A 56,681-nucleotide genomic window follows, 5' to 3' on the forward strand; every position below is an offset into this window, starting at 1 on the left:
GCCCGGTGGTGTGGCGGGGAGTCCCTCCCCCCCACCGCGGGGGGGGGGGCCGGCCTTGTGTGTTCGGGGGGGGGGGGGGCCTCCCCCCCGGGGGGGGGGGGGGCCCGCCCCGCCCCCCCCCCCGCCACCGCACCCCCACCCCCGAACGCCTCTCCACCTCCCCCGGGAAGAAGGTGTCCGTCCACCATGTCCAGACTCCGTACCGGAATCGTCGCGGTGCTCGCCGCGGTCGGCCTGGTCGTCACCGCGGCCCCCGCCCCACCGGCACTCGCCGCCGGCGGCCCGAACCTCGCCGCCGGGCGCACCGCCACCGCCAGCAGCGTCAACGGCCCCTACGTCGCGGCCAACCTGACCGACGGCAACCAGGGCAGCTACTGGGAGAGCAGCGGCGCGCTGCCCCAGTGGGCGCAGGTCGACCTGGGAACCAGCCGCGCCGTCGACCAGGTCGTGCTGAAGCTCCCGGCCGCCTGGGAGGCGCGCAACCAGACACTGTCCGTGCAGGCAAGCGCCGACGGCAGCGGCTTCACCACTGTCGTCGCGTCCGCCGCCCGCACGTTCAGCCCGGCCGCCGGCAACACCGTGACGCTCGGCTTCACCGCCACCGACGCCCGCTACCTGCGGGTCGTGATCACCGCGAACACCGGCTGGGCGGCGGCGCAGCTCGCCGAGCTGGAGGTGTACGGCGCGGCCACCTCCTCGACCAACCTGGCGCTCGGCCGGACCATGACCGAGAGCGGCCACGCCGACGTGTACGGCGCGGGCAACGCCAACGACGGCAACGCGGCCACCTACTGGGAGAGCCCGAACAACGCGTTCCCGCAGTGGATCCAGGCCGACCTGGGCGCCGCCACCGGCGTCAACCGGCTGGTGCTGCGGCTGCCGTCCGGCTGGGGCGCGCGCACCCAGACGATCACCGTGCAGGGCAGCACGAACGGCTCCACGTTCGGCACGCTCGTCGGGTCCGCCTCGTACGCGTTCGACCCGGGCGGCGGCAACACCGTGACTGTCACAGTGCCCACCGCGTCCACCCGGTACGTGCGGCTGCTGTTCACCGCGAACAGCGCCTGGCCCGCCGGGCAGCTCGCCGAGCTGGAGATCTACGGCCCGGCCAGCGGCGACACCCAGGCGCCGAGCGCGCCGGGCAACCTCGCGTTCACCGAGCCCGCCACCGACCAGGTGCGGCTGACCTGGACCGCGTCCACCGACAACGTCGGCGTCACCGGCTACGACGTGTACGCCAACGGTGTGCTGCGCACGAGCGTCGGCGGGTCGACGCTGACGTACACCGACACGCAGCCGGCCGGGACCACCATCTCCTACTACGTGCGGGCGGGGGACGCAGCAGGGAACGTGTCGGCGAACAGCACCACGGTGACCCGGACCGGCAACACCGGGGACACGGTCGCGCCCACAGCGCCCGGCAGCCTCGCCTACACCCAGCCGGCGAGCGGGCAGATCCGGTTGACCTGGACCGCGTCCACGGACAACGTGGGCGTCACCGGCTACGAGGTGTACGCCAACGGCACGCTGCGCACCACGGTGAGCGGCTCCACGCTCACGTACACCGACAGCCAGCCGGACAGCGCCACCGTCTCGTACCACGTGCGGGCCCGCGACGCCGCCGGGAACGTGTCGGCGAACAGCAACACCGTCACCCGCACCGGCAGCGGCACCGGCGGCACCAACCTGGCGGTCGGCAAGCCCGCCACCGCGTCGTCGATGGTGCACGTGTTCGCCGCCGCGAACGCCGTCGACAACGACGTCTCCACGTACTGGGAGGGCGCGCCCGGCGCGTACCCGAGCACGCTCACCGTCGCGCTCGGTGCCAACGCGAGCATCAGCGCGGTCGTCGTGAAGCTGAACCCGGACCCGGCGTGGGGCGCGCGCACCCAGACGTTCCAGGTGCTCGGCCGGGAACAGTCCGCGTCCGGGTTCACCAGCCTGGCCGGCTCCGCGACGTACTCCTTCAACCCGAACAGCGCCAACACGGTGACCGTCCCGGTCTCCGCGACCGCCGCCGACGTCCGGCTCCAGTTCACCGCGAACTCCGGCTCCTCCAACGGGCAGGTCGCCGAACTCCAGGTCATCGGCGTTCCGGCGCCCAACCCGGACCTCACCGTCACGGCCGTCACCGCGTCGCCGTCCGCGCCGGTGGAGACCGACACGATCACGCTGTCCGCCACCGTGCGCAACGCCGGCACCGCGGCCTCCGCCGCCACCACCGTCACCCTCTACCTGGGTACGACGAAGGTCGGCACCGCCGCCGTCGGCGCGCTCGCCGCGGGCGCGTCGAGCACCGTCTCGGCGGCCATCGGCGTACGCGACGCCGGCAGCTACCCGCTCACCGCGAAAGTCGACGAGTCGAACACGGTGATCGAGCAGAACGAGGCGAACAACTCCTACACCAGCCCGACCCCGCTGACTGTGAGCCCGGTCGCCAGCTCCGACCTGGTCGCCTCCGCCGTCACCTGGTCACCCGCCACGCCGAGCGCCGGCGCGAGCGTCTCCTTCGCGGTGACGCTGCGCAACCAGGGCACGATCGCGTCGGCGAGCGGTGCGCACGGCATCACGCTGACGGTGCGCGACCAGTCCGGCGCGGTGGTCCGCACGCTCACCGGCTCGTACAGCGGCACGATCGCCGCCGGTGCCACCGCCGGACCGGTGTCGCTCGGCACCTGGACCGCCGCCAACGGCCGGTACACGGTGCGGGTGGTGCTCGCCGACGACGCCAACGAGCTGCCTGTCAAGCGGCAGAACAACACCAGCGACCGGGCGCTGTTCGTCGGCCGCGGGGCCAACCTGCCGTACGACGCGTACGAGGCCGAGGACGGCGCGACCGGCGGCGGCGCGCAGGTGATCGGGCCGAACCGCACCATCGGCGACCTCGCCGGAGAGGCGTCCGGCCGCCGCGCGGTCACACTGAACACCACCGGCGCGTACGTCGAGTGGACCACCCGCTCGGCGGCCAACGCCCTGGTCGCCCGCTTCTCCATTCCGGACGCGCCGGGCGGCGGCGGGATCGACTCGACCATCAACATCTACGTCAACGGCGTGCTGCACAAGCCGATGAGCCTCACCTCCAAGCACATCTGGCTCTACGGCGCCGAGGCCGGGCCGAGCGACTCGCCGAGCGCCGGCGCGCCCCGGCACCTGTACGACGAGGCGAACGTGCTGCTCGACACCACGGTCCCGGCCGGCAGCCGGATCCGGCTCCAGAAGGACCCGGCGAACACCACCACGTACGCGATCGACTTCGTCGACACCGAACTGGTGTCGCCGCGCGCGAACCCCGACCCGGCCCGCTACAAGGTGCCGACCGGGTTCAGCCACGCCGATGTGCAGAACGCGCTCGACGCGGTCCGGATGGACACCACCGGCACCCTGGTCGGCGTCTACCTGCCCGCCGGCACGTACGAGACGGCGCAGAAGTTCCAGGTGTACGGCAAGGCGGTGAAGGTCGTCGGCGCCGGCATGTGGTTCACCCGGTTCCAGACGCCGCGCAACCAGCAGAACACCGACGCCGGTTTCCGGGTCGAGTCCTCGGCGAGCGGGTCGACGTTCGCCCACCTGGCGTTCTTCGGCAACTACACGAACCGGATCGACGGGCCCGGCAAGGTGTGGGGCGAACTGAAGGACGTGGACGACCTGACGCTGGACAGCGTCTGGGTGGAGCACACGGTCTGCGCGTACTGGGGGGTGAGCGTGGACGGGTTGACCATCCGGGACAGCCGGTTCCGCAACACCTTCGCCGACGCGGTGAACATGACGAACGGCAGCACCAACAACCTGGTCACCAACTCGGAGGGCCGCTCCAACGGCGACGACGCGTTCGCGCTGTTCTCCGCCACCGACCAGGGCGCGTCAGGCGGCAACCACGGCAACGTGTTCGAGAACCTGACCGCCACGCTCACCTGGCGGGCGGCGGGGCTGGCCGTGTACGGCGGCTACGACAACGTGTTCCGCAACCTGTACATCGCCGACCAGCTCACGTACTCGGGCATCACGATCAGCTCGCTGGACTTCGGCTATCCGTTCGTCGGGTTCGGCGCCAGCCCGCCCACCCGGTTCGAGAACATCTCGCTGATCCGGTCCGGCGGGCACTTCTGGGGCGCGCAGACGTTCCCGGCGATGTGGTTGTTCTCCGCGTCGAAGGAGTTCCGCGGCATCCGGGTGACCGACGTGGACATCGTCGATCCGACGTACTCGGGGATCATGTTCCAGACCAAGTACAACGGCAGTCAGCCGGAGAACCCGATCACCGACACGGTGCTGACGAACGTGTCGATCTCGGGGGCGCGGCGCAGCGGTGACGCGTTCGACGCGAAGTCCGGCTTCGGCATCTGGGTCAACGAGATGCCCGAGGCGGGTCAGGGCCCCGCGGTCGGCGCGGCGACCTTCACCAACCTCCGCCTGACCGACAACGCCCAGGACATCAAGAACACCACAACAACCTTCACCATCACCCGCAACTGACCCCCGCCCCGCCCTCGCCCCTCGCCCCGCCCCTTCCGCCCCGCGATCTTGCACTTTCGGCCCCCGTGATGCCGGATTACTCCTGCTATGAGGGGCACCAAGCTGCAAGATCGCGGGCGTGGGGCGGGGCGGGGCGCGCGGGGGCGGGGTCGAGCGGCGGCGTCAGCTGCCGCGGTCAGTGAGGGAGGGCTGTGGAGAGGCGGCGGATGGCCTCGTCCATCTGCTCGGGCGGGGCGGCGGCGTACGTCAGGCGCAGGTGCGGGGCGGGGGGTTCGGCGGCGTACCAGGGGCGGCCGGGGAAGACGGTCACCCCCGCTGCCGCGGCCGCAGTGGTCACCGCTACGTCGTCGGTGTTGTCGGGCAGCCGTACCCACAGGTGCAGTCCACCGCGCGGGACGTCGCGCGGTGTCAGCGACGGCAGGTGCCGGTCCAGCGCGGCGAGCAGAGCCTCCCGGCGGGCCCGCAGCTGGACGCGCAGGCTGCGGCGGTGCCGGTCCCAGGCCGGCGCGGTGAGGAACTCCAGCGCGGCCTGTTGCAGCGGCCCGGCCACGAAGAGGTCGTCGAGCAGGCGGGCGGCGCGCAGCCGTGCCCCGGCCGGCCCGCGCGCGCCGATCGCGGCGATCCGCAGGCCGGGCGCTGTGGACTTGGTCAGCGAGCGCAGGTAGACGACGTGCCCGTCCGGGTCGTCCGCGGCCAGCGGAGGCGGGGCGTCGCCGTCGACGGTGAGGTCGCGGGCGTAGTCGTCCTCGACCAGGAACGCCCCGGCCCCGCGCACCGCCTCGGCCACCTCGCCGCGCCTGGCGGCGGCCAGTGTCGCGCCGTGCGGGTTGGCGTACAAGGGCTGGCAGTAGAACACGCGGGCGCCGGTACGGGCGAACGCGGCGGCGAGCTGGTCCGGGCGTACCCCGTCGGCGTCGGCGGGCACGGGCACCACCCGCAGCCCGGCGGCGCGCGCGGCGGCGAGCGCGCCCAGGTAGGTGGGGGACTCGACCAGGATCGTGTCGCCGGGGATGGTGAGCGCCCGCAGCGTGGAGGAGAGCGCTGCCTGCCCACCTGGGCAGATGACCATGTCCTCGGCGCGCAGGCCGCCGCCCGCTTCGCGGGCGAACCAGGCGCGCAGGTCGGCGCGTCCCTCGACCGGACCGCGCTGCCACGCGGCCGGCTGCCGGGCCGCGCGGGCGAGCGCCGCACCGAGCGCGGCGGCCGGCTGCAGATCAGGGTCCAGATAGCCTCCGGTCAGCGGGATCGCACCCGAGGGCGGTAACGCCAGCAGCGCCTGCATCTCGTCCTCGCCGCCCCGCCGCGAGCCGAGCGCGACTGTCTGCCACGACAGGTCCGCCCGCGGAGGGCCGGCGCGCCGGGTGGCCACGTACGCGCCGCGGCCCGGCCGGGTCTCGACCAGCCCGTCCGCGACGAGCCGCCGGGTCGCCTCGGCGACCGTCACGGGGGAGACGTGATGGTGCGTGGTCAGCTCCCGCACCGACGGCAGCCGCGTGCCGGGCGCGGCGTCGGCCGCCAGCGCACCCAGATGCCGGACCACACGGTCGATAGCGCTACCATCGTTCATGACGGCACAGAGTAGCGCTACCGCCTCGACCACGATAACGGTGAGACCGGGCGCCGGGATCGCCCTCGGCGCGCTGGGCGTGCTGGCCTTCAGCATGTCGCTGCCGGCCACCCGCGTCGCGGTGCACACACTGGACCCCTGGTTCGTCGCGTTCGGACGGGCCGTGGGCGCGGCGCTGCTCGCGTGGGCCTACCTGCGGCTGACCGGCGCGCCGCGCCCCACCCGGGACCAGTGGCGACGGCTGTCGATCGTCGCGCTCGGCGTCGTGGTCGGCTTCCCGCTGTTCACCTCGCTGGCGCTCACCACGCAGACGTCAGCGCACGGTGCCGTGGTCGTCACGGTGCTGCCCGCCATGACCGCCGTCTTCGCGGTGCTGCGTGCGGGCGAGCGGCCGCCGCCGCTGTTCTGGATCGCCGGTGCCGCCGGCCTGGCGCTGGTGCTCGCGTTCCTGGCCGCGAGCGGCTCGATGCGGGGGACGCTGTCGCTCGCCGACCTGTTCCTGCTCGCCGCCGTGGTGCTCTGCGGCCTCGGGTACGCCGAGGGCGGCCGGCTGGCCCGCGACCTCGGCGGCGCCCGGACGATCTGCTGGGCGTTGCTGCTGTCGCTCCCGGTCACGGTGCCGGTCACGGTGGTGGCCGCGCTTCTCCATCGCCCGCAGGGCGGCGTCGCCGCCTGGACCGGGTTCGGCTATCTCACAGCGGTGTCGATGTTCCTCGGCTTCTTCGCCTGGTACGCCGGGCTGGCCCGGGGCGGCATCGCCAAGGTGGGCCAGATCCAGCTCGTCCAGCCGGTGCTCACGCTGATCTGGTCCGCGGTGCTGCTCGGTGAGGCGGTCACGCCCGGCGCGCTGGTGGTGGCGGGCGCGGTGCTCGCCTGCGTCGTGCTCATCCAGCGCACCCGGGGCGGCGCCACACCGGCGCCCACCCTGGGCGAGCCGGCCTCAGCGGGCCGGCCCACCCCGGGCGAGCCGGCCTCAGCAGGCCGCGATCGTGCCGGTCACGCCGGAGACGTATGCGTGGCTGACGAAGTGTCCTGACGCGAGGCGGTTCCACTGGCTGGTGGTCCGGTACGGGCCGCTCACCGACTGGCCGGTGACCGAGCACTCGATCGGCACGTTGGCGTAGGTGGCGGCCAGGCCGACGACGGGATTGCTCGTGCTGGGGCCGGACCGGATGTTGAGCGGGCCGCTGCCGATCCGGCCCCGGGTGCCGGTGCCGGTCCAGAGGTAGGCGACGTCGACCCAGGCGTTGTCGGTGAGCAGCAGACCGTCCCAGAACGTGCCGTCGGCGAGGTCGATGCCGGCCGGGCTGGCCACCACGCGCCCGAACTGGTCCCGGCCGCCGTTGTAGCCGCTCTGGTACGCCGCCTGCGCCTCGGGCCGGCCCTGCGGCAGGTCCTTCCACATCTCCCGGACACCGCTGGGGTTCCAGTAGTCGTCCCTGGTGTTCCACGGTCCGATGTCCCAGACCGGCGCGTACTCGCAGCGGCTGCGGGTGGTGGTGCAGACCCGCACGGTGTAGTCGCCGGTGTTCTTCGGCGCGAGGCCGCGGGCCGACGGCAGCGCGACGAAGTGGTCCCGCGAGACGATCACGTGCCCGTTGGCGGTGGTGCCGCCGACCAGTCCCTCCCGCGTGGCGTACACCCGGTAGGTGAGGCCCGGGGTCGCGGCCGTGACGGCGACGACCGAGTCGGCGACGAGCCGGACCGCGCGCACTGTGGGCGCGGCGGACGGCCGTTCGGCGGTGAGGGCCACCCGGACCTGGACCCGCGTGACCGGCTGGTCGAAGACGGCCTCGGCGGAGACGGACCGCCACTCGGTCCACGCGCCCGATCGCCAGCCGCGCGCCGCCACCTCGACGGCGCCGCCGGTGCCGGGGGTCGCGTCGACGTCGGCCCGGACCCGGTTGGCCGGCGCGGCGAGCGGGTGGGGCGCGGTGACGAGCATGCCCCCGGCCGTCTGCCGGCGCTGGGCGGCCGGTCGGCCCGCCGTGTCGGCGAGGCGCAGTCCGGCGCCGGTCCAGCGGACGCCGACGTCGTCGGCGTCGACGACTGTGATGTCGGCGCTCCACGTGTTGCCGGTGGCCGTCGGTTCAGCCGGGGGTGCGGCGGGCGCCGGGGAGACGGCCAGGACGGCGGCGAGCGCGCCGGCGACAGCGGCCGGCGGGGTCGTGCGGGGATGGGGCATGGCGCTCCTCGTGGGGGCGGGAAGTAGACGAACGTCGATCTCCAGGGTGAGGTGCAGGCAACCATCGATCGCGCGTCCCGTCAAGAAGGCGTCCGCGGCCTCCGGCCGCCCGGAGTAGTGCAAAAAACCTGCAAACGCCAGGCCTTGCCTTCCTGGAAAGCGCTTTCATACGATTGCGTTACATCGATGTTTCATTTGCGGGCCGGGCATCGCAGATGAACGACATTCGCTGGCGGCGCGCCTGATCGCGTCGCGGCTCCTCATTATTCCCATTCGGTGACTGCCGCTGCTCGGCGGCAATTCCCGCATGCTCGAAAAAGGAATGAGGCGACATGAGAAGACCAGTCGCGCTGCGACTCCACGCGGCACTGGCCACGGCGGTCGTGGGTATCGCCGTCGCCGTGGTGCTGCCGTCCCCGCAGGCGTCGGCGGCGGCCGGCAGCGCCACCGGCTACGCCACCCAGAACGGCGGCACCACCGGCGGCGCGGGCGGGCAGACCGTACGCGCCACCACCGGCACCGCCATCCACGCCGCGCTCTGCGGCCGGGCCAGCAGCAGCACCCCGATCATCATCGAGGTGACCGGGACCATCAACCACGGCAACACCAGCAAGGTCTCCGGATCGAGCTGCAACACCGCGGACGGCGTGATCGAGCTGAAGCAGATCAGCAACGTCACCATCATCGGGGTGGGCAGCGGCGCCGTCTTCGACCAGCTCGGCATCCACATCCGCGACTCCCGCAACATCATCATCCGGAACGTGACGGTGCGGAACGTCAAGAAGTCGGGCTCGCCCACCTCCAACGGCGGCGACGCGATCGGCATGGAGAGCAGCGTCCGCAACGTGTGGGTCGACCACGTCACGCTCGAGGCGTCCGGCGGGGAGTCGGAGGGCTACGACGGCCTGTTCGACATGAAGGACGACACCCAGTACGTGACGCTGTCGTACAGCATCCTGCGCAACTCCGGCCGCGGCGGCCTCATCGGCTCCAGCGAGAGCGACCGCGGCAACGGCTACATCACGTTCGAGCACAACCTGTACGAGAACATCGACTCCCGTACGCCGCTGCTGCGCGGCGGCATCGCCCACATGTTCAACAACCACTACACCGGGCTGCACGAGTCGGGCATCAACTCCCGGGCCGGGGCGCGGGCCAAGGTGGACAACAACTACTTCCGCAACTCCAAGGACGTGCTCGGCACGTTCTACACCAGCGAGCGCGGCACCTGGCAGGTCAGCGGCAACATCTTCGACAACGTGACCTGGTCCTCGCCCGGGAGCGACAACTACCCGGCGGGTCCGAACGTGACGTCCACGACCACAGTGAGCGTCCCGTACTCGTACCGGCTCGACGCGGCGAGCTGCGTGCCGGACATCGTGCGGCAGACGGCGGGCGCGAACACCGGCCTGCGGGTCTCCGACGGCAACTGCACGCCGCAGTCCCCGCCCCCCACCACGCCGGGGCCGACCACGCCCGCCCCCACCACGCCGCCGCCCGGGACGACCACCCCGCCGCCGTCCGGCGGGACCAACCTGAGCCTGGTCTCCGGCGCCGGCGCGGACGGGTCCAGCAAGGCTGACGGCACCAGCTACGGCAACGTGCGCGACGGCAACCTGAGCACGTACTGGTCGCCGTCCGGGTCGACCGGCACCGTCTCGATCAAGTGGGGCTCGGCCACCACTGTGTCCCGCGTGGTCATCCGCGAGCCGTCCGGCACCTCGGGTTCGATCGGGTCGTGGCAGCTCGTCAACAACGACACCGGCGCGGTGCTCGCCTCCGGCAGCGGGGCCGGCCAGATCACCTTCGGCGCGACCTCGCTGAAGAAGATCAACTTCAAGATCAACAGCTCCGGCGGTACGCCGAGAGTCGGCGAGTTCGAGACGTACGCCAGTTAGCAGGCGCGACGAGCGGGGGCGGCCGATCCGGCCGCCCCCGCCCTCGTGCGTGTCGCCGGTCAGAGGGTGAGCACGACGGTGGAGATGCTCCGCGCGCCGACGTTCACCGTCACCTGGTTGCCGTTCACGCCCACCGGCTGGCTCGCCGCGCTGGCGTTCTGCGACGTGGCCACGTACTCCGCCCGGCTCACGTTCTGCGGCGCCTGGATGATCGCGTTGTTCACCGCGCTCGTGGACCGGTTGAGGATGACCAGCGTGACCTTCCCGTCGCCGGAGTAGGCGGTCACCTCCAGCGGCGACGCCTTGGAGCTCTTGGTCAGGGCGACCCGCTGGTAGCCGGGCCGCACGTACTTCGCGTACTGCGAGAACGCGTACCCGCGCTTGAGCGGCGCGCCCGCCACGGTGCCGTACGCGGACTCGCCGTCACCGATGAACGAGTAGTAGCGCTTGCCGTACCACCAGACGTACGCGCTCCAGTTCGACTCCATCGACTTGTGCACGGTGCGCATGATGTCGTCGAGCGTCTCGTTCCAGACCGTGGCGTTGGCCGGGTTGCCCCAGATGTTCGAGCCGCTGCCGTCGGCCTCGTGCAGGTTCCACTCGGTCATCCACACCGGCTTGTTGTACTGCTGCGCCAGCGTGTACGGCTTCAGCCGGCCGGACGCCTCGGTGCCGTACAGGTGACCGCCGATGTAGCCGATGTTGTTGCGGGCCGCCGCGTCGTTGAGCGTCGGGTCGGTGTAGCCGTAGTTCAGGTTCACCGCCTCGGCGACCATCAGCTTGGTGTTCTGCACCTTGGCGCCCTGCTCCCGCACGAAGGTCTGGAGTTCGGTGCCGCTCCAGTCCATCGAGTCGTAGTCCGGGTGCCAGTCCGGCTCGTTCTGCACTGACGTGACGTCGATCGTCACGCCCTGGTTGCGCATGTACTGGACGTAGCTGTTGAGGTGGCCGGCGTAGTCGTCGTAGTAGTCGGTGCGCAGCTTGCCGCCGTTGATCCGGCTGTTGTTCGTCTTCCAGGCCGCCGGGGCGGTCCACGGCGACGCCATGATCTTCACGTTCGACCCGTACGACTTCGCCGTCCGCAGCGCGCTGACCTGGGTGCCCCACTCGCCGGACACCGGCGAGACGCCGGTACGCACGATGGACAGGCCGAGCTGGTTGGGACCGAGCCCGACGAGCGTCTGCGTCTCCGCCGTCGACCAGGCGCCGCCCCAGATCGACACCGCGGCGCCGAACCCGTCGATGGTCTGGTAGCGGCTGGCGGTGTTGACGGTGATGTCCGCCGCCCCGGTGGGCGGCGGGCTGCTGGGCGAGGTGGTCGGCGAACTCGTCGGGGAGGTGGACGGCGACGTGGTCGGTGTCGTCGTGCCACCGGTGCAGGTCACCCCGTTGAGCGCGAAGCTGGTCGGAGCGGGGTTGCTGCTGGTCCAGGCCCCGTTGAAGCCGAACGACGTGTTGCCGTTGGTGGGGATGGACCCGTTGTAGTCGACGTTGCGGGCGCTGACCGCCGCTCCGCTCTGGGTCACTGTGGCGTTCCACGCCTGGGTGACTGTCTGGCCGGCGGCGTAGGACCAGGTGAGCGTCCAGCCGTTGACCGGGTCACCGAGGTTGGTGACCGTGACGTTCGCGCCGAAGCCGCCCTGCCACTGCGACGACACGGCGTAGGTGACCGCGCAGCCGGCGGCTGCCGCCCCGGCCGGCAGCGCCGCGGCCACCGCTGTCGACGCCAGCAGGACGGCCCCGGCCGAGAACACCGCGGTACGGGTCGTCTTGTGCCTTCTCATCGGACCTCTCTCTTCTCGATCGGCCGGCTCAGCGCTGGAGGGTGAGTAGTCCGGGTCGGTAGGGCAGGAGGCCGTAGTCGCCGCCGGAGTTGGGGGAGCGGCCTTGGTAGAGCAGTTGGAGGTTGCAGGGGTCGACGGTGAAGGTCTGGTCGGCGGTGGTGCGGATGAGTTCGCCGTGGCTGATGTCGTTGGTCCAGGTGGCGCCGCTGTTGGCCTTGCCGGCGAACGGGTTGGACTCGGTGGCGGCCTGCGGGGTCCAGGATCCGTTGAGGCTGGTGGCGGTGAAGGAGCGGAAGTAGCGGCCCTGGGAGCCGATCGCCTCGACGATCATCAGGTAGCGGGTCTGGCCCTGGAGCTTGTAGACCTGCACGGCTTCGAACAGGTTGTTCGTCGAGTCCGACATGATGGTGGTGTAGGTGGAGCCGAAGCTGCCGGGGAAGTTGCCCAGGGGCATGCTGGAGCGGTAGATCTTGCCGTTGTCACCGGCGAAAAACAGGTACATGTTCTGGTCGTCGGCGATCAGGGTCTGGTCGATCGGGCCGGTGCCGGAACCGGAGATGCTGCCGGTGAACAGCGGCTGCGCCGACGACCACCCGTTCGGGTTGGTCGGGTTGGTCGAGGTGCGGTAGGAGAACGCGGTCGGTCCCCACTGGTAGGCCAGCACCCAGATGTTGCGCGGCGCGAAGTAGAACAGGGTGGGTGCCACAGTCCCCGACGACATCGCGTTCTGCGACGCGGAGGCCATCTCCGACCAGTTCGAGAACAACCCGAAGTTCATCGACCCCCACCGCGTTCCGGTGTCATGGGTGGTGGCGTAGACCAGGTGCCGGCCGTTGTAGGGCACGACTGTGAAGTCCTTCAACGACACCCAGCCCGAGCGCGGCTGCGCCAGAGCACCGGTCGAGGACCACCGGTACGACGACGGCAGGTTGCACGTCCCGCCCGGCGGCGGGGTCGTGGGCGGTGCCGTGGTCGGTGGGGCCGTGGTGGGCGAGCCGGTCGGGCCGCTCGTCGGCGTGGTGCCGCCGGTGCAGGTCACCCCGTTGAGCGCGAAGCTGGTCGGCACCGGGTTGCTGCTGCCCCAGGAGCCGTTGAAGCCGAATGACGTGTTGCCGTTGGTCGGGATCGACCCGTTGTAGCTGACGTTGCGGGCGGTCACAGCGGCTCCGCTCTGGGTCAGCTCGGTGTTCCACGACTGGGTCACCGTCTGCCCGGCGCCGAACGACCACGTCAGCGTCCAGCTCGACACCGGGTCGCCCAGGTTCGTGATGGTGACGTTGGCGCCGAAGCCGCCCTGCCACTGCGACGAGATCGCGTAGTTGACCGAGCAGCCCGCGGCGGCGGCTCCGGCGGGCAGCGCTACGGCGACCGACGCCGACGCCAGCAGCGCGGCGCCGGCCGATGCCCATATGGCATTGACTGACCTGGATCTGGACATGAATTGACCTCCTGCGGGGGCAGCGGCTCTGGCATTGGCGGTGGCGATTGTGTTGTGAGCGTTAACAGCCGCGTCAGGGATGTTACGGGAGCGCTCCCACGCACTCAACAACTCATTTCCGCACCCACCGAATCAGCCCCCGCGCCCATCCACGCGCGCCTGCGCACTGTCCGTCCGGGTCAGCCTGAGTCGATCATGAAGTTGACCGCCCTCAATGCGGACAAACCCGCGGTCTAACCTCATGATCGACGCGCTTCAAGGGCGCGGACGGGAGGGGGAGAGGGAGGGGTCAGGCGGGGGTGCAGGGGGTGTTGTCGGCGGTGCACGCCGCGGGGGAGTCGTGCTGGGGGTCCGGGTCGCGGACGTCGAACCGGATGGTGGCTGACTCGCCGCCCGGCAACGCCCCACCGGTGAACGTGACCACGGTGCCGTCCTGGGTGGCCTCGGCCCCGCTCACGCTGCCCACTGTGGCGCCGTCGTGCAGCGTCACGGTGACCGTCCAGCCCGGACGCGGTGACGGGCCGGGATTGCGCAGCACCACCTCGCCCCGGTAGCCGAAGACCCGGTCGGTGACCGTCTCGTAGGTGGCGGTCAGCGGTGCCGCCGCCACCGTCGAGGGCGTCGCGCTCGGCGTACGGCTGGGGGTGGGTGACGGCGTCGGCGAGGGCGACGCGCTGCGGCGGCTGGCACTGGGCGTGGGCCGCGCGGTCGTGGGCCGGGCCGACGGCGTGGCGCTGGACGGCATCACCAGCGAGGTCGTGGGCGTCGGCGCGGCCGGCGCGGGCGGCTCGTCGGCGGTGGCCCACACCGTGGCCCCGGCCGCGGCGGCGATCAGCGTCACCGTGCCGGCTGCCAGCAGCACCCGGCGCCGCCCGGGGCGGCGCTTCTCGTCGCCGAGCAGCCGGACCACAGGCAGTTCGGCGGTCAGGCCGCCCTCGGCGCGACGCAGGTCGACGTTCTGGAACGCCAGCCAGTCGAGGATCGCGGGCAGCCGTCCGGTGACCGCCTGCTCGTGCTGCTCGGCGCGGGCGTCGGCGTCCCAGTCGCCCTCTTCGAGCACCTCCCGCACGGACAGCCGGGTGCCGTGCGCGGTGGGGGTCAGGTCGCAGGCGAGCCGGGTGGCCCGGCCGGTCTCCCGGCAGCGGACCACCAGCCGGTCCGGCGCGCGCAGCTCGACGGTCTCCACCTCGGTGTCGCCGTCGTAGCCGGGCAGCGCGGCGGTGGCGAGGATCCACCTCTCGGACCCGGGCGCGCTGTCGGCGAACCACTTGGCCAGCAGCGCGCGTTCCGTGAGCGCCCGCCAGGTCCGGGCGGGCGGGTGGAACAGGTCGACCTCGGTGACGATCTCGATCACGCGGAGACTCTAGGGCCTGTGTCAAGGTCGGTGCGGGGCACTGTCGCCGTCGTCGCGCCAGCGAGCCCGCCAGGCGGCCTCGCTCTCCTCGGCGCTGGCCTTCTCCTCGTGTATCAGCCGGCGCAACGCGACCCGGGAATCGGCGAAGATCACCAGCTCGACCGCCACCAGTGCCACGCAGATGGCGGTGAGCAGACCCAGCGCACCGAGCGCCGGCAGGTGCCGGCCGACCGGCAGCGCCACGGCGAGCAGCACCACGGTGCCGACCCGGGACCAGGACAGCGTCCGCAGCGCGCGCCACTGGAACGCCATGTTGGCGGCGAGGTAGAGGAGCACGCCACCGAAGAGCAGCGGCACGGCCGGCCCGTGGCCGCGCTCCATCGGGCCGCCCGCCGGGTCGGTGACGATGCGGACCAGTTCCTCGGCGCCGATCGCGAACAGGATCACCCCGGCGATCATGGGCAGGTAGAGATAGGCGTACGCATCGCGGGCCAGCGCCACCCGCGCGGGGCCGTGGGCGGCGTGCAGCGCGATCCGGGCGGCCGGGCCGATCATGTCGAAGTGCGCCCACCAGAGCGCCGCGGTGAACAGGATGCCGAAGATCGCCGCCGGGATCGCCGGCCAGGTCACGGGCTGGCCGAGCAGGTTGCCGCCGACGCCGACCGAGATGACCGACTCGCCGAGCGCGATGATCAGGATGAGGTCGTACCGCTCGGTCCAGTGCTCGGCCGAGGTGATCTTCCAGCCGTCGGTGCCGGCCAGCAGGCCACTGCTGTACTGGATGGCCACCACCGCGATCCACAGCCCGTCGCGCAGCCACGGGCCGACCTCCGGGGACACACGCGGCGGCAGCAGCGCCGCCACCAGCAGCAGGCCGGCCGAGATCACCGCCTCCGGAAGGAACAGCCGCAGCTTGCGCCGGGCCGGCGGGTCGTCGCGCGTGGCGTACCAGTACAGGGCGGTGTGCACGAACCGGATCACCACGTAGCTGATCGTGACCAGGATCGGGCCGGCGCTGCCCTTGTCCAGGTCGCCGAAGGTCTGCGGCAGCGCGAGCGCGAACGTGAACAGCGCGATCATGCCGACCACCATGAGGATCGGCACGAAGCCCTCGCCGAGGCGCAGCCGGGCGGCGACCGCGCTGTGCACCACCCAGCACCACCAGAGCACGGCGAGCACCAGCAGCGCGTGCAGCAGTTGCCGCGGGGTCACGTTCGCGGCGGTGGCGCGCGTGATGATGAAGAAGGACACCACGAAGACGAGGTCGAAGAAGATCTCGAACCGGTCGACCCGGGTGGCGGGGGCGACGCCGGTCGCGGGCCCGAGCCCTTTGCGCCACCGGTCGCCACCCACCGGGCGAGTGTGTCAGCCCAGGTCAGGCCGGGTGCCGCTTTCGCCGGCCATTCCACCGGTCCGACGGGGAAGCCGCGCGCTCAGCCCGCCGCCGGGGCGGCCAGGGCGAGCACGTCGCGCAGCCCGTCGCGCAACGACCGCCCCGGGTGCTCCAGCCACTCGTGGGCGGCGATCCGCAGGGACGCGAGGAACGTCGCGGCGACGATCCGGGCCCGCAGCGCCGCGTCCGGTCCGGTCAGCCGGCGGGCCAGCTCCGCGGCCATCTCCCGCTCCAGGGCCGCGTACGCGCCGACCTGGTGGGCGGCCAGGCTCGGGTGGCCGTGCAGCCGGCGGCGCCGGCTGAGCCAGGGCTCGGCCGGATCGTCGTAGCCGTCCTCGGCCTGGACCAGGGCGGCCCGGGTCAGCGCGGCCCACGGCGACAGCTCCGCCGGTTGGTCCGCGACGAGCCTGAGGAGCCGTCGCAACCGCAGCGTGTCGCCGTGAAAGAGGGCCTCCTCCTTGCCGCCGAAGTAGTTGGAGAATGTCCGCCGGGAGACGTTCGCGGCGTCGGCGATCGCCTCGACGGTGATCCGGTCGGGGCCGTGCTCGACGGCGAGGGACAGCGCCGCCTCGTGCAGCGCCAGGCGGGTGGCCGCCTTCTTCCGCTCCCGCAGCCCGGTGCACTCCTCCATGGGCCAAGCGTAGGTGACCCATTTCTCAATGGGCAAACTTGCCTGCCGGGCAAGGTTTAGTGTTGATTGCTTGAGGCAACGAAGCGGCCACCCCGTATCGACACACCTGGAGGACGCGCGCATGAGCGCACCCACCACGACGGCTGCGGCCGCCCCCATGAGCAAGCGGAAGACGCTGGAGGCGCTCAGCGGTCTGCTGCTGGTGCTGTTCGTGGCCATGCTGAGCAGCACCGTGGTCTCGACCGCCCTACCGAAGATCATCGGCGCGCTCAACGGCTCGCAGACGCAGTACACCTGGGTGGTCACCGCCACCCTGCTCACCGCCACCGCGACCACCCCGATCTGGGGCAAGCTGGCCGACCTGTTCAACAAGAAGCTGCTGATCCAGATCGCCATCGTGGTGTTCCTGGTCGGGTCGGTCGCGGCCGGCTTCGCGCAGAGCGCCGGGCAGCTCATCGCCGCCCGCGCGTTCCAGGGCATCGGCGTCGGCGGCCTCCAGGCGCTCGTGCAGGTCGCCATCGCGGCCATGATCCCGCCGCGTGAGCGCGGCCGCTACAACGGCTACCTGGGCGGCGTCATGGCGCTGGCCACGGTCGGCGGTCCGCTGCTGGGCGGCCTGATCGTGGACACCTCCTGGCTCGGCTGGCGCTGGTGCTTCTTCGTCGGCGTACCGGTCGCGGCCGCCGCGCTGTTCCTGCTGCAGATCACCCTGAACCTGCCCACCGTGCGCCGGGACAACGTCAAGATCGACTACCTGGGCGCGACGCTCATCGCCGCCGGCGTCAGCGTGCTGCTGATCTGGATCTCGTTCGTCGACGACTCCTTCGCCTGGGTCTCCTGGCAGACCGGCGCCATGGTCGGCGGCTCGGTGCTGCTGCTCGCGCTCGCCGTCTGGGTGGAGGCGCGGGCTGCCGAGCCGGTGGTGCCGCTGCACATCGTCCGCGAGCGCACCACCGCCCTGGCGATCCTCGGCAGCCTCGCGGTCGGCATGGCGATGTTCGGCGGCGCGGTCTTCCTCGGCCAGTACTTCCAGATCGGCCGCGGCTACAGCCCGACCGAGGCCGGCCTGCTCACCATCCCGATGATGGCCGGTGTGCTGATCTCCTCGATCGTGGCCGGCCGGATGATCACCGCCACCGGGAAGATCAAGCCGTACATCGTGTTCGGGGCGGTCGTGCTGGTCATCGGGTTCGCCATGCTCGGCACCATCGACCACGAGACCTCGCTGGTCTTCGTCGGCCTCGCGATGTTCATCGTCGGCGTCGGCGTCGGCATGACCATGCAGAACCTGGTGCTCGCGGTGCAGAACACCGTCGCGCTCAAGGACATCGGCGCGGCCAGCGCCAGCGTCGCGTTCTTCCGCTCGCTCGGCGGCACCATCGGCGTGTCGGTGCTCGGCGCGGTGCTCGCCCGCCGGGTCACCGACCGGATCACACACGACCTCGCCGCGGCCGGCATCCCCACCACCGGCGGGGGCGGTGGCAGCACGCTCAACCTCGACGCGCTGCCCGAGCCGGTCCGGCAGATCGTGCGGGCCGCGTACGGGGACGCAACGGGGCACATCTTCCTGATCTCGGCCGCCATCGCGGTGGTCGGTATCGTTGCGGCGCTGCTGCTGCGTCCGGTCACCCTGCGTTCCAGCCTCGACCTGCCGGACACCGGCCGTTCGGTGGCGGTGGGAGCGGACGCCGTCGACGGCGCGCCCGCCTTCGACGAGGTGAGCGTGGACTCGGCCGGCCGGGAGGAACGCGCCCGCCGCTGAGCCCGTACCCCCAGGGCCGTCGCCGACCCCGGCGGCGGCCCTGGTCCATGCGGGGACGAACCGAAGGAGGAGCCGTGGACGTCACGCGGACCGCGCACGCCCGCCTCGCCGCATGGCAGCGGGCCGCGCGCGAGCTGGCGCTCGTCGCTGTGCTCTTCCTGGCCTACAAGGCGGGCCGGCAGGTGGTGGCCGGGCACGCCGAGGTGGCCCTGGCCAACGGCGAGTGGGTCTGGCGGCTGGAGCGGCTGCTGCGCCTGCCCGACGAGACGCTCGTGCAGGGACCGCTGCTGGCGCACGATCTGCTGGTGCGGGTGGCGAACTCCTACTACGCCTACGTGCACTTCCCGGCCACAGTGCTCTGCCTCGTCTGGCTCTGGCTGCGCCGCCCGGCCCACTACGTGCGGCTGCGGCGGGCCCTGGCGGCGCTCACCGCGGTCGCGCTGGTGCTGCACGTCTGCGTCCCGCTCGCGCCGCCACGGCTGACCGCGCTCACAGGGCTGGTCGACACCGGCACCCGGTTCGGGCCGAGCGTCTACGGACCTCCCGACACCGACCAGCTGAGCAACCAGTACGCGGCCATGCCGTCGCTGCACGTGGGCTGGGCGCTGGCGATCGCGGTGGCGCTGATGGCGGTCACCACCGGACGCCGCCGCTGGCTCTGGCTGCTTCATCCGCTGGTGACCGCGCTCGTGGTGGTGGTCACCGGCAACCACTACTGGCTCGACGGCGTCGTCGCGGTGGTGCTTCTCGTGGTGATCCTGGCCGTGCTGCCGACACCCGCACCGGACCTGCCCACGCTCCCGCCCGGACCGCTGCGCCCGCACGTGGTGCCGGCGCCGCGCCGGGCCGGCCGCCGCCGGAACCCGAAGGTCCCGGCGGCGGCCGACGTGCGGCTGCGGCCACCCGGCCGGGGCTGACCGCCCCTCAGCGCAGCGTGCAGACCGTGCCGTTGAGGCGGAACGCACCCACCGGCACGTTCGGTCCGCTGTACGCGCCGACGAAGCCCACAGTCGTGCTCCCGCCGTCGGCGGCGAGCCGCCGGTTGTCGGCGGTGGGCGTCACCCGGACGTCGCGGCCCTGCTGGTCCCAGGTGGCGCTCCACCCGCTGCTCACCTGCTGCCAGGCGGTCGGCCAGGTCCAGGTGAGCGTCCAGCCGTCGACGGCCTTCGCACCCGTGTTGATGACCTCGACGTTCGCCACGTACCCGTTGCCCCAGTCGTTGTCGTCGTCGAACCGCACCGCGCAGGAGCTCTCGGCGGGGCTGCCGGTGGCGAACGTCAGCGGCGGCGACGACCACGAGACCCGCCCGGCGGTGTCCCGGGCCAGCACGTTGACCGTGTAGCGGGCGCCCGGTTCGAGGTTGCCCACTGTGAGCGAGGTGCCGGCGGTCTCGCCGAGCTGCTCGCTCACCGCGCCGTACTGGCGGTGCACCTCGTACTTGGCGATCGGGGATCCTCCGGGCGTGGCCGCCGGCCAGGAGATGGTCGCCGCGCGGTCGGTCACCGTGCTCGCCGTCGGCCGGCCCGGGGCGCCGGGCCGCCCGGCCGAGCTGCCGGCCGGTCGCAGCACGAGCGTGGTCAGCGAGTACGGCGGCAGCGTCCGCGCGGCCGCGCTGCCGGAGCGGCCGGTGCTGATCCCGGTCGCGCCGTTGGTGAACGTGTGCACGGTCGGTGCCTCGTCGGCCGGGGTGAACCCGGCGTAGTCGAGCGCCACCGGGTACGCGTTGTCCGGGTCCTTGTTGAGCAGCAGGACCGCGACGCTGCCGTCCGGCCGGCGGACCGCGTGCGCGGCGACCAGCGGCTGGTCGGTCCCGGCGCGGACGAGCTGGTCACCGGGCCGGACGAACAGGTTCATCATGGACAACGCGTGGTACGGCGCGAACGGGGTGTTGAACGCCGGCTGGCACACCTCGCCGTCGCTGGTGCAGTTGCCGCTGGAGAGCAGCCCGAAGTCGCCGTAGTCGGTCTGCCCGGCCACCTCGGAGACGGTGCCGATGCCGTTGTGCACGTTCCACCACTGCACCGTGAACACGCCCTGCTCCAGCAGGCCGCTGTAGGCGTCGGCCAGGAACAGCGCGCCCGGCGCGGTGGTGCGGCCGGCGTCCACGTTCAGCTCGGTGAAGCTGATCCCGATCCGGTCCGCGCCGGGGCCGGCGTACCGGGCGATCTGCTGGCGCAGCAGCCAGGCCGCGTCGGGCAGGTGGTTGGTGCGGGCCAGTGAGTCGGCGGCGCTGCCGCCCGGGTACCAGTGCACGTCCACGAAGTCGATCTTCGGGCCGGCGATGGACAGCACGGTCTGGTTCCACGGCCCCGGATCCGATCCGGCGGTGATGCCGTCCGGCCAGTTGCCGGGCATGGTGAGCACCGCGCCGACCTTGATGCTCGGGTCGACCGCCTTCATCGCGTCGGCGTACTCGACCACCAGCCGCGCGTACTGGGAGGCGCTCTTGTCCGGGTGGTCGTCGGCCTCCCAGGCCGAGCCGTAGTGGCCGTTGCCGTAGTTCTCGTTGCCGACGGTCCACCACTTGGCGCCGTAGCCCTTGGTGACGTTGGCGTAGCGGACCCACGCCGCCGCCTCGGCGGGCGTGCCGGTGCCGTAGTTCGCGATGATCATCGGCTCGGCGCCGACGCGGCGGGCGCCGGCCATGAACGTGTCGAAGTCGGTGTTCGGTGCGACGTAGCCGCCGGGCGCGGTGTGCGTCTCCCAGTGGTAGATGTCGGCGTACGAGCCGCCGGGGTAGCGCAGCATCTTCACGCCCGCGGCCTTGAGCAGGTCGGACGTCTCGGCGCTGCCGAGCTGCGAGTCCCAGATGGCGTGGTTGACGCCGAGCGCGGTGGCCGGGACGGTGGCCAGCCCGGCGCGGGTGTTGACGGTGACGGTGACCGGGTCGGTGGGGTCGGCGGCGGCGACCGGCCCGCCGACGGTGCTGAGCGCGGTGGCGAGCAGCAGCAGGCTGGCCGCGAACGCGGTGGTTCTCCTCATGCGGGGGTGTCCTTCGGAGTGGGACGACGAGGCGATGCCCGGTCTGCGTCGTCCTCCCGGAGCCGTGACGGCGACGGGTGCCCACGAACGACGATCGGCTCCGCGCGGCGAGCCATCGATGAGGATCATACGCCCGGCGCGGGGGAGTGCAGGGCTTAATTTATAGACAGGAGTCTTTACTGTTAACAATGTTTAATTTATGTTCGGGGCACCTTCCGTTCCCCCCGAAGGAGTTGCCACCATGCGCCGAAGAATCACCCTCCCGCTGCTCACCGCCGGTGCCGTCACCGGGACGCTGGCGCTCGCCGCGCCCGCGCAGGCCCACGGCTACGTCTCCTCGCCGCCCAGCCGGCAGGCGCTCTGCGCGCAGAACCGGGTGCCCGACTGCGGTCAGATCAAGTACGAGCCGCAGAGCGTCGAGGGCCCCAAGGGCCTGCGCAGCTGCCACGCCGGCATCGCCCAGTTCGCGGTGCTCAACGACGACAGCCGCAACTGGCCGGCCACCTCGGTCGGCAGCACCGTCACGTTCACCTGGGTCAACACCGCCCGGCACGCCACCGCCAACTGGGAGTACTGGATTGGCGGCACCCGGGTCGCCGTGGTCGACGGCGGTGGCCGCCAGCCCGGCGCGACCGTGTCGCACACCGTCAACCTCGGCGGCTTCTCCGGCCGGCAGAAGCTGCTCGCCATCTGGAACATCTCCGACACCGCCAACGCGTTCTACTCCTGCGTCGACCTCCAGATCGGCGGCGGAGGCGGCAACCCGACCCCGCCGCCCACCCCGACCGCGGCGCCCACCACGCCCGCGCCCTCGCCCACGCCCACCCGGACCAGCACCCCGGCACCGGGCGGCACGTGGACCGCCGGGCGGGCGTACCAGGTCGGTGACACGGTCACCTACGACGGCCGTAGCTACCGCTGCCGCCAGGCGCACACCGCCATCGCCGGCTGGGAACCGCCGAACGTACCGGCGCTGTGGCAGCAGATCTGAGCCCGCGTACCCGCGCGGTGGAGCCGGCCGGTCCCCGGCTCCGCCGCGCGTCCGCCGCGGCCCTGCTCGGCGTGGCGCTGGCCCTGCCCGGGTGCGGCGGCCCACCGGCCGCCGATCCGTCCCCGCCGGTCCCGTCCGCCACGACCTCGGTCCCGGCCGGCGCGGACGCCACTGTCAGCGGGATCGACGCGCTGTTCCTGGCCATGATGGTGGCGCACACCGAGCAGACGCTGGAGATCGTCCGGCTCGGCCTAGACCGGGCCACCGACCCGCGGATCCGCACGCTGATCGCCGCCGTCCGGGCCACCGAGACCGACGAACTGGCCACCATGCGCGGCTGGCTGCGCGAGGCCGGCCCGTCGGCCGCCGCCGCGGCCGCCCGGCACGACCACTCCGGGCACAGCGAGGCCGCCGCCGGACTGGCCCGGCTGCGCGCCGCCGCGCCCGCCGACGCCGACCGGGTGCTGCTCGACGTGCTCAGCCGGCACCAGCGCACCGCGGCCGACCTGGCCCGCGCCCAGGTCGCCGCCGGGACCAGCGAGCGGGTACGCGACCTCGCCCGCCGCATCGACCGTTCGCGTACGGCCGAGGTCGACCTGATGGCCGGCCTGGGCTGATCGGCGGCGTGCCGAAGCGCCGGAGCTGCCCGGACGGGGCATGACCTTCGTCACGGTCGTCGCCGGCCGTGACCGGCTCGACAAGAGCGGCGAATCGGCGCGCACCAGCCCTTTCCGCGAGCCGCCGGAGCGGATCGGCGCCGGCGGCGCGGCCGGTTCGCGTGCCGCCGCGGTTCTCCCGTCGGCAAAACCGGCCGCGCCTCGTCCCAGGTCATGGCTACGCTGTCGCCCGGACGCCGCCCCGCCGCGCGTTCCGCCCGCGCTCCGCAGACGGCGCGCGGCGCCGCCGCCGACACCCAGTGCCGGACCGGATCCAGGAGACCGTCAGTGACCCAGCAACCCGTCGCGACGTCGACGAAGCTCGACGCCGCCGTACTCAAGGTGGCCGGCGTCGTCGTGCTCGGTGCGATCATGTCGATCCTCGACGTGACAGTCGTCAGCGTGGCGCTGCCGACGTTCCAGAGCGAGTTCGACGCCACGTACGCCCGCGTCGCGTGGACCATGACCGGCTACACGCTCGCGCTCGCCACGGTGATCCCGCTCAGCGGCTGGGCCGCCGACCGGTTCGGCACGAAACGCCTCTACATGGTGGCGTTGGCGTTGTTCACCATCGGCTCGGGGCTGTGCGCCACGGCCGACTCGATCGGCGAGCTGATCGCCTGGCGGGTGATCCAGGGCCTCGGCGGCGGCATGCTCATGCCGCTCGGCATGACGATCATGACCCGGGCCGCCGGCCCGCACCGCATCGGCCGCCTGATGGCCGTGCTCGGCATCCCGATGCTGCTCGGCCCGATCACCGGCCCGATCCTCGGCGGCTGGCTGATCGACGTCGCGAGCTGGCACTGGATCTTCCTGATCAACCTGCCGATCGGCGTGGTCGCCCTGGTCTACGCCCAGCTCGCCCTGCCCAGGGACAACGCCGAGCCGTCCGAGTCGTTCGACTTCCTCGGCATGCTCATGCTCTCGCCGGGTCTGGCGCTGTTCCTCTACGGCATCTCCACGCTGCCCGAGACCGGCACCGTCGCCGACACCAAGGTCTGGCTGCCGATGCTCGCCGGCGGCGCGCTCGTGGTCGCCTTCGTGCTCTACTCGTTCCGGCCCCGGCACCCGCTGCTCGACCTGCGGCTGTTCCGCAACCGCAACCTGACCATCGCCACCGTCACCATGTTCGTGTTCATCATCGCGTTCATGGGCGCGGGCCTGCTGTTCCCCAGCTACTTCCTCCAGGTGCGCGGCGAGACGACGCTGACCGCGGGCCTGCTGATCGCGCCGCAGGGCATCGGCGCGATGCTGACCATGCCGATCGCCGGCATGCTCGCCGACCGCGTGCCGGTCGGCCGGACGGTGCCGTTCGCGCTCGTGCTCATCGCAGCCGGGTTCTTCACCTTCACCCAGCTCGGCACCGACACGTCGTACTGGCTGCTCTGCGGCTCGCTGTTCGTGATGGGCCTCGGCATGGGCGGCACGATGATGCCGATCATGACCTCGGCGCTGAAGACGCTCAGCGCGGCGGAGGTGGCGCGCGGCTCCACGCTCGTCAACATCCTCCAGCAGATCGGCGGCTCGGTCGGCGCCGCGGTCATGTCGGTCATCCTCACCAGCGAGCTGAACGGCTCCCGGCCGATCCCCGGCGTCACCGACCCGGCCACCGGCGCCCCGCTGACCGAGGCCCAGCTCGCCATCGCCTCCCAGCAGCAGCCCGAGCTGATTCAGCAGTTCCCGGTGCCGCCGTCGCTGATCGAGCGTGGGCTCGACTACGCGGCGAACTCCTTCTCCACCACGTTCTGGGTCGCCTTCGGTCTGGTGCTGCTGACCTTCATTCCGGCCGCGTTCCTGCCCCGCCGCCGCGAGCCGTCGCACCTGCTCGACGGCGACCCGGGCGAGGACAAGCGTCCGGTGCCGGTCCCGATCCACTGACCGCCGCCGTGACCCGGGGCCGGACGCAGAAGCGTCCGGCCCCGGGCCGTTTGCGGCGCCGCGATCCGCCACCCCGGCGACGGCCGGCGCCTAGGATCGGAGGCGGAACCGGAGGAAGGCGGGCCAGCGTGAGCGCAGACGACGCGCAGCGGTCGGCGCGACGGCGTAACCGGCTGCTGCTGGCGGGCCTGCTCGCCGTTGTCGGGCTGATCCTGCTGCTGCTCGGCCTCACCGTCGCCACCGGCACGGTCGCGGGCGTCGAGGTGGTACTCGCGCTGTTGCTGCTGGTGACCAGCTACGCGATCCAGCGGGTGGCCCGCCGCGAGACCGTCTACCGCGACGAGCGGCGCTGACCGGTCCGGCGTTCCGGCCGGGCTAGGCTGCCACCGTGGATCACGAAGATCGCATCGCGCTGTTCCTCGACTACGAGAACCTCGCCTTGGGCGTACGGGACCATCACGGCGGCCGCCCGTTCGACTTCCGGCCGATCGCCGACGCGCTCGCCGAGCGGGGACGCGTGGTGGTACGCCGGGCGTACGCGGACTGGTCGTACTTCGACGAGGACCGGCGCATGCTCACCCGCTCACACGTCGAGCTGATCGAGATCCCGCAGCGGATGGGCGCCTCGCGCAAGAACGCCGCCGACATCAAGATGGCGGTGGACGCGGTCGAGCTTGCGTTCGAGCGCGGCTACATCTCCACGTTCGTGATCTGCACCGGGGACAGCGACTTCACCCCGCTCGTGCACAAGCTGCGCGAACTCAACAAGCGGGTGATCGGCGTCGGGGTGGAGAAGTCCACCTCCGCGCTGCTGCCGCCGGCCTGCGACGAGTTCCTCTACTACGACCGCCTCGAAGGCGTGGACGTACCGCCACCGGCCGCCCGCCGCTCGCGCCCGGCCCGGCCCTCACCGGCGGAGCCGGCGCCCGAGCCCGTGGTGGTGACCGCGGCCGAGGAGGAGTCGGCGCGGGACGTCGACACGCTCGCCGTGCAGCTCGTGCAGACAGTGGCCGGCATGCAGGGCAGCTCCAGCGGCGACGTGACCGCCTCCGCGCTCAAGCGCGCCCTGCTCCGCAAGGATCCCACGTTCAGCGAGTCCGACTACGGCTTCCGTACCTTCGGGGAACTGCTGCGCCACCTCGCGGCGCACAACGTGGTCGAGCTGGCCGCCGGGCCCGCCAAGGGCGACCCGGAGGTGTCACTTCCCGAGCAGGGCGACCGGGAGGTCGCGTTCGGGCTGCTCCGCTCCGTGGTGGTGGACCTCGCCGCGGACGGCGGAGCGGTGGCGCTGTCCGGGCTGAAGGACCAGCTCCGGCGCGCCCGGCCCGACTTCAGCGAGAAGAAGCTGGGCTACCGCAGCTTCCTCCAGTTCTGCAAGGCCGCCGCGACGGGCGGCGCGGTGGAGTTGCGCTGGAGCCCGGACGACGGCGACTACCTCCTCACTCCCCAGACCCCCTGACCCACTCCGCCCGCCCCGCCCCGCCCCGCCCCTCGCCCCCGCCTTCGCCTCCGCGATCTTGCACTTACCGACCTCCGAAAGCGGGATGAATCGCCTATCCCGAGGGCAGCAAGTGCAAGATCGACGGGCGCGGGGCGCGGGGCGCGGGGCGCGGGGCGCGGGGCGCGGGGCGCGGGGCTTGAGGGCTTGAGGGCTTGAGGGCTTGAGGGCTTGAGGGCTCGAGGGCTCGAGGGCTCGAGGGGATGGGATCGGGCGGCGAGGGGATGCAGCGGTGGGACGTGGCTGCGGGAAGGGCTGCGCCGGCGGGCCACGGCGCTGACCGATCTTCCCCACCTGGGACACCAGCTTGATCCACGCCAGCTCGCTTGATCCACGCCAGCTCGCTTGATCCACGCCAGCTCGCTTGATCCACGCCAGCTCGCCGAGGTGGCGGGGTCCGAGCCGGCCGGATGCCGCCACCTCGGCGTAATGGTGTCGATCAAGCGGCCGCCACGGGTGCGATCAAGCAGTCGCCGCGGCAACCGCCTGGGCACAGCCGACCAGCAGCCCGGGCGCGGCCACCTCGTTCGCCGTCCTCGACCGGTACGCCGAGGGCGGCGGCACCTTCATCCCCGGCTGGCACTCGACTCCGCGGGGTCAGGAGAGGGCCGCGTCCACCTGGGCTGTCGCGCCGAGCCTTACGGCCAGGCCGAGCCGTCGGCCCACCTGGCCCACCAGGTCCAGCAGGGCCGCCTCGGATGAGGCGGTCGGGCTCGGGTCGCCGGTGGGACCGGGCTCTCCGGTCGGATCCGGGTCGCTCGTCGGGCTCGCGGTCGGTGCCGGAGTCACCTGGTCGGCGGGAGGGCTGGGCGGCTCGACGGGCGGCGACGAGCGGTCGCCGACCCGTGCCGGCGGCGACCCGGCGACGGGCGGTGCGGTGGTGAGGACCCGCGCCCCGGACTCTGCGGTCGCGTTCGGGAGGCGCTTCGGTGGCGGCGCGGGCCGGGTCGGCCGGACCACCGACGACGACGGGTCGACCGGAGTCGCCACGGGCGGCACCCCGGGCGGCACCCCGGGCGCGGGCGGTGCGGCCGTGGCGGCGGGCGCGGTCGCCTGTCCGTGCGCCGGATCGGTCTGCCCGGCTGTCGCCGTCCAGGTGCCGGCGGAGGTGACGCCCAGCAGCACGGCCGCCGCCGCGACGCCCGCCGCGGCCAGCCGCTGGGGGAGTGCCCGGTCGGCCGGGGCGTCCCACGGGCCGAGCGGCCGGGGAGGCCGGGGCCGGGCAGCCCGGTGGGCGGACCGCAGCGCCTCGACGTCCTCGACGACCGCCTGCCGTGTGCCGGTGGCACCGGCGTGGGCGAGGGTGAGGTAGAACCTGGTGTTCGCCGCGCCCGGGGCCGGTACGCGCAGGCCCGCCGGGGCGCCGCCGTCGGCGTCGTGCAGCAGGGTGACCGGACGGTCCGGGTGGTGCCCGAGGCCGCGCACGTCCCGCAGCGGCCAGTCCCGCCGGGCGTTCTGCCCGGCGAAGGCCACCCGCCGGTCGGTCACCACGGCGGTGCCGCTGTCCACCACGCGCAGTCCCGCCGGCAGCGGGCCGTGGGACGGGTCGAGACAACCGGCGAGCGTGCGGCCCGGCACCGGCAGCCCGGGCAGGTGCCGGGCCGTCGCCTCGACCAGGTCGACTGTGGGCAGGATGCGGTAGACGACCTCGCCGTCGTCCAGCGGCACCGGCAGCGCGGTGCCGGGCAGTGGGCAGCCGTGGAAGCCCGCCGCTTCCATCGACAGCCGGTCGAGGTGGTCGGCGCGGCGGCGCCAGGTCCGGGCCGCCGTCTCGTACGCCTGGCGCCCGCGCTCGTTCTCGCGCCGCGCCCAGGCCAGTCGCCGCTGCGGATGAGCCCCGATCGCGTCGGGTCGCCTCGCCGTCACACCTGGTACAACGCCCTGCGGAGGGCGCGGATACGTGAGCGCGGCTATCGTCCGGTTTGGCGGTGGTATGCCCCCGATTAGACTTCGCGCATGCCGCGGATCGTCCAGTTGCTGGCCTCACCCGTGCACCGGTACGTGGGCCGCCCGGCGGACGGACCCGCCCCCGCGCCACCGGGCGAGCTGGTGGACCGGGTGGAGCTACGCGCCGGGCTCGGCATCGTCGGTGACCGCTACTTCGGCCGTCCCGCGCACCGTCAGGCGAGCGTCACGCTGATCGCGCGGGAGTCGCTGCCGCCCGGCGCGGACCTCACCCAGCTGCGGCGCAACGTGCTCACCGAGGGCATCCCGGTGGACGATCTGGTCGGGCGCGTGCTCACGCTCGACTCCGGCGACGGCCCGGTCCGGCTGCGGGTGCACCGGGCCGCCCCGCCCTGCGCCTGGCTCGACGTGGTGGTCGCCCCCGGCACGTGGAAGGCGATGCGCCGCCGCGGCGGCGTCCGGTGCTCGCCGCTCACCGACGGCGTCCTGCGGGTCGGGCCGGTCACCGTCTCCGTCGACGACTGACAGCGAGGGAACTTTCCTGACCCGCCGGCCGACCAACCGGGGGCGACCGGACTCCGGCGCCGGCAGGAGGGACGCCACTGATGAACCGAGCGGGGCGCGCATCCGTACCGTCCGGCATGAGCATGCCGGACCGGCGGGCCGGCCGCGGATGGGCCCGGACGACGACGAGCAGGTGACCGGGTGGGCACGACGCGCCGCCCGGGGTGACCAGCTGGCCGCTGCCGCGTTCGTCAGGGCCCTCCAGGCGCCGGTGTGGCGTTTCCTCGCCCACCTGGCCGGGCCCGCCGAGGCCGACGACCTGGCCCAGGAGACCTTCCTGCGCGCGCTGCGCAGCCTGCCCGGCTTCGCGGGCCGGTCGTCGGCGCGTACCTGGATCTTCACGATCGCCCGCCGGGTCGCGGTGGACCACGTGCGGGCGGCGACCGCCCGGCCCCGGGTCGCGGCGCTGCCGGACTGGCAGGCCGCCGCGGAGGCGGCCGGCGCGGTGACCGGCGGCGGGGAGGACGGGGTGGTGCTGCGCGGTCTCATCGCCACGCTGGCGCCGGACCGGCGGGAGGCGTTCGTGGCCACCCAGGTGCTCGGTCTGTCCTACGCCGAGGCGGCCGAGGTGTGCGGATGCCCGGTGGGCACCATCCGCTCCCGCGTGGCCCGCGCCCGGGAGGACCTGGTCGCCGCCTGGTCCGGCGACGCCCGAGACCGCCGGGCGCGCTGACGCCCGCGACCGCCGGGCGCGCTGACACCACGACCGCCGAGACCGCTGAGACACGACCGCCGAGGCCTGCGGGGCCCGCGACCGGCCGGGGCCCGACCGCGCCCGAGGGCCGCAGGGACGCCGCGACCCGGAGACCCGCGCCGCGGGCCGTCAGGCGGCGCGCCGGTCGCGGGCCTGTACGGGGTACGGGCCGGGCGGCACCAGCCGCAGCGCCGGCGCGGCCGGTTCCTCGGTCGGCAGCGCCCACCGGGATCCGTCCGGCCGACGCTGACCGGGCGGGGTGTCGCCGGGGCGCCGGCCGAGGCGGGACAGCACCAGCATCACGGCCCAGCCGACCAGCAGGAAACCGTGGCTGACCAGCCGGGTCATCGCCACCTGCCCGGTGATCAGGTCGTTCACCGACAGCAGCACGAGCGTGGCGACGAACGCGCTGAGCATCGGCAGCAGGCCGGACGGGGCGGACCGGCGCGCGGCCACGTAGAGGAACCCGGCGCCGACCGCGACGTTCCACGCCGCCGACTCGTGCCACAGGTGCTGGCCGGAGGTGTGCGCGTGGGTGACGACCGCCTCCCGGCCGATCTGGGCCAGGCCGAGTACGAGCTGCACCGCGCCGAGCAGCCCGAGCGCCCCGCGCAGCCCGAGCGTGATCCGGTGGCGGCGGCTGGGCCGGGGCGGGGGAGCGGCGGCCAGGACCGCGTCGACCAGGTCGGGCACCCGCGGGGCGAGCTGCGTACGGGCCCGCCGGGTCACCGACGCGGCCGAGTCGAACCAGCCGCGGCAGCCGGCGCAGCCGGTCAGGTGCGCCTCGGCCGCCTCGATCTCCGACTCGGACGCCTCACCGTCCAGCTGTGCCGACAGGATCTCCCGCCACTGCTCACACACCATGTAGGGATAGTCGTCGGGAGCGCCGCGCTGGTTCCCGGCGGGGTGCGGGTCACGCCGGGCCGCCCGGCGGCGGCGGTCACGGCGCGGCGGCGACTACCCCGGGCGGGCACGGGTAAGCCGGTCGGGGAGGGGCCGCTGTGACACGCGAATTCGTGAACTGGTCCGGCAGTCTCCGCTTCACGCCGGCGGACCGGGCCGAGCCGGCCGACGAGGCCGAGGTGTGCGACCTGGTGCGCCGTGCCCGGGCCACCGGCGCCACCATCCGTCCGGTCGGTTCGGGGCACTCGTCCAGCCCGCTGGTGCGTACCGACGGGATCCTGCTCGGCCTGGACCGGCTGTCCGGCGTGATCTCCGACGACGGGCGGCTCGCGACCGCGTGGGCCGGCACCAAGCTCCGGGCGCTCGGCGAGGGGCTCTACGACGCCGGGCTGGCCATGGACAACCTGGGTGACGTCGACTACCAGTCGATCGCCGGGGCGACCGCCACCGGCACCCACGGCACCGGCATCGGCTTCGGGAACCTGAGCACCCAGGTCACCGGCGTACGCCTGGTCACCGGCACCGGCGACGTGCTGGACGTGGACGCGCGCCGCAACCCGGACCTGCTGCCCGCCGTCCGTCTCTCCCTCGGCGTGCTGGGCGTGGTCACCCGGATCACGCTCGACGTGCAGCCGACCTATCAGCTGCACCGCCGCTCCTGGTGCACGCACCTCGACTGGACCCTGGACCACCTCGCCGAACTCCAGCACACCAACCGCAACATGGACTTCTACTGGTACCCGCGCAGTGACCGGACGCAGATCCGGGTGATCAACCGCATCGACACGGACGCCGCGCCGGACCGGGCGGACGTCCGGTTGCCGGACGGCGAGCCCCGGCAGAGCCAGGTCGGGCCGACCCACCGCACCATTCCCCGGGACCGGGAGCTGCGCTTCGAGGAGATCGAGTACATGCTGCCGTCGGAGGCGTTCCCGGCGTGCTTCGCCGAGGTACGCCGCCGGGTGCGCGACCGGCACCGCCGGGTGGCCGCCTGGCGGGTGCTGGTGCGCACCATCGCCGCGGACGACATCTGGCTCAGCAACGCCTACGGCCGGCCCACCACCACGATCGCCTGCCTGCAGAACACCTCACTGCCGTACGAGGAGTACTTCCGGGACGTGGAGGCGGTGTTCCGGCACTACGGCGGGCGCCCGCACTGGGGCAAGAAGCACTGGCTCGGCGCGGGGGAACTGCGTCCCCTCTTTCCCCGCTGGGACGACTTCCAGGCGGTGCGCCGCCGGCTCGACCCGGACGGGGTGTTCCTCACGCCGGACCTGGCCCGGCTGCTGGAGGAGCAGTGAGCGCGCCCGTCGGCGCCCGGGTCTGGGTGGTGCCCGGCGGGCACGTGCCGTTCCCCGCGCACGGCCCGGAACCGGCGTTCACCGCCTTCGACCAGCTCTGCGTGCTCAACGCCGGTGACCGGGACGCCGCTGTGGAACTGGACTTCTACTACCAGGACACCGAGCCGGTGGGGCCGTACCGGCTGCTGGTCGGCGCCCGCCGCATCCGGCACGTACGGGTCAACGACCTGATCGATCCGGAGGCCGTGCGGCTGGACCGCCCGTACGGCTGCGTGCTGCGCTCCCCGGTGCCGGTGGTGGTGCAGTTCCTGCGCCAGGACACCCGGCTGCCCGGTGTGGTGGCGCTGACCGGCACGATGGCGTACCCCGGATGAGATTCGAGCGGTCGGCCGCGGGTACCCCGGTATATGCGGGCTGGCGTCGACCGGGTGCGTGATGCGGGCCTGACCGGCCACCGGAGGCTGCGGACGTACTTCCTCGTGGCGGTCCAGGCCGGCCTGGCCGCGGCGCTGGCCTGGACGGTCGCCCGGGAGGTGCTCGGCAACCCGGACCCGACGTTCGCGCCGGCCGCGGCGGTGAGCGTCATCGCCGCCTCGCTCGGCAACCGCACCCGGCGGACCGTGGAGCTGGTGGCCGGTGTCGTGCTCGGCATCGTCGTCGGTGACCTGCTGGTGAGTCTCCTGGGCACCGGGCCGTGGCAGACCGGCGTGATCGTGTTCCTGGCGGTCACCGCGGCGGTGCTCGTCCGCGGCACCGGCGCCCTCGTCACCCAGGCCGGCGGTACGGCGGTCCTGGTCGCCACGCTGACCCCGGTGTCGCCCGACCTGGAGCTGCCCCGGACCGTCAACGCGCTCGTCGGCGGTGTGGTCGGCCTGCTCGTGGTGCTGGTGATCGCGCCGTTGAACCCGCTGCGCGCGGTCCGCCGCGTCGCCGACCCGGCGCTCGACAGGTTCGCGTGCCAGATGACCGCGTCGGCGGAGGCGCTGGCGCGGGCCGACGTGCGCGCGGCCGACGAGGTGCTGGCCCGGATGCGCGCCGCCGAGGCGGAGCTGGACCAGATCGACGAGATGGTCACCGCCGCCGACGAGGTGGTGCGGTTCTCCCCGGTGCGCTGGCGGCGACGGCGGGCCCTGGCCGCGTACCGGCACGGCGCCGAGCACCTGGACCGGGCGTTCCGCAACAGCCGCGGCATGGTCCGCCGGATCGGCACCACGTTGCGGGACCGGGAGCCGGTGCCGCCGCAGCTACCAGCCGCGCTCGAGCACTTCAGCGAGGCGATCCGGCTGCTGCACCGGGAGTTCCTGGCCGCCGAGGAGCCGGTCGCCGCCCGGGAGCGGGTGCTGCGCGCGGTGCGCGACGCGGGCGAGGCGTGCCGGCAGGACATCGGCTTCTCCGGCACCATCGTGGTCTCGCAGTTGCGGACCGTCGCCAACGACCTGCTGCGCGCCACGGGCGTGCCGCCGGACGAGGCCCGCCGGCTCGTCCGCCGGGCGGCCGCGGCCCGCTGAGGCGGCCGGTCACACCTCGGTCAGCCGGGACTTCTGCACCTTGCCCATCGCGTTGCGGGGCAGCGCGCCGACCAGCCGTACCTGCCGGGGGCGTTTGTGCGCGGACAGGTGCCGCGCCACGAAGTCGATCAGCTCCGTCTCGGCCACTCCGTCGCCCACCACGTACGCGGTCACCTGCTGGCCCAGGTCGGGGTGGGGCGTGCCGACCACCGCGGCCTCCCGGACACCCGGGTGGGCCAGGAGGGCGTCCTCGGCCACCCCTGCCGGGCGTGCCGTCGGGTATGTGTCATCGTGGTCGGCGGCGAGGGAGGGTGGCATGTCGGGTCCGTTGCGCGGGGTGCTGGTCGCCGACTTCTCCCGGATCCTCGCCGGGCCGTACGCGACGATGCTCCTGGCCGACCTCGGCGCGGACGTGGTCAAGGTGGAGGCGCCCGGCGGTGACGACACCCGCGGCTGGCGGCCCCCGGTGCGCGACGACGTGGCCACCTACTACCTGGCGGTCAACCGCAACAAGCGCTCGCTGGTGCTCGACCTGACCGATCCCGGCGACCTGACGCTGGCCCACCGGTTGGCCGACCGGGCCGACGTGCTGATCCAGAACTTCCGTCCGGGCGCGCTGCGCCGCTTCGGCCTCGACCACGGCACGGTCACCGCCCGCAACGCCCGCCTGGTGTACGCCTCGATCAGCGGCTTCGGCGACGCCGGGGGCGCCGACCTGCCGGGGTACGACCTCATGGTGCAGGCCGCCGCCGGGCTGATGAGCCTCACCGGGGACGCGGACGGCCCGCCCTACAAGGCCGGGGTGGCGGTGTTCGACGTGATCGCCGGGCTGCACGCGGCGGTCGGGATCCTGGCCGCGCTGCGGCACCGGGAGGAGACCGGTCGCGGGCAGCACGTCACCGTGGACCTGCTCTCCTCGGCACTGTCCGGGCTGGTCAACCACACCAGCGCGTACGTCGCGGGTGCGGCGGCGCCGCACCGGATGGGCAACGCGCACCCGAGCATCGTGCCGTACGAGCCGCTGCCCACCGCCGACGGCGAGCTGGTGGTGATCGCCGGGAACGACGGCCAGTTCCGTACCCTCTGCGGGGTGCTCGGCGTGCCGGAACTGGCCGACGACGTACGGTTCGGCCGCAACGCCGACCGGGTCGCGCACCGCGACGAGCTGCGCTCGTTGCTGGTGGCGGCGCTGTCCCGGCGCGGCAGCGCGGACTGGTTCGCCGAGCTGCGTGCCGCGGGCGTGCCGTGCAGCCCGATCAACTCGGTGGCCGAGGGGGTGGCGCTGGCTCAAGGGCTCGGCCTGGAGCCGGTGGTGACGGCCGGCGGGGTACCGGGGATCCGGAATCCGATCGGCCTGTCCGGGGCGCCACCTCGCTACGACCTGCCGCCGCCGGAGCTGGACGAGCACGGCGCCGAACTGCGCGCCTGGCTCGCCGCCGAGTGACCAGCCCGGCCGCCGTCAGAGCGTCTCGACCAGCCGGAAGCGTTCCAGCACGGCCGGGGTGTCGTCGTCCACTGTGAACCCGGGGTCGCCGAGCCAGCCACGGTAGTCGTCGCCGTGCCAGAACCGTTCGTGGCCGGCGCGCCAGGCGGCGACCGTCTCGAACCCCTCGCCCTCGTCCCGGGCGTGGTCGAGGTCGACGTCGCCGAGGCGGGCGACGCGGACCTCGACCAGCTCGATCACCACCACCGGCCGGCCGTCGGAGTCGATCACCGCCGAGCGGGTGCCGACGGCCGGTAGCGGCTCACCGTCGATCTCGTAGTCCTGGAGCAGGCCGGTGGTGGTGGTCTTGCTCCCGTCGAGCACCGCGGCGACGAGCTGGTCGCGCAGCGGGCCGGGGAAGGCGAACTCGAACGTGGGCAGCTCGGCGTCCATGCGCGGCAGCGTAGCGGTCAGCGGCGGCGCAGCGCCGGGTCGAGCAGGGCGGGCGGGGTGTCGTACTTCTCCTCCGGGGCCAGGTCGACGCCGGGGGCGACGATCGCGTCGATCGCGTCGAGGACGTCGGCGTCCAGGACGGTGCCCGCGGCGGCGAGCTGGCTGTGCAGGTGTTCCGGCGTGCGCGGACCGATGATCGCGCTGGTCACGGCGGGGTGCGCGGTGACGAAGCCGAGCGCGAGCTGGATCAGCGTGAGTCCTGCTTCGTCGGCGACACCGGCCAGCCGTTCCACCGCGTCGAGCCGGGCCTGGTTGGCCGGGACCGTGGGGTCGAAGCGCTGCGGCATGAACGTGGACCGGTGGGTGGTGATCTCGCGGCCGGCCCGGATCGCCCCGGAGAGCCAGCCCGAGGCGAGCGGGCTCCAGACCAGGACGCCGAGCCCGTAGTGCTGTGTGACCGGCAGGACGTGTGCCTCGATGCCGCGTTGCAGGATCGAGTAGCTGGGCTGCTCGGTGACGTACCGGCCGAGGTGGTGCTCGCGGGCCGCCCACTGCGCCTCGACCAGGCGGTGGGCCGGGTAGGTGGAGGTGCCGAAGTACCGGATCTTGCCGGCCTGCCGCAGGTCGGTCAGCGCCGACAGCGTCTCCTCGTCGCTGGTGGCCGGATCCCAGCGGTGGATCTGGTAGAGGTCCACGTGGTCGACGCCGAGCCGGCGCAGGCTGTCCTCCAGGGCGGTGGCCAGCCAGCGCCGGGAGCCGCCCCGGCGGTTGCGCTCCTCGCCCATGGGCAGGGCGGCCTTCGTCGCCAGCACCACGTCGTCGCGGCGGCCGGCGATCGCCCGGCCGACCATCTCCTCGGAGATCCCGTTGCCGTAGGCGTCGGCGGTGTCGATCAGGTTGATCCCGGCGTCGAGTGCGGCCCCGACGAGCGCGGTGGCCTCGTCCTGGGTGGTGCGCCCGATCGGGCCGAGGTTCATGGCGCCCAGCGCGAGCGTGCTGACCTGTACGCCGGTGCGGCCCAGGGTGCGGTACTGCATGGGGTGTCCCTCCGGTGGCCGCGACGGGCGCGGCCTGACTCGGTGATCTCTCGTCCCGCCTGGCATGATGGCCATGCGGAACATTGCTCCGGTAACGATACGGAACGCTGTTCCGTTTGACAACCGCAGTCCAGGAGAGGACGCCGAACGTGACCGACACCACCGGGCCGGGCCGACGCCGGGCCGACGCGCGGCGCAACCAGCGCTCGCTGCTCGACGCCGCCGCCGCGGTGTTCGTCGCCTCCGGCGTCGAGGCCCCGGTACGCGACATCGCCGCCGCCGCAGGCGTCGGCGTGGGTACGGTCTACCGGCACTTCCCGACCCGCGCCGACCTCGTGGTCGCGGTCTACCGGCACCAGGTCGAGGCGTGCGCCGAAGCCGGCCCGGTCTGCCTGGCGCAGGCACCCACCCCGTACGCCGCGCTGACCCGGTGGATCGACCAGTTCGTCGACCTGCTGGTCACCAAGCACGGGCTCGCCGCGGCGCTGCGCGCGGACAGCGGGCAGTTCGACGCGCTGCACGGTTACTTCGTCGACCGGCTGGTGCCGGTCTGCGCCGCTCTGCTGGACGCCGCGGCCGAGGCCGGCGAGACCCGCCGGGACGTCGACGCGTACCAGCTGCTGCGCGGCGTCGGGAACCTCTGCATCGGCGCGGACAGCGATCCCCGCTACGACGCGCGCCGGCTGGTCGGCCTGCTGCTCGCCGGGCTGCGGTACCGGGACTGACCGCCTGCTCAGCCGGGCGGGCGGTGCGGCGTCGTCGCGCAGCCCGCGGGCGGCAGCCGCCGGTCGAGCCAGTCCAGCAGCACCCGCTCGTACTGCGGGCTGACGCTGTCCAGATCCTCGCCCTCGCCGAGCGTGGGGGCGTGGTCGCAGCCGGCCAGCCGGGCCACCGTCAGCTCGGCGTCGCGCGCCGCCCGCCGCCACACCGCGAGGCTGTCCTCGATCGGGATCCACGCGTCCGTCTCGCCGTAGCAGAGCAGCACCGGGCAGGTCAGCCGCGCCAGCACCGGCGCCGGGTCGTAGTCCATGTCGGTCCAGGTGCCGGGCGTCGCGGGCAGTTCGTTCGGCAGGAACGCCAGCGGGAACCACCGGCGGCGGGCCGCCGCGTCGATCGCCGCCTGCGCCTCCGCGCGCGGCACGTCGCCGCGCTGGAATCCCTCGGCGACGCGGCGCAGCTCGGCCAGCTCGGCGAGGTCGGCCGGGCCGTAGCCGTTGCGGCGGAGCTGCTCGGCGGTGCCGTGGCGCATCTGGACCGCGGGGCTCACCGCGCTGCACCCCACCAGCACCAGGAAGTCGACCGGGTGCCGGACGGCGGTCAGGGCCGCCGCCCACGCGCCCTGGCTGAAACCCCACAGCCCGACCGGCGGCGACCCGACGTGCCGGCGCAGCTCCGCCACGGCCGCCGACGCGTCCTCGGCCTGGTCGGCCAGCGGCACGTCGTGTCCGTCGATCCGAGGGCGGCGGTCGTAGCGCAGCACCGCGATCCCGGCCGGAGGCAGCAGCCGGGCCAGATGGGCGTAGAGGAAGTAGGAGTGCTGCTCGGCGTGCGAGCCGTGCAGCACCACCAGGCCGCCGCGTACCGGCCCGGCCGGCAGGTCGAGGACCGCCGGCAGGCCCGCCGTGCCGACTGTCGTCTCCATGCCGGGCAGTGAACCACGAACCGTCCCGCCCGGTGGTCCCGGCCGCCGTCCGGGACACCCGCGTGCGTACGCTGACCAGGTACGCCGCCGCGACCGTGGAGAACTGCCATGACCAGCCCCGCACCCCGTACCGTCCGGGTCGCCCGTCCCGAGGACGTGGCAGCCCTCGTCGACCTGATCGAGTCGGCGTACCGGGGTGAGCGCAGCCGGCAGGGCTGGACCCACGAGGCGGACCTGCTGGCCGGGCAGCGCACCGACCCGGCGATGGTGACCGCCGCGGTCACCGGCCCGGACGGCGTGGTGCTGGTCGCCGAGCAGGACGGCGACCTGGTGGCCTGCTGCCAGCTGGAGCGCCGCGACGACCACGTCTACTTCGGGATGTTCGCTGTCGCGCCCGGCCGGCAGGGCGGCGGCGTGGGCCGGGATCTGCTGGCCGAGGCCGAGCGCTACGCGGCCGAGCAGTGGCACGCCGGTGAGATGCGGATGACCGTGATCGTCCAGCGCGACGACCTGATCGGCTGGTACGAGCGGCGCGGTTACGTCCGCACCGGCGAGCTGATCCCGTTCCCGTACGGCGACGAGCGGTTCGGCGTGCCGCTGCGGGCGGACCTGGCGTTCGAGACGCTGCGCAAGAAGCTCGGCTGACTCAGCCCGGCCGGTCGACCAGCGCGACCAGTTTCTTCGGGGCCAGCACGCAGTAGCTCTCGGTGAGCAGTTCGGCGACCTCGGTCCAGTCGGTGTCCGCGTCCAGCCGCAGGCCGACCACGTCGGCGGCCCAGTCCGGCTTGAAGAAGTGCGGCCCGGCCGCGAGCAGCCCGGCGATCTCGTCGCCGGGGGAGCGGAACGTCATCACGCAGACCGGCTCGTCGGTCGCCGCGGCCCGTGCGTACGCCGCCTGGTGGCCCGGGTCGACGGTGAGCACGTGGGCGAACGTGCGGCCGCGGACGCGCCACCGGACGCCCACCCAGGCCGCCTCCTCGTAGGTCTCCGGCAGGCCGAGGCAGACCGGCCGCAGGCGGTCGAGGTGCTCGGGCGGGACGTCTCCGGGGCCGGTCATGCGCGCAGGCTAGCCGCACCCCCCGACATTCCGGCCGCACCGGCGTGGCGGCGCCGCCGCCGCCCGCCCGACCGGGAAATGTCGTAGCCGGGGAGTACGACAGCGATGAGTTTCGGTGAGCCGCACGGTCATTGCGGGGAGAACCCCTCGGACGAGAGGACGAGACATGAGCGGCGTACGAGTACTGGTCGGCACGCGCAAGGGCGCGTTCATCCTGACCTCGGACGGCAAGCGCGACGACTGGACCGTCGACGGGCCGCACTTCGGCGGCTGGGAGATCTACCACCTGACAGGTTCGCCTGTCGAACCGGACCGGCTGTACGCGTCCCAGTCCGGCGGCTGGTTCGGGCAGCTGATCCAGCGCTCGGACGACGGCGGCCGGACCTGGACGACGGTCGGCAACGACTTCGCCTACAGCGGCGAGGTGGGGCAGCACCTCTGGTACGACGGCACTCCGCGGCCGTGGGAGTTCAAGCGGATCTGGCACCTGGAGCCCTCCCGCCACGACCCTGACACCGTGTACGCGGGCGGCGAGGACGCCGCCCTCTACCTGTCCACCGACGGCGGCCAGAAGTGGTCCGAGCTGACCGCCCTGCGACAGCACCCGACCGGCCCGTCCTGGCAGCCCGGCGCGGGCGGGATGTGCCTGCACACGATCCTGCTCGACCCGGCCGACCGGGACCGGATCTACGTCGCGATCTCGGCGGCGGGCGCGTTCCGCAGCGACGACGCCGGCGCGAGCTGGCTGCCGATCAACAAGGGGTTGCGCTCGGGCGAGATCCCGGACACCGACTCCGAGGTGGGGCACTGCGTGCACCGGCTCGCCCAGCATCCGTCCCGGCCGGACACGCTGTTCATGCAGAAGCACTGGGACGTCATGCGCACCGACGACGCCGGCGCGAACTGGCGGGAGGTCAGCGGCGACCTGCCGACGGACTTCGGCTTCCCGATCGCGGTGCACGCGCACGAGCCGGAGACGGTCTACGTGGTGCCGATCACCAGCGACTCGCTGCACTACCCGCCGGAGGGCAAACTGCGCGTCTACCGCAGCCGTACCGGCGGTGAGCACTGGGAACCGCTGACCGAAGGGCTGCCGCAGTCGCACTGCTACGTCAACGTGCTGCGCGACGCGATGGCCGTCGACACGCTCGACCCGTGCGGCGTCTACTTCGGCACCACGGGCGGTCAGGTCTACCACTCGGCCGACGGCGGCGACACGTGGGCGCCGATCGTGCGGGACCTGCCGGGCGTGCTCTCGGTCGAGGTCCAGGTGCTGCCGTGATCCGGGTGGTGCTGCCGGCGCACCTGAAGAACCTGGCGCACGTCACCGGCGAGGTCCGCGTCGAGGTGGCCGGGCCGCCCACCCAGCGGGAGGTGCTCGACGCGCTGGAGACCGCGTACCCGATGCTGCTCGGCACGATCCGCGACCGGCACAGCGGGAAGCGCCGGCCGTTCGTCCGCTTCTACGCCTGCGAGCTGGACCTCTCCAACGAGTCCCCGGACGACCCGTTGCCGGAGGAGGTGGTCGCCGGCAAGGAGCCGTTCATCGTGCTCGGCGCGATGGCGGGCGGTTGAGCGGCACGGCCGGTGGTCGAACGGCACGGCCGGGAACCGTGCTCGTCACCGCCACGTCTGACCGGCATGACCCGTCACGGATCCCGGACGTTTGGATGGACGATGGCCGCCGCGCTGGCTCTCGCCGGCTGCACCGCGTCACCGCCGGCCGCCGACCCGCCGCCCACCGGGCGGGTCGTACCGGCCGGCGGGCTGCGGCTGGTGGCTTTCGACGGCTGCGACGAGGCGCTGCGGCAGCTCCGCACGGCCGCGAAGGCGGCGGTCGGCCCGTGGGGTCTCGGCCCGGACGTACGCATGCAGTTCAGCGCGGAACGGGCGGCGGTCGGCGGCGCCGCCAAGGACGCGGCGTCGGCGTCCACGCCCGACTTCTCCGGCACCAACGTGCACGAGGCCGGCGTGGACGAACCGGACCTGGTCAAGACCGACGGGCGGCGGATCGTCACGGTCAGCCGGGGCGTGCTGTCGGTGGTCGATCCGGCGAGCCGCCGCGTGACCGGCCGGCTGGCGCTCGACCCCGATGCCGAGCGGTTCTCCGGCGACGAGGGGAGCCTGCTGCTGCACGGTGACCGGGCGCTCGTGCTGCTGCACGCCGGACGGACCGTCAAGGGCCCCGTACCGGACGGGCAGACGCGCCCGGGCGCGACCCCGCAGGCCCGGCTCGCCCTGGTGGACCTCGCCGGACCGCCCCGGGTGGTGGGGGAGTACCGGATGGACGGTCTCCTGGTCGACGCCCGGCAGTCCGGCGGGACCGCCCGTGTGGTGATCCGGTCCGCGCCCCGGCTCGACTTCCCGTACCCGTCCGGTCGCCGGACCGACGCCCAGCGGATCGCCGCCAACCGGGCGGTCATCGACAAGGCCACGCTCGACGACTGGCTGCCCCGCTACGAGATCCGCGACAGTGTGCGGACCGTCGGCACGGGGCGGGTCGGCTGCGACCGGGTCAACCGTCCGGCCGGATTCTCCGGCGCGTCGATGGTGACGGTGCTCAGCTTCGACCTGGGCGCGGCTGCGCTCGGTGCCGGTGACCCGGTCACCGTGGTCGCCGACGGCGACACCGTCTACAGCAACGGCGCACGCCTCTACGTCGCCAACGACCACCGCTGGCGGATGTGGCGTGGCGGACCGTCCGGGGCACGTGACACCAGCACCGAGATCTACCAGTTCGACACCGCGGCGGGCACGCCACGCTTCGTCGCCGCCGGGTCCGTGCCCGGCTGGCTGATCAACCAGTACGCGCTGTCCGAGTGGGACGGTCACCTCCGGGTGGCGACCACGACGGGTGACACCTGGGGGCGGGGGACGTCCTCGCAGTCCGGCGTCTACGTGCTGCGCGCCGACGGTGCCACGCTGAAGCGGGTCGGCGCGGTGACCGGCCTGGGCAAGGGCGAGCGGATCTTCGCGGTGCGGTTCGTCGGCGGCACCGGGTACGTGGTCACGTTCCGGCAGACCGACCCGCTGTACGGCGTGGACCTGCGCGATCCGGCCGCGCCCCGGGTCACCGGCGAGCTGAAGATCAACGGCTATTCGGCGTACCTGCACCCGGCCGGCGACGGCCGCCTGATCGGGGTCGGGCAGGACGCGACGGACCGGGGACGGGTGACGGGCACCCAGGTGTCGCTGTTCGACGTGGCCGACCCGGCCCGTCCGGCGCGCATCGCCCAGCACCACGTCCCGGGCGGCTGGTCCGAGGCGGAGCACGACCCGCACGCGTTCCTGTACTGGGAGCCCGAGCGCCTGGTGGTGCTCCCGGTGCGGCAGCCGGGCGTGGTCACCGACCGCGCCGACGGCACCAGGCGCCCGCCGTCCGGCGGTGTGCTGGCGCTGCGCATCGGCGACAAGGGCTTCACAGCGGCCGGTGCCGTCGACCACCCGGGCGTCCTGGCCGACGGCGGCGAGTGGGCGCCGATCCGCCGTTCGCTGATGATCGACGGTGTGCTCTGGACGGTCTCCGACGCCGGTCTCAAGGCGACCGCCCTGTCCGGCATGACCACCCTCGCCTGGGTGCCGCTGACCTGACGCTGACCGGACCTCGCCGCGCGCTGTGGGCGCGCGACGAGGTCCGGCACGTCACTGTTCCAGCGCCGCCTCGGCGGCCGCGACCTGCGGTCCCACCCGCAGCGCGTACGCGACGACGCCGCCGAGGAGGAACGTCGTGGCGGTGACGGCGGCGATCCGGTTGCCCGGTTCCTGCGCCATCCACAGCGCGACCTGCCGCCACTCCGGTCCGCCCGGTGCGGCCAGGAAAGCCCCCAGCGCGGCCCAGGCGGTCGGCACCTGCCAGGCGGCCCGCGCGCCGGCGAGCGCGGCCCCGAGTCCGACCAGCCCGGTCAGCCCGGCCGTGTTGCGGGCCAGCACGGACAGCGGCCCGAAGTCGGCGCCGAGCATGCGGGCGGCGGCCAGCAGCCCGACCACCACCGCGCCGTACGCGAGCAGGTGCCCGGCCCGGCGCGGCGCCCACTGCCACGCGGCGGTCCGCTCCAGCGCCGGGTCGGTGCCGGCGAGCGTCGGCCCGAGCGGTGCCACCGCCATCGCGGTGGTGAGCACGGCGAGGCCGGCCGGCACCTCGGGGCGGTCGGTGAAGGCGGACCAGGAGGCGGTCATCACCGCGACGGCGACTGCCGATCCGGCCAGGGCGGCGGGTAGCCGGCGGGACCGCACGTACAGCGGCAGCCAGCGGGTCACGGCGCGGCCCGGCCGGTGAGCGCCGGCATCAGGTCCGGCTCGCACCGCGCGGCCGCGTCCCGCAGCGCGGTGACCCGCCGCAACTGCTCCGGCTCGGGCAGCGCGCGCAGTTGCCGCACCCCGGCCCGGATCTCCTCCTGCTGCTCGTCGGCGTACCGGTATCCGGTCCAGGAGTCCCACAGCCGCACGGTGTCGGTGTCCAGCAGCCAGGCCGCGACGATCGCCGGGGCGATGTCGTCGCCGCTGCGCCCGCAGCCGGACCACCGGGTGCCGCCGCCCATGGCGATGCGCTCGGCCACGTCCGCGGCCCGGCCGGTGTCCGGATCGACCTCCAGGTGGAACTGCACGGTGCCGGGTGCGGGCCGGGGCCGGTGCCACTGCTCGCTGTCGTTGCTGCCGATGGTGTCCAGCCGAAGCTCCACCGCGCGGGTCGGTGCGTCCGGCAGCTTCGCCAGCGCGCGCAGCCCTCGGCGGGCCTCGGTGGTGACCTCGGGCAGCAGGTGCGCGTTGACGGCGGTGACGCACACCTGCGGCGTGCCGTCGGCGCAGACGTAGCGGCGCGCTCCCGGGTCGAGCTGCCAGATCCCGGCCGGGCCGGGCACGCCGATCAGCACGAGACCCGCCACGCCGCCGGCGAGCCCCGCGAGCGCGCCGGCCCGGGTCAGCCACGACCCGCCCGCCGCCAGGAGCAGGCCGGCGAGCACCAGCCCGGCCCCCAGCGCCAGCCGGCTCAGCAGCAGCCGGTCCGACAGCGTCTCCCAGGGCGTGTCCGGCGGCCAGTTGATCATGAGGGACACGTTCGACACCTTGCTGTCCGCACCCGCGAGCATGGACGTGCCCTCCTGCGCGACCAACGCGGCGGCGGCCAGCAGCGGGGGCAGCAGCGGTGAGGACCACAGGCGCCCGACGGCCGTGCCGCACCAGGCCGCGCCGACGAGCACCAGCACGTCGACCAGGGGCCCGGCGAGCCCGCGTACGCCGACGTAGGCGCCGCCGGTGGCGACCAGCGCCGCACCGCCGGCGAGCACGAGCAGATGCGCGGCCGCGACGGCGACGCCGAGCGCGGTCATCGCCGGCAGCGTGCGCTGCCAGCGGGGCCGGCCGGTGCTGTTCATCAGCTCGTCGGCGCGGGTGCGCCGGTCCCGGCGGCCGAGCACCGCGCCGCCGGCCAGCGCCAGGGGCATCAGGAGGAACATGGCCGAGGAGTGCACGTAGCCCAGCCGCAGCCACTGTCCCTGCCAGAAGCTGTACATGCTGGCGACGCCGAGGATCCCGATGACGAGGAGCAGCACCGCCACGGCCGGCGCGTTCGAGCGGCGCAGTTCGATACGTACCTGTCGGATCATCACGCGCCCCGGTGCTGCTGGAGGAGGTACGAGTAGCCGCGCTCCGCGGCGCTGTCGCCGACGCCGCCGGTCTCGCCGTGGCGGACCAGGTCGGCGGGCAGGCCCTGGAACACGCGGGCGCCGTCGTCCATCAGGATGACGTCGGAGCAGGCCGCCACCACGTCCTCCACCAGGTGGGTCGAGACCAGCACGCACGCGTCCGCGCCGAGTTCGCGGATCAGCTCGCGGAACTGCACCCGCTGCTCCGGGTCCAGGCCGACAGTCGGTTCGTCGAGCAGCAGCAGCTCCGGTTCGTTCACGATCGCCTGGGCGATGCCGGCCCGGCGCAGCATGCCGCCGGACAGCGACTTGAGCTTGGCGTCGGCCCGGTCGGTGAGGCGTACCCGGTCGATTGCCCGCTGGGCGGCGCCCGGCACCGCGGAGGCGGGCATCTCCCGCAGCCAGGCCACGTACTCGACGTACTCCCGGACCGTGAACCGGGGGTAGTAGCCGAACTGCTGCGGCAGGTAGCCGAGGCGGCGGCGCACCGGGCGCAGCTCACGGGTCGTGGCGGCGTCCGCGCCGAGCAGCCGCAGCACGCCGGCGTGCGGCTTGACCACAGTGGCGAGCGCGCGCATCAGCGTGCTCTTGCCGGCGCCGTTCGGGCCGAGCAGCCCGTGCACGCCGGTGCCGAGCGTCAGGCCGAGGTTGTCGACGGCCAGGTGCCGCCCGGCCTTCACCGACAGTCCCACCGCCTCGATCCGCCAGGCGTGCCGGGTCGGCGCCACCTCGTCGGCGCTCACTGCGCGTACCAATGTCGTCTCCTTCTCGGGGCAGGGTGGTCCGCGGCGCCGTCGGGGCGCCGTGGCGTGGTTCCGGGGGCCGGCGTCAGCCGGCGGGCCGCCGCAGGTGTTCGGCGCGCAGCGCGGTCAGCAGAGTGAGCACGACGGCGGCCGCCGCCCAGGCGGGCATGGTGGCGGGCCGGAGCAGGGCGTCGGTCGCGGCGGCGGCGCGGGCCGCGTCGGCGCCGCCGATGACCGACACGGCCGCGACCGCCGCGAGCCAGCCGCCGCCGAGGACGGCGGCCGCGAGCGGCACGCCGACGCGGCTGCCGAGCAGCAGTGTCGCCGCGGTGAACGTCAGGCAGGGCAGCAGCCACAGCGCGGGGTTGCGGCCGACCGCCAGCCCGGCCACCGCGAGCACCGGCGCCACCAGGAGCAGAACCGCGAGGGTACGGCGCAGCAGCAGTTCCAGCCCGGCGCGTGCGGTGCCGGCGACCACCTCCCAGTTCGGGTTGGCGCGTCGCGACCAGGCCACCGCGAGCCCGGCCAGCGGCGCCACCGGCGCCAGCAGCAGCACCGCCGACGGCTGGTCCGGGTAGTTGCGGTCCAGCAGCACCGCGGCGAGGACCGCCGTGCAGGTCATGGCCGCCCAGGCCAGCAGCGACCAGTCGGTCCAGCGCAGCCACCACCGCCGCAGCGGACGCCGGCGCACCGGCCGTGGCCCGGTGCGGGCCTGTTCCAGGATCGCCTCCCGGGTGTCGCCGAGCAGGGCACGCAGCGGCGGGGCGGCCAGCTCGCCGAGCCGGTCCCGGCACTCGGCGCAGCCCTCCAGGTGCACCTCGATCGTCCAGGCGGCGGCGTCGTCGGGGCTGCCCGCGGCGTACGCGGTCAGGGCCGAGGGGGGAACGTGAGCGGTCATGCCAGCGCCTCCCGTAGCGCGTTGCGGGCACGCCGCGCCCGGCTCTTCACGGTGCCTTCCGGCACCCCCAGCAGGACGGAGGTCTCCCGGACGGTCAGCCCGTCCAGGACCATCGCGGCGAGCACCGCCCGCAGCTCCGGTGCGAGGGCGTCCAGCGCGGCGCCCACCTCCGAGCCGAGCGACCCGGCGAGCGCCTCGTCCTCGGCGGCCGGCGCGCTGCGTACCGGCAGCACGTCGGTCGGCACCTCCTGCACCCGGGCGCGGCGGCGCAGCGCGTCGACCAGGCGCCGGGCCGCGATGGTCCAGATCCAGCCGGCGGCCGAGCCACCCGGCGCGTCCGCGCCGCCGGAGGGCCGGATCCCGCTGAACGAGCCGGCGGCCCGCCACACCGTCAGGTACGTGTCCTGGAGGACCTCGGCGACGATGCCGTCGTCGGCGCACCGCCGCCGCAGCCGGATCGCGAGCCACGGCGACGTACGCCGGTACAGCTCGTCGAACGCGTCCAGGTCGGCGCGCGCGATCCGCCGCAGCAGCCGCTCCTCGTCCTGTTGGCTTCCTCCCACGCCTAGATGGTCGTTCACGGCACCTCCGACGGATCACGGCGCGGCGTGACCTGGGTCACACCGCGCCGTGGGTGGGTGTCCGTCACTCCGGTGCGGCGAACGGTCCCTTCGGTCCGAACGCCAGCGCGGCGAACCGCTCGCCGATGCGGCGGTCGGCGGCCGGGTCGGGGTGCAGCTCGTCGGGCAGCGGCAGTTCGGCGTAGTCGGCCTCGCCGTACAGCTCCAGGCCGTCGAGGTAGTGCAGGTTCGGGTCCGCCGCGGACCGGGACGCCACGATCCGGGCCAGCTCGGCGCGGATGACGCGCAGCGTGAGCCGGCCGGACGCCACCTCGGCCGGGTCGCCGGTGGCCCGGAACCGCACCCGCCCGTCGACGAACTCGACCGCGCCCGGGCCGGGCGTGTCCTCCTGGATCGGGCACAGGATCGACGACACGACCAGCAGCGGGGTGTCCGGGTGCCCCTCCCGGAGGGTGTCCAGGAAGCCGTGCACGGCGGGGCCGAACGCGCGCAGCCGCATCAGGTCGCTGTTCACCACGTTGATGCCGATCTTGACGCTGATCAGGTCGGCCGGGGTGTCCCGCATCGCGCGCGCGGTGAACGGGTCGAGCAGCGCGCTGCCGCTGAACCCGAGGTTGACCAGCTCCACGCCGGCGAGCGTGGCGGCGATCGCCGGCCAGGTGCCGGTGGGGCTCTCCGCGTCCGAGCCGTGGCTGATCGAGCTGCCGTGGTGCAGCCACACCCGGCGGCCACCCGTGTCGGCCGGCTCGACCGGCGCGTCCGTGCGCAGCGCCACCAGCTCGGTGATCTCCCGGTGCGGCAGCCAGATCACCACCTCCTTGTCGGCGGCGGGCAGGTCGGTGAAGCGCACCGTGCCGACCGGACCGGCCTCGACGCCGGACGTGCCGGTGGCGAGGTCGATGGTGAGCACCTTGCCGCCGTCGGCGGTGGCCTGACCGGCGAGGCGGCCGTCGACGACCAGGTCGTAGCGGCCGTCGGGTCGCGGCCCGGTGCCCCGGTAGACCATCTTCGTGGGCAGCACGTCCAGCTCGACTGTGGTGGCGCGGGTACGGAACACCAGCCGTACGCCCGAGGGCATCGCCTCCGCCGTCATCAGCTGCGGGTCGACGTTCTGTGCCCGGGCCCACGCGGGCAGCCGGTGCGGCAGCACGCCGTCCGCTGTGTGTTCCAGGTCGAGCGCGCCGCGCAGCAGGTCGGAGGTGATCGGAGTGGTGATGAGCGGTGATGCCATGATCCCGATCCTGCCCCCGGAGCCGGGGGAGCGGCCACCTGATTCATCCGACAGGCCGGACTCGTCACGCTGGGTCAGTCGGCGAGCACCCGATCCACGTACCGGGCGGTCATGGTGGCGAGGACCCGGTCCGGGTCGGTGTCCCACACCTCGGCGTTGAAGATCTCCACCTCGATGTCGCCGGAGTACCCGGCGGCCTCCACCGCGCGGCGCAGCGGCGGGAAGTCGATGTGCCCGTCGCCCATCATGCCGCGCCCGAGCAGCACGTCGGCCGGCAGCGGGGTGAGGAAGTCGCACACCTGGAAGCTCGCGATCCGCGTTCCGGCGCGGGCGATCTGCCGCCACACGTCCGGATCCCACCAGACGTGGAACGTGTCCACCACGACGCCGACCTGCTCGGCCGGGAACGCCTCGGCCAGGTCGAGCGCCTGCCCGAGCGTGGACAGCACCGCCCGGTCGGCGCAGTACATCGGGTGCAGCGGCTCCAGCGCGAGCCGTACCCCGCGCTCGGCGGCGTACGGCGCCAGCTCGGCCAGCGCGTCGGCGACCCGCCGCCGGGCACCGGGCAGGTCGCGGGAGCCGGGCGGCAGGCCGCCGACGACCAGCACCAGGCAGGCGGCACGCAGCGCGGCGGCCTCGTCGATGGCGCGCCGGTTGTCCGCCAGAGCCTCGATCCGTCCGGCCTCGTCGGCGGCGGTGAGGAACCCGCCCCGGCACAGCGACGACACCCGCAGCCCGGCGTCGGTGACGAGCCGCGCGGCGGCCGGTACGCCGACCTCGGCCACCGGCTCGCGCCACAGCCCGATCGCCGGGATGCCGGCGCGTACACAACCGTCGACCGCCTCGGCCACCGACCAGCGTTGCGTGGTGCGCTGGTTGAGCGACAGCCGCGCCAGCCGTGGGTCGGCGGTCATCCGGCCACGCCCGCGACGTCGAGGTACGCGCGCATCCGCCGCGCCGCCAGGCCGGGGTCGCGCAGCAGCCCGGCGGCGTCGGCCAGCCGGAACACCTCGACCAGGTGCGGTACGCCGCGCCCGCCGTGCAGACCGCCGACCATGGTGAAGCCCGGCTGCCGCCCGTTCAGCCAGGACAGGAACGCGATGCCGGTCTTGTAGTACGGCGTGGGCGGGGCGAACAGGTGCCGGGACAGCGGCACCGTCGGGTCGAGGACGGCGCGGAACCCGGCCGGGTCGTCCGCGTCGAGGCGTGCCAGCGCGGCCGACGCGGCCGGGGCGATCGCCGCGAACGCGCCGAGCAGGGCGTGGCTGAACCGCTTCCCGTCGCCCTCGATCAGCTCCGGGTAGTGGTAGTCGTCGCCGGTGTAGACCTTCACGGCCGGCGGCAGCAGCTCCCGCAGCCGCACCTCCCGGCCCGCGTCGAGCAGCGACACCTTCACGCCGTCGACCAGGTCGGCGTGGGCGTGCACCAGCGCCGCGAACGTCGCGGTGGCCTCGTCCAGGTCGGTCGAACCCCAGTAGCCGGACAGCGCCGGGTCGAACATGTCGCCGAGCCAGTGCAGCACCACGGGCGCGCCTGCCTCCCGCAGCACCCGTTCGTAGACGCGCAGGTAGTCCTCCGGGCCGGTGGCGAGCGCGGCGAGGTGCCGGCTGGCCATCAGCACCGGCGTGGCACCGCACTCCTGGACCACTGTGACCTGCTCGGCGTACGCGGCGACCACATGGTCGAGCGTGGCGGGCGGGCCGGTGAGCTGGTCGGTGCCGGCCCCGGCCACGATGCGCCCGCCGCAGGCGGCGGCCTCGGCGGCGCTGCGCCGGATCAGCTCGCGGGTGGCCGCCCAGTCCAGCCCCATTCCGCGCTGCGCCGTGTCCATCGCCTCGGCCACACCCAGGCCCCACGACCACAGGTCGCGCCGCACCGCGAGCGTCGCGTCCCAGTCCAGCCGCGCCGGGCGGCCGGGGGAGTTGTCGGCGTACGGGTCGGCGACGACGTGCGCCGCCGCGTACGCGATCCGGCCGGCCGGCGGCGCGGACGGCCGGTGCCAGGCGGGCGGTTCCCGCAGCGTCAGCTTCTCGGTGCCACCGCCCGGAACCGGCAGCGTGATCCGCGTGCTCACCGGGGGATCTCCTCGATCGGCACCCGCCGCCCCTCCCGCGCCGAGCGCAGCCCGGCCTCGGCCAGTTGCACGCCCCGGGCGCCGGCGAGGAAGTCCCACGGGAACGGTTCGTCGTCGACGACGTGCCGCAGGAACGCCTCCCACTGCACCTTGAACGCGTTGTCGTGCTCGCCGTTGTCCGGCACGGTCTGCCACTGCGCGCGGAACGGCTCGGTGGCGGGCAGGTCGGGGTTCCACACCGGCATCGGGGTGGCGCCCCGGTGCTGGATGCGGCAGTCGCGCAGCCCGGCGACTGCGCTGCCGTGCGTGCCGTCGACCTGGAACTCGACCAGCTCGTCCCGGTGCACGCGGACCGCCCAGGAGGAGTTGACCTGCGCGATGATGCCGCCGGCCAGCTCGAAGATGCCGTACGCGGCGTCGTCGGCGGTGGCCCGGTAGCGGGCGCCGGTCTCGTCGACGCGCTCGGGGATGTGGGTGGCGGTGACGGCGGTGACGGCGGTGACCGGGGCGATGATCTGCTCCAGCACGTAGTGCCAGTGCGGGAACATGTCCAGCGTGATGCCGCCGCCGTCCTCGGCGCGGTAGTTCCAGCTCGGGCGCTGCGCGGCCTGCCAGTCGCCCTCGAACACCCAGTAGCCGAACTCGCCGCGCACGGACAGGATCCGGCCGAAGAAGCCGCCGTCCACGAGCCGCTTGAGCTTGCGCAGGCCGGGCAGGAACAGCTTGTCCTGCACGACGCCGTTGCGGACGCCCCTGGCGGCGGCGAGCCGGGCCAGCTCCAGCGAGGCGAGGAACCCCTCGGCGAGCGGCTTCTCGGTGTAGACGTGCTTGCCGGCCTCGATCGCCGCCCGGATCGCCTTCTCCCGTGCGGTGGTCACCTGCGCGTCGAAGTAGATCCGGTGGGCGTCGTCGGCGAGCGCCGCGTCCAGGTCGGTGGTGTAGGCCGACAGCCCGTGCCGCTCGGCGATCTCGGCGAGCCGGTTCTCGTCGCGGCCGACCAGGGTCAGCTCGGGCCAGATGCGGCTGCCGTCGCGGGCCGGGACGCCGCCCTGTTCGCGGATGGCGAGCAGGGACCGGACGAGGTGCTGCCGGTAGCCCATCCGTCCGGTGACCCCGTTGAGGATGATGCCGACGGACGTGCGTTCCACTGGGCCTCCCCGCAGGTGAATGCGCTTTCAGTAAGCGCTTTCAGGGTGCTACCGTAGCCACGCCGGAACACCGGGTCAAGACGTTCCGCAGGGAGACGCATCGATGTCGCACGTGACGCTGGAAGACGTGGCCAGGGCGGCCGACGTATCCCTGGCCACCGCCTCCCGGGCGCTCAACGGGCGGCGCGTCACCCCGCACCTGCACGACCGCGTCCTGGCCGCCGCCGCGCGCCTCGCGTACACCCCGAACGCCCACGCCCGCGCGCTGGCCGGCGCGTCCCGCCGCAGCGTCGGCGTCGTCTGCCACGACGTCACCGACCCCTACTTCGCCGCCGTCGCCGGCGGTGTCATGCGCGTCGCCGCCGACAACGACCTGCTGGTCATGCTCGCCAGCACGTTCCGCGACCCGGAACGCGAGATCGCGTACGTGTCGATGCTGCGCGCCGAACGCGCCCCGGCCATCCTGCTCATCGGCTCCGGATTCGAGGACCCCCGCTGGGAGCGGGCCATGGCCGCCGAGCTGGCGCCCTACCTCGACGGCGGCGGCCGGGTCGCGGTGGTCAGCCGGCACCGCACCCTGAAGGTCGACAGCGTCCTGCCGGAGAACCGGGCCGGCGCCGCCGAGCTGGCCCGCGCGCTGCTCGGCCTGGGGCACCGCCGCTTCGCGGTGCTCTCCGGCCCGCCCGAGCTGACCACTGTCGCCGACCGGCTCGGCGGGTTCCGCGACGAGCTGACCGCCGCCGGCGTGACGCTCGACCCGGGCGCGGTGGCCGAGGCGGCGTTCACCCGCGACGGCGGCTACCGGGCGATGACCGAGCTGCTCGACCGCGGGCTCGACGCCACCTGCGTGTTCGCATGCACCGACGTGATGGCCGTCGGCGCGTACGCGGCGCTGCGCGACCGCGGGCTGTCGGTGCCCGGCGACGTCTCGGTCGCCGGCTTCGACGACATCCCGGTCGTACGCGACCTCACCCCGCCGCTGACCACAGTGGCGCTGCCGCTGCACCGGCTCGGCGAGGAGGCGATGAAGCTGGCCCTGACCGAGAACACCGCTCGCCGCCGCCGGATCGTGCGGCTGCCCGGCGAGGTGGTGCTGCGGGCCAGCACGGCCCCGGTCGCCTGAGCCCGGCCGGTAGGGTGCCGTCATGAACGAGGACGCACCGTGCCGCTGACGAACCCCTGGCTGACCGGACCGACGCCGACGAGGAAGCTGGACCGGGACCGCCTCGCCGAACGCATCCTCAACCTGCTGTCGTCGCAGAACATGTGCGTGCTCGCCACCGCCGGGCCGGACGGGCCGCTCGCCACGCCGGTGCGCTACTACCCGCTCGACTTCACGCTGATGTTCACCGCCGCGCCGCGCTCACCGAAGATGCGCAACATCGCCGCCGACCCGCGGGTGTCGGTCGGCGTCTTCGCGCCGCTGGTCGGGCTGGCCAGCAGCCGCGGCGCCCAGGTGTTCGGCACCGCCCGGGTACTCGGCCCGGAGCACCCCGACCGGGCCCGCCACTGGGCCGCGTTCCGCTGGGAGAACGAACACGCCGAGCGGGGCCGGTCGCTGTCCGAGCCGCCCGAGGACCCTCTCGTGGTGATCGAGGCCGACCGGATCGTCTACACCGAACACTGGCTGCGCCGCGAGGGCTACGCCCCACGCCAGCACTGGCGTCGCTGACGCCGCTCACCGTTCGCCGGTTCCACCCAGGCGCGCTAGGGACCGGCGGGGGAGCGGGTGGCGTGGAGCAGGTTGCCGGCCAGGCGCAGGTCCGCGCCTCCGACCCGGGCGAGCACGTCGATCCGCTCGACATCGACGTGCGTCCAGAGCGGGTCGGGGAAGGCCCCGCGCAGCGTGTCCGCGTCCAGGCCCCAGCCCTGGCCCGCCTCCGGCGACACCGCCAGGACGAACACCGCACCGCCGGGCGCGGTCAGCCGTGGCAGCAGCGCCAGGTAGTCGCGTACGGCGGCGCCCCGCCGGTCCAGCGAGTGCAGCAGCCCGGAGTCGAACACCGAGTCGTACGGCACCGGCGGCACCGGGATCGCCGTCGCGTCGCACACCTCGAAGCGCACCGGCAGGCCCGCCGCTGACGCCTTGGCCCGGGCCTGGTCGATCGCCACCGGCGAGATGTCGACGCCTGTCACGTCGTGTCCGCGGCGGGCCAGCGCGAGCGCCAGCTCACCGGTGCCGCAACCGACGTCGAGCACGCGCGGGCCGCGTACCCCGGTGTCGAGGACCTCGGCGAGCGCCGGCTGCGGCCCGCCGATCTCCCACGGCGGCCGGTCGGCGTCGCGGTAGAGGCGGTCGTAGTGGACGTCGTCCGGCTCGTCGGTCATCGCGTACCCCCTCGGTCGGTGCCGCCCCACCCCCGAGCGTGTCACGTCCGGCGGCGATCAGTGCCCCGCCGGAGGTCAGAACCGCAGGCGGCGCAGGTAGCGGTAGCCGACGGCGGCGGTCTGCTGCGGCGTCACATCCGGGGTGTCGTTCTCCACGATGTACTCCATGACCTGGTGCCCCCGGAAGATCCGCGCGAAGTCGATCATCCCGGTGCCCAGGTCGGCCATGTCGCCGGTGGCCGGGTCGCGGTCCTTGACGTGGTACTGCAACACCCGCTGCGGCGCCGAGCGGATCACGTCGAGCGTGAAGCCCTCCGGGTCGTCGACGCCCTCGCCGGAGTTGATGCCGCCGGTGACCGCCCAGTAGATGTCGATCTCCAGGTGCACCAGGCGCGGGTCGAGTTCCTCGGTCAGCACGTCCCACGGCCGCCGGCCGTTGCCGAAGTCGATGGTGAACTCGTGCGCGTGGTTGTGGTAGCCGTACCGCAGGCCCGCCTTGCGCGCCGCGGCGGCCTCGACGTTCATCTGCTCCGCCCAGCGCTTCCAGTCGTCCTCGCGGTCGGAGTTCAGGTACGGCACCACCATGAACCGCTGGCCCAGCGTCCGGGCGTTCGCGATCTTCTCTTCCAGCGCGGCGGCGTCGGCGGCGATGCCGTCGTGGCTGGAGCTGGCCTTGATGCCGATGCCGTCCAGGAAGCGGCGCAGCTCCCGGGCGGTACGGCCGAAGTAGCCGAGCGCCAGCTCGACCCGCGGGTAGCCGATGCGGGCCAGATGCGCCAGCGTCGCGTCGTAGCCGGGCGAGCCGTTGAGCGCGTCGCGGACCGTCCAGAGCTGGAGGCTGATCAGTTCCTTCGGCACCGGGCGCCGGCCGTGATGGTGCCCGCCGGCCTGGGCCGCGGTCGCGCCGAGCCCGGTGGCGAGCCCGATCCCGGCGAGCGCCGCCAGGGAGCCGCGCAGCAGGTCGCGCCGGTCCAGCGACTGCCGTAGCGCGGCGTGTCCGTCATGTCCGTAGCACATGGTCGTACTCCTTATCGCCTGTGCGCCGACGCTACAAAAGCCATGTCGATATGTCTATGGCTTTCGGTGCTTCGAGTCTGACTTTCGATCGGCGCGGCGGAAAGTCGGGGACTGTGCGTCGCCGGTGCCGCGTGGCAGGCTCAGGACGTGGCCGCATACGACGTCGCTCTCGTCCTGCTCGTCGACCCGACCGGCGCGATCCTCATGCAGCACCGCGACGGCAACGCGCCGGTGTCTCCGTACCAGTGGAGCCTGCCCGGCGGCAGCATCGAGCCCGGCGAGACACCGGAGCAGGCCGCCCGGCGCGAGCTGCGCGAGGAGACCGGGCTGACCGCCGGTGAGCTGCACCTGCTGTGGAGCGGCCCCCGCCCGCACGAGGACGGCTTCCCGCACACCGTCACCGTGTACGTCTTCCGCGGCGCCACCGACGCCCGGCAGGAGGACGTGGTGCTCGGCGAGGGACAGGCGATGGTCTTCGTGCCCCGCGACGAGGTGCTCGACCGCGACCTGGCGGTGAGCGCCGCGAAGGTGCTGCCGCTGCACCTCGCGGAAACCGCCTAGCGCCCGGTCAGCGCCCCGGCCAGCACGCCGGCGAACCGGGGGAGCAGCTCGTCGTCGGGCAGATGATCCGGGTTGATCTCGGTCACCGACAACCCGGCGAACCGCGGGCTCGCCACCAGCTCCGCCAGCGTCGCCGCCGCCTCGTCCAGGCTGAGCCCGAACGGCTCCGGCACGTCCGCCAGCGGCGCGTCCACGAAACTCAGCACGTCCACGTCGAAGTGCACCAAGAACCGGTCGGCCGCGCCCTCGGCCACCGACCGGGCCCGGCACGCCGCCGCCCGCGCGTCGGCGTGCACCTCGCCGGCCGGCACGTACGCCAGCCCCAGCTCCGCCACCAGCTCCCGCTCGTGGTCACCACGGGGCAGCGAGTCCCCGTACACCACCACCCGCTCCGGCGGCAGCAGCGGCACCTCGGGCCCGACGCCCGCCACCTCGGGCAGCGTTCCCGGCAGGCCGAGCATGTGCGCAAGCCCCATCGCGTCCAGGTTGCCGTTGGCGCGGGTCTCCGGCGTGTAGAGATCCGGCCCGCCGTCCACGTACACCAGCGCGGGCGACAGCCCGGCCCGCGCGCAACCGGCGACCAGGCCGACAGTCACCGTGCAGTCGCCGCCGAGCACCAGCGGCGCGCGCCCCCGGCCCACCGCCGCCGCGACCCGGTCGGCCACCGCCGAGGCGACGGCGGCCACCGCGCCCGCGTTCTGACCCCTGGGGTACGCGGGATCCGGCCGCCACCGGAAGCCCGGCACGTCACCGGCGTCCTCGACGTCGGCGCCCAGCAGATCGAGCAGGCCGGCGGCGCGCAGGGCGGCGGGTGCGCGCTCGATGCCGGGGGTGTGGGCACCGGCGCTCGACGGCGCTCCGACGACCGTCCACTGACGATGATCCATCGCCCCACCCTAACCTTGCTTGGGCCTGAGCCGGGATCAGCGCAGCACCAGCAGGTCCAGTGCGTCGATCACCGGACCGCTGTCCGCCTGTGCTGCGTCGTGCAACCGCTGGACGCCTGCGGCGTACTCCGCATCGGTGATGAGCTGAAGCGGCGTGTGCGCCTCCCGTCGCAGGCCGGCCGCCGCCTCCCGCAGCGAGGATGCGGTGACCTGCGGGACCTGCTCAACCGCCGCGGTGGCGAAGCCGGCGGCGGCGAAGGCGGCCTCGACGTCGGCGATGCCCGGGTACGTGTCCAGCACGCGGATCGCCTCGGGGAAGTAGTCGAACAGCGTGATCGCCTCGTGCCGTCCGGCGAACGCGGATCGGACGAGTACCGGGGCCCCGGGCCGCAGCACCCGGCGCAGCTCGCGTGCCGTCGCGGCCAGGTCGGGGACGTGGTGGATGACTGTGGACAGCCACGCGCCGTCGACGCTGCCGTCGGCCAGAGGGAGGTGCCCGGCGTCGCCTGCGACGAGCGGCGCGAACGCGCACCGGGCGCGCATCGCCGCCGAAGGCTCGACGGCGACGACCTCGATGCCGGGGAACCAGTCGGT

Annotated in this window: 51 protein-coding genes and 1 pseudogene (1 of these 52 running past the window's edge); 24 read left to right on the top strand and 28 right to left on the bottom strand. The window is 73.7% G+C overall.

Features of this window, described 5'->3' with window-relative positions; genetic code table 11:
- The first annotated feature begins 186 nt into the window (after positions 1-186).
- The gene (locus tag FB454_RS21335) at positions 187-4,473 is read left to right on the top strand and encodes a discoidin domain-containing protein (RefSeq protein WP_145823334.1); all 4,287 of its coding nucleotides are present in this window, start codon (positions 187-189) and stop codon (positions 4,471-4,473) included.
- A gap of 175 nt (positions 4,474-4,648) precedes the next feature.
- Here the strand turns inward: FB454_RS21335 and FB454_RS21340 are convergent, their stop codons facing one another.
- Positions 4,649-6,040: an aminotransferase-like domain-containing protein gene (locus FB454_RS21340; protein WP_145823335.1), complete on the bottom strand. Its 1,392-nt coding sequence runs from the start codon at positions 6,038-6,040 to the stop codon at positions 4,649-4,651.
- A gap of 40 nt (positions 6,041-6,080) precedes the next feature.
- Here FB454_RS21340 and FB454_RS21345 point away from each other — a divergent pair, with 40 nt between their 5' ends.
- The gene (locus tag FB454_RS21345) at positions 6,081-7,076 is read left to right on the top strand and encodes a DMT family transporter (RefSeq protein WP_145823336.1); all 996 of its coding nucleotides are present in this window, start codon (positions 6,081-6,083) and stop codon (positions 7,074-7,076) included.
- On the opposite strand, the gene FB454_RS21350 is transcribed toward FB454_RS21345, so the two are convergent.
- A complete protein-coding gene (locus FB454_RS21350) occupies positions 7,014-8,225 on the bottom strand; it encodes a hypothetical protein (RefSeq protein ID WP_145823337.1) in 1,212 nt (403 codons plus the stop codon). The two genes, FB454_RS21345 and FB454_RS21350, sit on opposite strands and share 63 nt — an antisense overlap.
- Before the next feature lie 332 nt (positions 8,226-8,557).
- Between FB454_RS21350 and FB454_RS21355 the strand changes: the two genes are divergently transcribed.
- Complete coding sequence (locus FB454_RS21355; protein ID WP_145823338.1) at positions 8,558-10,123, top strand: pectate lyase family protein; 1,566 nt, start codon at positions 8,558-8,560, stop codon at positions 10,121-10,123.
- 59 nt (positions 10,124-10,182) lie between these two features.
- Here the strand turns inward: FB454_RS21355 and FB454_RS21360 are convergent, their stop codons facing one another.
- From FB454_RS21360 to FB454_RS21380, 5 genes are all read right to left on the bottom strand, one after another.
- Positions 10,183-11,907, bottom strand: coding sequence for a cellulose binding domain-containing protein (locus FB454_RS21360; protein WP_145823339.1), 1,725 nt, complete (start codon positions 11,905-11,907; stop codon positions 10,183-10,185).
- Positions 11,908-11,935: 28 nt separating this feature from the next.
- Complete coding sequence (locus FB454_RS21365) at positions 11,936-13,345, bottom strand: non-reducing end alpha-L-arabinofuranosidase family hydrolase (RefSeq protein WP_145755350.1); 1,410 nt, start codon at positions 13,343-13,345, stop codon at positions 11,936-11,938.
- Positions 13,346-13,634: 289 nt separating this feature from the next.
- Positions 13,635-14,699, bottom strand: a complete 1,065-nt coding sequence (locus tag FB454_RS21370) for an SRPBCC domain-containing protein (RefSeq protein ID WP_030272475.1) — start codon at positions 14,697-14,699, stop codon at positions 13,635-13,637.
- 21 nt (positions 14,700-14,720) lie between these two features.
- Complete coding sequence (locus FB454_RS21375; RefSeq protein ID WP_013286161.1) at positions 14,721-16,052, bottom strand: low temperature requirement protein A; 1,332 nt, start codon at positions 16,050-16,052, stop codon at positions 14,721-14,723.
- Between the two features lie 80 nt (positions 16,053-16,132).
- Positions 16,133-16,723, bottom strand: a complete 591-nt coding sequence (locus FB454_RS21380) for a TetR/AcrR family transcriptional regulator (RefSeq protein ID WP_030272473.1) — start codon at positions 16,721-16,723, stop codon at positions 16,133-16,135.
- Positions 16,724-16,844: 121 nt separating this feature from the next.
- On the opposite strand from FB454_RS21380, the gene FB454_RS21385 reads away from it, so the two are divergent.
- Together FB454_RS21385 and FB454_RS21390 are read left to right on the top strand one after the other, a co-directional pair.
- Positions 16,845-18,485 (top strand): MDR family MFS transporter, encoded by a 1,641-nt coding sequence (locus FB454_RS21385; protein ID WP_145823340.1) that lies wholly within the window; start codon positions 16,845-16,847, stop codon positions 18,483-18,485.
- A 74-nt stretch (positions 18,486-18,559) separates the two neighbouring features.
- Positions 18,560-19,402, top strand: coding sequence for a phosphatase PAP2 family protein (locus tag FB454_RS21390; protein WP_047894288.1), 843 nt, complete (start codon positions 18,560-18,562; stop codon positions 19,400-19,402).
- 7 nt (positions 19,403-19,409) lie between these two features.
- Here FB454_RS21390 and FB454_RS21395 read toward each other — a convergent pair whose 3' ends face one another.
- On the bottom strand, positions 19,410-21,467 hold the full coding sequence (locus tag FB454_RS21395) for a cellulose binding domain-containing protein (RefSeq protein WP_030272469.1): 2,058 nt from the start codon (positions 21,465-21,467) through the stop codon (positions 19,410-19,412).
- A 241-nt stretch (positions 21,468-21,708) separates the two neighbouring features.
- Here FB454_RS21395 and FB454_RS21400 point away from each other — a divergent pair, with 241 nt between their 5' ends.
- From FB454_RS21400 to FB454_RS21420, 5 genes are all read left to right on the top strand, one after another.
- On the top strand, positions 21,709-22,458 hold the full coding sequence (locus FB454_RS21400; RefSeq protein WP_013286166.1) for a lytic polysaccharide monooxygenase: 750 nt from the start codon (positions 21,709-21,711) through the stop codon (positions 22,456-22,458).
- The gene (locus FB454_RS21405; RefSeq protein WP_030272465.1) at positions 22,443-23,075 is read left to right on the top strand and encodes a DUF305 domain-containing protein; all 633 of its coding nucleotides are present in this window, start codon (positions 22,443-22,445) and stop codon (positions 23,073-23,075) included. The genes FB454_RS21400 and FB454_RS21405 overlap by 16 nt, the downstream gene beginning before the upstream one ends.
- Before the next feature lie 327 nt (positions 23,076-23,402).
- Positions 23,403-24,992, top strand: a complete 1,590-nt coding sequence (locus FB454_RS21410) for a DHA2 family efflux MFS transporter permease subunit (RefSeq protein WP_145823341.1) — start codon at positions 23,403-23,405, stop codon at positions 24,990-24,992.
- Positions 24,993-25,120: 128 nt separating this feature from the next.
- Entirely contained in the window at positions 25,121-25,345 is a 225-nt protein-coding gene (locus FB454_RS21415; RefSeq protein ID WP_013286169.1) for a hypothetical protein, read from the top strand.
- Between the two features lie 35 nt (positions 25,346-25,380).
- On the top strand, positions 25,381-26,451 hold the full coding sequence (locus FB454_RS21420; RefSeq protein WP_013286170.1) for a PIN domain-containing protein: 1,071 nt from the start codon (positions 25,381-25,383) through the stop codon (positions 26,449-26,451).
- Positions 26,452-27,087: 636 nt separating this feature from the next.
- On the opposite strand, the gene FB454_RS21425 is transcribed toward FB454_RS21420, so the two are convergent.
- A complete protein-coding gene (locus FB454_RS21425; protein ID WP_486485437.1) occupies positions 27,088-28,356 on the bottom strand; it encodes a hypothetical protein in 1,269 nt (422 codons plus the stop codon).
- 90 nt (positions 28,357-28,446) lie between these two features.
- On the opposite strand from FB454_RS21425, the gene FB454_RS21430 reads away from it, so the two are divergent.
- A complete protein-coding gene (locus FB454_RS21430) occupies positions 28,447-28,920 on the top strand; it encodes a molybdenum cofactor biosysynthesis protein (protein ID WP_013476911.1) in 474 nt (157 codons plus the stop codon).
- Between the two features lie 148 nt (positions 28,921-29,068).
- On the top strand, positions 29,069-29,632 hold the full coding sequence (locus FB454_RS21435; RefSeq protein ID WP_145823342.1) for a sigma-70 family RNA polymerase sigma factor: 564 nt from the start codon (positions 29,069-29,071) through the stop codon (positions 29,630-29,632).
- 150 nt (positions 29,633-29,782) lie between these two features.
- Here the strand turns inward: FB454_RS21435 and FB454_RS21440 are convergent, their stop codons facing one another.
- Positions 29,783-30,517, bottom strand: coding sequence for a zf-HC2 domain-containing protein (locus tag FB454_RS21440; protein WP_145823343.1), 735 nt, complete (start codon positions 30,515-30,517; stop codon positions 29,783-29,785).
- A 137-nt stretch (positions 30,518-30,654) separates the two neighbouring features.
- Here FB454_RS21440 and FB454_RS21445 point away from each other — a divergent pair, with 137 nt between their 5' ends.
- The 3 genes from FB454_RS21445 to FB454_RS21455 are packed head-to-tail and all read left to right on the top strand — an operon-like array spanning position 30,655 to position 33,365.
- Entirely contained in the window at positions 30,655-31,857 is a 1,203-nt protein-coding gene (locus FB454_RS21445) for a D-arabinono-1,4-lactone oxidase (RefSeq protein ID WP_145823344.1), read from the top strand.
- Positions 31,854-32,231 (top strand): sensory rhodopsin transducer, encoded by a 378-nt coding sequence (locus tag FB454_RS21450; protein WP_013286176.1) that lies wholly within the window; start codon positions 31,854-31,856, stop codon positions 32,229-32,231. The genes FB454_RS21445 and FB454_RS21450 overlap by 4 nt, the downstream gene beginning before the upstream one ends.
- A 54-nt stretch (positions 32,232-32,285) precedes the next feature.
- Positions 32,286-33,365: an FUSC family protein gene (locus FB454_RS21455; protein WP_255368005.1), complete on the top strand. Its 1,080-nt coding sequence runs from the start codon at positions 32,286-32,288 to the stop codon at positions 33,363-33,365.
- Between the two features lie 9 nt (positions 33,366-33,374).
- Here the strand turns inward: FB454_RS21455 and FB454_RS21460 are convergent.
- Positions 33,375-33,629: pseudogene (locus FB454_RS21460) on the bottom strand (AMP-binding enzyme); the annotation flags it as partial.
- A gap of 52 nt (positions 33,630-33,681) precedes the next feature.
- Here FB454_RS21460 and FB454_RS21465 point away from each other — a divergent pair.
- Positions 33,682-34,809, top strand: coding sequence for a CoA transferase (locus tag FB454_RS21465; protein ID WP_145823346.1), 1,128 nt, complete (start codon positions 33,682-33,684; stop codon positions 34,807-34,809).
- A 15-nt stretch (positions 34,810-34,824) separates the two neighbouring features.
- On the opposite strand, the gene FB454_RS21470 is transcribed toward FB454_RS21465, so the two are convergent.
- Together FB454_RS21470 and FB454_RS21475 are read right to left on the bottom strand one after the other, a co-directional pair.
- Positions 34,825-35,241, bottom strand: a complete 417-nt coding sequence (locus FB454_RS21470) for an ASCH domain-containing protein (protein WP_114920323.1) — start codon at positions 35,239-35,241, stop codon at positions 34,825-34,827.
- A gap of 17 nt (positions 35,242-35,258) precedes the next feature.
- A complete protein-coding gene (locus tag FB454_RS21475; protein ID WP_145823347.1) occupies positions 35,259-36,278 on the bottom strand; it encodes an aldo/keto reductase in 1,020 nt (339 codons plus the stop codon).
- Between the two features lie 149 nt (positions 36,279-36,427).
- On the opposite strand from FB454_RS21475, the gene FB454_RS21480 reads away from it, so the two are divergent.
- Positions 36,428-37,003: a TetR/AcrR family transcriptional regulator gene (locus FB454_RS21480; RefSeq protein WP_114920325.1), complete on the top strand. Its 576-nt coding sequence runs from the start codon at positions 36,428-36,430 to the stop codon at positions 37,001-37,003.
- Between the two features lie 8 nt (positions 37,004-37,011).
- Here FB454_RS21480 and FB454_RS21485 read toward each other — a convergent pair whose 3' ends face one another.
- Complete coding sequence (locus tag FB454_RS21485; protein ID WP_091328133.1) at positions 37,012-37,920, bottom strand: alpha/beta hydrolase family protein; 909 nt, start codon at positions 37,918-37,920, stop codon at positions 37,012-37,014.
- Positions 37,921-38,028: 108 nt separating this feature from the next.
- On the opposite strand from FB454_RS21485, the gene FB454_RS21490 reads away from it, so the two are divergent.
- Positions 38,029-38,565, top strand: coding sequence for a GNAT family N-acetyltransferase (locus FB454_RS21490; RefSeq protein ID WP_145823348.1), 537 nt, complete (start codon positions 38,029-38,031; stop codon positions 38,563-38,565).
- A gap of 1 nt (position 38,566) precedes the next feature.
- Here the strand turns inward: FB454_RS21490 and FB454_RS21495 are convergent, their stop codons facing one another.
- Entirely contained in the window at positions 38,567-38,977 is a 411-nt protein-coding gene (locus FB454_RS21495; RefSeq protein WP_030272444.1) for an MmcQ/YjbR family DNA-binding protein, read from the bottom strand.
- 166 nt (positions 38,978-39,143) lie between these two features.
- On the opposite strand from FB454_RS21495, the gene FB454_RS21500 reads away from it, so the two are divergent.
- From FB454_RS21500 to FB454_RS21510, 3 genes are all read left to right on the top strand, one after another.
- Positions 39,144-40,259, top strand: coding sequence for a WD40/YVTN/BNR-like repeat-containing protein (locus FB454_RS21500; RefSeq protein ID WP_013286185.1), 1,116 nt, complete (start codon positions 39,144-39,146; stop codon positions 40,257-40,259).
- Complete coding sequence (locus tag FB454_RS21505; RefSeq protein WP_013286186.1) at positions 40,256-40,552, top strand: MoaD/ThiS family protein; 297 nt, start codon at positions 40,256-40,258, stop codon at positions 40,550-40,552. The genes FB454_RS21500 and FB454_RS21505 overlap by 4 nt, the downstream gene beginning before the upstream one ends.
- Before the next feature lie 102 nt (positions 40,553-40,654).
- A complete protein-coding gene (locus FB454_RS21510; protein WP_145823349.1) occupies positions 40,655-42,568 on the top strand; it encodes a beta-propeller domain-containing protein in 1,914 nt (637 codons plus the stop codon).
- A 51-nt stretch (positions 42,569-42,619) separates the two neighbouring features.
- Here FB454_RS21510 and FB454_RS21515 read toward each other — a convergent pair whose 3' ends face one another.
- The 9 genes from FB454_RS21515 to FB454_RS21555 all read right to left on the bottom strand — a co-directional run bounded on the left by FB454_RS21515 (position 42,620) and on the right by FB454_RS21555 (position 51,294).
- On the bottom strand, positions 42,620-43,234 hold the full coding sequence (locus FB454_RS21515) for a hypothetical protein (RefSeq protein WP_145823350.1): 615 nt from the start codon (positions 43,232-43,234) through the stop codon (positions 42,620-42,622).
- On the bottom strand, positions 43,231-44,580 hold the full coding sequence (locus FB454_RS21520) for a hypothetical protein (RefSeq protein WP_145823351.1): 1,350 nt from the start codon (positions 44,578-44,580) through the stop codon (positions 43,231-43,233). The genes FB454_RS21515 and FB454_RS21520 overlap by 4 nt, the downstream gene beginning before the upstream one ends.
- Positions 44,580-45,374, bottom strand: coding sequence for an ABC transporter ATP-binding protein (locus FB454_RS21525; protein WP_120570014.1), 795 nt, complete (start codon positions 45,372-45,374; stop codon positions 44,580-44,582). Before FB454_RS21525 ends, FB454_RS21520 begins: the two co-directional genes overlap by 1 nt.
- Positions 45,375-45,447: 73 nt before the next feature.
- Positions 45,448-46,260 (bottom strand): zf-HC2 domain-containing protein, encoded by an 813-nt coding sequence (locus FB454_RS21530; RefSeq protein ID WP_145823352.1) that lies wholly within the window; start codon positions 46,258-46,260, stop codon positions 45,448-45,450.
- Positions 46,257-46,841, bottom strand: a complete 585-nt coding sequence (locus FB454_RS21535; RefSeq protein ID WP_145823353.1) for an RNA polymerase sigma factor — start codon at positions 46,839-46,841, stop codon at positions 46,257-46,259. Before FB454_RS21535 ends, FB454_RS21530 begins: the two co-directional genes overlap by 4 nt.
- Before the next feature lie 64 nt (positions 46,842-46,905).
- A complete protein-coding gene (locus FB454_RS21540; RefSeq protein WP_145823354.1) occupies positions 46,906-48,072 on the bottom strand; it encodes an SGNH/GDSL hydrolase family protein in 1,167 nt (388 codons plus the stop codon).
- A 74-nt stretch (positions 48,073-48,146) separates the two neighbouring features.
- Positions 48,147-48,986: a sugar phosphate isomerase/epimerase family protein gene (locus FB454_RS21545; RefSeq protein ID WP_145823355.1), complete on the bottom strand. Its 840-nt coding sequence runs from the start codon at positions 48,984-48,986 to the stop codon at positions 48,147-48,149.
- Positions 48,983-50,146, bottom strand: coding sequence for a dihydrodipicolinate synthase family protein (locus FB454_RS21550; RefSeq protein ID WP_145823356.1), 1,164 nt, complete (start codon positions 50,144-50,146; stop codon positions 48,983-48,985). Before FB454_RS21550 ends, FB454_RS21545 begins: the two co-directional genes overlap by 4 nt.
- A complete protein-coding gene (locus FB454_RS21555) occupies positions 50,143-51,294 on the bottom strand; it encodes a Gfo/Idh/MocA family protein (protein ID WP_145823357.1) in 1,152 nt (383 codons plus the stop codon). Before FB454_RS21555 ends, FB454_RS21550 begins: the two co-directional genes overlap by 4 nt.
- A 103-nt stretch (positions 51,295-51,397) precedes the next feature.
- Here FB454_RS21555 and FB454_RS21560 point away from each other — a divergent pair, with 103 nt between their 5' ends.
- Both FB454_RS21560 and FB454_RS21565 read left to right on the top strand, forming a co-directional pair.
- A complete protein-coding gene (locus FB454_RS21560; protein ID WP_120570007.1) occupies positions 51,398-52,417 on the top strand; it encodes a LacI family DNA-binding transcriptional regulator in 1,020 nt (339 codons plus the stop codon).
- 39 nt (positions 52,418-52,456) lie between these two features.
- The gene (locus tag FB454_RS21565; protein WP_091427041.1) at positions 52,457-52,966 is read left to right on the top strand and encodes a pyridoxamine 5'-phosphate oxidase family protein; all 510 of its coding nucleotides are present in this window, start codon (positions 52,457-52,459) and stop codon (positions 52,964-52,966) included.
- A 35-nt stretch (positions 52,967-53,001) separates the two neighbouring features.
- Here FB454_RS21565 and FB454_RS21570 read toward each other — a convergent pair whose 3' ends face one another.
- Positions 53,002-53,622, bottom strand: a complete 621-nt coding sequence (locus tag FB454_RS21570) for a class I SAM-dependent methyltransferase (protein ID WP_145823358.1) — start codon at positions 53,620-53,622, stop codon at positions 53,002-53,004.
- A gap of 75 nt (positions 53,623-53,697) precedes the next feature.
- Positions 53,698-54,639, bottom strand: a complete 942-nt coding sequence (locus FB454_RS21575) for a sugar phosphate isomerase/epimerase family protein (RefSeq protein ID WP_145823359.1) — start codon at positions 54,637-54,639, stop codon at positions 53,698-53,700.
- A 147-nt stretch (positions 54,640-54,786) separates the two neighbouring features.
- On the opposite strand from FB454_RS21575, the gene FB454_RS21580 reads away from it, so the two are divergent.
- Complete coding sequence (locus tag FB454_RS21580; protein WP_013286202.1) at positions 54,787-55,200, top strand: NUDIX hydrolase; 414 nt, start codon at positions 54,787-54,789, stop codon at positions 55,198-55,200.
- Here FB454_RS21580 and FB454_RS21585 read toward each other — a convergent pair.
- Both FB454_RS21585 and FB454_RS21590 read right to left on the bottom strand, forming a co-directional pair.
- Positions 55,197-56,087, bottom strand: coding sequence for an arginase family protein (locus FB454_RS21585; protein ID WP_145823360.1), 891 nt, complete (start codon positions 56,085-56,087; stop codon positions 55,197-55,199). The genes FB454_RS21580 and FB454_RS21585 overlap by 4 nt on opposite strands.
- 36 nt (positions 56,088-56,123) lie before the next feature.
- Positions 56,124-56,681, bottom strand: partial view of a class I SAM-dependent methyltransferase gene (locus FB454_RS21590; RefSeq protein ID WP_145823361.1) — the 3' portion only. 174 nt of this gene lie beyond the right edge of the window; 558 of the gene's 732 nt are visible here — the last part of the coding sequence; its start codon lies off the right edge, out of view — the gene reads right to left on this strand; the stop codon is at positions 56,124-56,126.

The sequence above is a fragment of the Micromonospora sp. CNZ297 genome (genome assembly GCF_007827625.1).

What these genes read in the sequence shown, in the direction of transcription:
- FB454_RS21350 (WP_145823337.1), bottom strand. Translation starts at nt 8,225, where the DNA reads ATGCCCCATCCCCGCACGACCCCGCCGGCCGCTGTCGCCGGCGCGCTC.
- FB454_RS21570 (WP_145823358.1), bottom strand. Translation starts at nt 53,622, where the DNA reads ATGACCGACGAGCCGGACGACGTCCACTACGACCGCCTCTACCGCGAC.
- FB454_RS21520 (WP_145823351.1), bottom strand. Translation starts at nt 44,580, where the DNA reads ATGATCCGACAGGTACGTATCGAACTGCGCCGCTCGAACGCGCCGGCC.
- FB454_RS21465 (WP_145823346.1), top strand. Translation starts at nt 33,682, where the DNA reads ATGTCGGGTCCGTTGCGCGGGGTGCTGGTCGCCGACTTCTCCCGGATC.
- FB454_RS21380 (WP_030272473.1), bottom strand. Translation starts at nt 16,723, where the DNA reads ATGGAGGAGTGCACCGGGCTGCGGGAGCGGAAGAAGGCGGCCACCCGC.
- FB454_RS21530 (WP_145823352.1), bottom strand. Translation starts at nt 46,260, where the DNA reads ATGACCGCTCACGTTCCCCCCTCGGCCCTGACCGCGTACGCCGCGGGC.
- FB454_RS21585 (WP_145823360.1), bottom strand. Translation starts at nt 56,087, where the DNA reads ATGGATCATCGTCAGTGGACGGTCGTCGGAGCGCCGTCGAGCGCCGGT.
- FB454_RS21400 (WP_013286166.1), top strand. Translation starts at nt 21,709, where the DNA reads ATGCGCCGAAGAATCACCCTCCCGCTGCTCACCGCCGGTGCCGTCACC.
- FB454_RS21540 (WP_145823354.1), bottom strand. Translation starts at nt 48,072, where the DNA reads ATGGCATCACCGCTCATCACCACTCCGATCACCTCCGACCTGCTGCGC.
- FB454_RS21490 (WP_145823348.1), top strand. Translation starts at nt 38,029, where the DNA reads ATGACCAGCCCCGCACCCCGTACCGTCCGGGTCGCCCGTCCCGAGGAC.
- FB454_RS21395 (WP_030272469.1), bottom strand. Translation starts at nt 21,467, where the DNA reads ATGAGGAGAACCACCGCGTTCGCGGCCAGCCTGCTGCTGCTCGCCACC.
- FB454_RS21385 (WP_145823340.1), top strand. Translation starts at nt 16,845, where the DNA reads ATGAGCGCACCCACCACGACGGCTGCGGCCGCCCCCATGAGCAAGCGG.
- FB454_RS21335 (WP_145823334.1), top strand. Translation starts at nt 187, where the DNA reads ATGTCCAGACTCCGTACCGGAATCGTCGCGGTGCTCGCCGCGGTCGGC.
- FB454_RS21495 (WP_030272444.1), bottom strand. Translation starts at nt 38,977, where the DNA reads ATGACCGGCCCCGGAGACGTCCCGCCCGAGCACCTCGACCGCCTGCGG.
- FB454_RS21365 (WP_145755350.1), bottom strand. Translation starts at nt 13,345, where the DNA reads ATGTCCAGATCCAGGTCAGTCAATGCCATATGGGCATCGGCCGGCGCC.
- FB454_RS21475 (WP_145823347.1), bottom strand. Translation starts at nt 36,278, where the DNA reads ATGCAGTACCGCACCCTGGGCCGCACCGGCGTACAGGTCAGCACGCTC.
- FB454_RS21360 (WP_145823339.1), bottom strand. Translation starts at nt 11,907, where the DNA reads ATGAGAAGGCACAAGACGACCCGTACCGCGGTGTTCTCGGCCGGGGCC.
- FB454_RS21355 (WP_145823338.1), top strand. Translation starts at nt 8,558, where the DNA reads ATGAGAAGACCAGTCGCGCTGCGACTCCACGCGGCACTGGCCACGGCG.
- FB454_RS21340 (WP_145823335.1), bottom strand. Translation starts at nt 6,040, where the DNA reads ATGAACGATGGTAGCGCTATCGACCGTGTGGTCCGGCATCTGGGTGCG.
- FB454_RS21435 (WP_145823342.1), top strand. Translation starts at nt 29,069, where the DNA reads ATGGGCCCGGACGACGACGAGCAGGTGACCGGGTGGGCACGACGCGCC.
- FB454_RS21575 (WP_145823359.1), bottom strand. Translation starts at nt 54,639, where the DNA reads ATGTGCTACGGACATGACGGACACGCCGCGCTACGGCAGTCGCTGGAC.
- FB454_RS21430 (WP_013476911.1), top strand. Translation starts at nt 28,447, where the DNA reads ATGCCGCGGATCGTCCAGTTGCTGGCCTCACCCGTGCACCGGTACGTG.
- FB454_RS21545 (WP_145823355.1), bottom strand. Translation starts at nt 48,986, where the DNA reads ATGACCGCCGACCCACGGCTGGCGCGGCTGTCGCTCAACCAGCGCACC.
- FB454_RS21500 (WP_013286185.1), top strand. Translation starts at nt 39,144, where the DNA reads ATGAGCGGCGTACGAGTACTGGTCGGCACGCGCAAGGGCGCGTTCATC.
- FB454_RS21440 (WP_145823343.1), bottom strand. Translation starts at nt 30,517, where the DNA reads ATGGTGTGTGAGCAGTGGCGGGAGATCCTGTCGGCACAGCTGGACGGT.
- FB454_RS21510 (WP_145823349.1), top strand. Translation starts at nt 40,655, where the DNA reads ATGGCCGCCGCGCTGGCTCTCGCCGGCTGCACCGCGTCACCGCCGGCC.
- FB454_RS21470 (WP_114920323.1), bottom strand. Translation starts at nt 35,241, where the DNA reads ATGGACGCCGAGCTGCCCACGTTCGAGTTCGCCTTCCCCGGCCCGCTG.
- FB454_RS21485 (WP_091328133.1), bottom strand. Translation starts at nt 37,920, where the DNA reads ATGGAGACGACAGTCGGCACGGCGGGCCTGCCGGCGGTCCTCGACCTG.
- FB454_RS21560 (WP_120570007.1), top strand. Translation starts at nt 51,398, where the DNA reads ATGTCGCACGTGACGCTGGAAGACGTGGCCAGGGCGGCCGACGTATCC.